50 protein-coding genes are annotated in these 51,492 nt (G+C 69.5%); 35 read left to right on the forward strand and 15 right to left on the reverse strand.

The window, feature by feature from the left end; translation table 11 throughout:
* The 4 genes from rho to RWQ91_RS16275 all read left to right on the forward strand — a co-directional run.
* On the forward strand, positions 1-1,773 hold a 1,773-nt coding region (gene rho / locus RWQ91_RS16260), incomplete at its 5' end, for a transcription termination factor Rho (RefSeq protein ID WP_314508136.1).
* Between the two features lie 20 nt (positions 1,774-1,793).
* Positions 1,794-2,873 carry a peptide chain release factor 1 gene (gene prfA, locus RWQ91_RS16265; protein ID WP_314508138.1) on the forward strand — a complete coding sequence of 360 codons (1,080 nt, stop codon included), beginning with the start codon at positions 1,794-1,796 and terminating at the stop codon, positions 2,871-2,873.
* 162 nt (positions 2,874-3,035) lie between these two features.
* A complete protein-coding gene (locus tag RWQ91_RS16270) occupies positions 3,036-3,986 on the forward strand; it encodes a hypothetical protein (protein ID WP_314508139.1) in 951 nt (316 codons plus the stop codon).
* 151 nt (positions 3,987-4,137) lie between these two features.
* A complete protein-coding gene (locus tag RWQ91_RS16275) occupies positions 4,138-4,539 on the forward strand; it encodes a hypothetical protein (RefSeq protein WP_314508141.1) in 402 nt (133 codons plus the stop codon).
* Positions 4,540-4,546: 7 nt separating this feature from the next.
* On the opposite strand, the gene epsC is transcribed toward RWQ91_RS16275, so the two are convergent.
* From epsC to cysK (RWQ91_RS16290), 3 genes are read right to left on the reverse strand one after another with little or no spacing between them, the layout of a single operon-like run.
* A complete protein-coding gene (epsC, locus tag RWQ91_RS16280) occupies positions 4,547-5,143 on the reverse strand; it encodes a serine O-acetyltransferase EpsC (RefSeq protein ID WP_314508142.1) in 597 nt (198 codons plus the stop codon).
* Positions 5,140-6,090: a cysteine synthase A gene (gene cysK / locus RWQ91_RS16285; protein ID WP_314508144.1), complete on the reverse strand. Its 951-nt coding sequence runs from the start codon at positions 6,088-6,090 to the stop codon at positions 5,140-5,142. The genes epsC and cysK (RWQ91_RS16285) overlap by 4 nt, the downstream gene beginning before the upstream one ends.
* A gap of 27 nt (positions 6,091-6,117) precedes the next feature.
* Positions 6,118-7,056 (reverse strand): cysteine synthase A, encoded by a 939-nt coding sequence (gene cysK / locus RWQ91_RS16290; protein WP_314508145.1) that lies wholly within the window; start codon positions 7,054-7,056, stop codon positions 6,118-6,120.
* A gap of 126 nt (positions 7,057-7,182) precedes the next feature.
* Between cysK (RWQ91_RS16290) and prmC the strand changes: the two genes are divergently transcribed.
* The 13 genes from prmC to RWQ91_RS16355 all read left to right on the forward strand — a co-directional run bounded on the left by prmC (position 7,183) and on the right by RWQ91_RS16355 (position 18,274).
* Positions 7,183-8,064: a peptide chain release factor N(5)-glutamine methyltransferase gene (gene prmC / locus RWQ91_RS16295; RefSeq protein WP_314508146.1), complete on the forward strand. Its 882-nt coding sequence runs from the start codon at positions 7,183-7,185 to the stop codon at positions 8,062-8,064.
* Positions 8,065-8,109: 45 nt separating this feature from the next.
* On the forward strand, positions 8,110-8,895 hold the full coding sequence (locus RWQ91_RS16300; protein ID WP_314508148.1) for an L-threonylcarbamoyladenylate synthase: 786 nt from the start codon (positions 8,110-8,112) through the stop codon (positions 8,893-8,895).
* A complete protein-coding gene (locus RWQ91_RS16305) occupies positions 8,892-10,073 on the forward strand; it encodes an MraY family glycosyltransferase (protein WP_314508149.1) in 1,182 nt (393 codons plus the stop codon). The genes RWQ91_RS16300 and RWQ91_RS16305 overlap by 4 nt, the downstream gene beginning before the upstream one ends.
* Positions 10,070-10,525, forward strand: coding sequence for a hypothetical protein (locus RWQ91_RS16310; protein WP_314508150.1), 456 nt, complete (start codon positions 10,070-10,072; stop codon positions 10,523-10,525). Before RWQ91_RS16305 ends, RWQ91_RS16310 begins: the two co-directional genes overlap by 4 nt.
* 184 nt (positions 10,526-10,709) lie before the next feature.
* A complete protein-coding gene (gene atpB / locus RWQ91_RS16315; RefSeq protein ID WP_399546691.1) occupies positions 10,710-11,510 on the forward strand; it encodes a F0F1 ATP synthase subunit A in 801 nt (266 codons plus the stop codon).
* Positions 11,511-11,558: 48 nt separating this feature from the next.
* Positions 11,559-11,780 (forward strand): F0F1 ATP synthase subunit C, encoded by a 222-nt coding sequence (gene atpE, locus RWQ91_RS16320; RefSeq protein WP_175525226.1) that lies wholly within the window; start codon positions 11,559-11,561, stop codon positions 11,778-11,780.
* A gap of 28 nt (positions 11,781-11,808) precedes the next feature.
* On the forward strand, positions 11,809-12,357 hold the full coding sequence (locus RWQ91_RS16325; protein ID WP_314508152.1) for a F0F1 ATP synthase subunit B: 549 nt from the start codon (positions 11,809-11,811) through the stop codon (positions 12,355-12,357).
* On the forward strand, positions 12,357-13,148 hold the full coding sequence (locus RWQ91_RS16330) for a F0F1 ATP synthase subunit delta (protein ID WP_314508153.1): 792 nt from the start codon (positions 12,357-12,359) through the stop codon (positions 13,146-13,148). The genes RWQ91_RS16325 and RWQ91_RS16330 overlap by 1 nt, the downstream gene beginning before the upstream one ends.
* 63 nt (positions 13,149-13,211) lie before the next feature.
* Positions 13,212-14,852, forward strand: coding sequence for a F0F1 ATP synthase subunit alpha (atpA, locus tag RWQ91_RS16335; protein ID WP_314508154.1), 1,641 nt, complete (start codon positions 13,212-13,214; stop codon positions 14,850-14,852).
* A gap of 21 nt (positions 14,853-14,873) precedes the next feature.
* Positions 14,874-15,767 carry a F0F1 ATP synthase subunit gamma gene (locus RWQ91_RS16340; RefSeq protein ID WP_314508155.1) on the forward strand — a complete coding sequence of 298 codons (894 nt, stop codon included), beginning with the start codon at positions 14,874-14,876 and terminating at the stop codon, positions 15,765-15,767.
* Positions 15,768-15,812: 45 nt separating this feature from the next.
* Positions 15,813-17,261: a F0F1 ATP synthase subunit beta gene (gene atpD, locus RWQ91_RS16345; protein WP_314508156.1), complete on the forward strand. Its 1,449-nt coding sequence runs from the start codon at positions 15,813-15,815 to the stop codon at positions 17,259-17,261.
* Positions 17,262-17,263: 2 nt separating this feature from the next.
* Entirely contained in the window at positions 17,264-17,524 is a 261-nt protein-coding gene (locus RWQ91_RS16350; RefSeq protein WP_314508157.1) for a F0F1 ATP synthase subunit epsilon, read from the forward strand.
* Entirely contained in the window at positions 17,525-18,274 is a 750-nt protein-coding gene (locus tag RWQ91_RS16355; RefSeq protein ID WP_314508158.1) for a peroxide stress protein YaaA, read from the forward strand. It begins immediately after the preceding gene.
* 6 nt (positions 18,275-18,280) lie between these two features.
* On the opposite strand, the gene RWQ91_RS16360 is transcribed toward RWQ91_RS16355, so the two are convergent.
* A complete protein-coding gene (locus RWQ91_RS16360) occupies positions 18,281-18,790 on the reverse strand; it encodes a DUF4282 domain-containing protein (RefSeq protein ID WP_314508160.1) in 510 nt (169 codons plus the stop codon).
* A 173-nt stretch (positions 18,791-18,963) separates the two neighbouring features.
* Between RWQ91_RS16360 and RWQ91_RS16365 the strand changes: the two genes are divergently transcribed.
* From RWQ91_RS16365 to RWQ91_RS16385, 5 genes are all read left to right on the forward strand, one after another.
* Positions 18,964-19,689 carry a large exoprotein gene (locus RWQ91_RS16365; protein ID WP_314508161.1) on the forward strand — a complete coding sequence of 242 codons (726 nt, stop codon included), beginning with the start codon at positions 18,964-18,966 and terminating at the stop codon, positions 19,687-19,689.
* 90 nt (positions 19,690-19,779) lie between these two features.
* On the forward strand, positions 19,780-20,778 hold the full coding sequence (locus RWQ91_RS16370; protein ID WP_314508162.1) for an aldo/keto reductase: 999 nt from the start codon (positions 19,780-19,782) through the stop codon (positions 20,776-20,778).
* Between the two features lie 159 nt (positions 20,779-20,937).
* The gene (locus RWQ91_RS16375; protein ID WP_314508163.1) at positions 20,938-21,756 is read left to right on the forward strand and encodes a protein phosphatase 2C domain-containing protein; all 819 of its coding nucleotides are present in this window, start codon (positions 20,938-20,940) and stop codon (positions 21,754-21,756) included.
* Between the two features lie 210 nt (positions 21,757-21,966).
* Entirely contained in the window at positions 21,967-24,654 is a 2,688-nt protein-coding gene (locus RWQ91_RS16380; protein WP_314508164.1) for an FtsK/SpoIIIE domain-containing protein, read from the forward strand.
* 31 nt (positions 24,655-24,685) lie between these two features.
* Positions 24,686-26,248, forward strand: a complete 1,563-nt coding sequence (locus RWQ91_RS16385) for an APC family permease (protein ID WP_314508165.1) — start codon at positions 24,686-24,688, stop codon at positions 26,246-26,248.
* A gap of 40 nt (positions 26,249-26,288) precedes the next feature.
* Here RWQ91_RS16385 and ald read toward each other — a convergent pair whose 3' ends face one another.
* Positions 26,289-27,404: an alanine dehydrogenase gene (gene ald, locus RWQ91_RS16390; RefSeq protein ID WP_314508167.1), complete on the reverse strand. Its 1,116-nt coding sequence runs from the start codon at positions 27,402-27,404 to the stop codon at positions 26,289-26,291.
* Between the two features lie 34 nt (positions 27,405-27,438).
* Positions 27,439-28,428, reverse strand: coding sequence for an asparaginase (locus RWQ91_RS16395; RefSeq protein WP_314508170.1), 990 nt, complete (start codon positions 28,426-28,428; stop codon positions 27,439-27,441).
* A 52-nt stretch (positions 28,429-28,480) separates the two neighbouring features.
* On the opposite strand from RWQ91_RS16395, the gene RWQ91_RS16400 reads away from it, so the two are divergent.
* On the forward strand, positions 28,481-28,957 hold the full coding sequence (locus tag RWQ91_RS16400; protein WP_314508171.1) for an OsmC family protein: 477 nt from the start codon (positions 28,481-28,483) through the stop codon (positions 28,955-28,957).
* A gap of 3 nt (positions 28,958-28,960) precedes the next feature.
* Here the strand turns inward: RWQ91_RS16400 and RWQ91_RS16405 are convergent, their stop codons facing one another.
* Complete coding sequence (locus RWQ91_RS16405) at positions 28,961-29,677, reverse strand: lysophospholipid acyltransferase family protein (protein ID WP_314508207.1); 717 nt, start codon at positions 29,675-29,677, stop codon at positions 28,961-28,963.
* Between the two features lie 170 nt (positions 29,678-29,847).
* On the opposite strand from RWQ91_RS16405, the gene RWQ91_RS16410 reads away from it, so the two are divergent.
* Positions 29,848-30,810: an FKBP-type peptidyl-prolyl cis-trans isomerase gene (locus tag RWQ91_RS16410; RefSeq protein WP_314508173.1), complete on the forward strand. Its 963-nt coding sequence runs from the start codon at positions 29,848-29,850 to the stop codon at positions 30,808-30,810.
* 50 nt (positions 30,811-30,860) lie between these two features.
* On the forward strand, positions 30,861-31,958 hold the full coding sequence (gene dxr / locus RWQ91_RS16415; RefSeq protein ID WP_314508175.1) for a 1-deoxy-D-xylulose-5-phosphate reductoisomerase: 1,098 nt from the start codon (positions 30,861-30,863) through the stop codon (positions 31,956-31,958).
* Between the two features lie 16 nt (positions 31,959-31,974).
* Here dxr and RWQ91_RS16420 read toward each other — a convergent pair whose 3' ends face one another.
* Entirely contained in the window at positions 31,975-33,594 is a 1,620-nt protein-coding gene (locus RWQ91_RS16420; RefSeq protein WP_314508176.1) for a UDP-N-acetylmuramoyl-L-alanyl-D-glutamate--2,6-diaminopimelate ligase, read from the reverse strand.
* A gap of 67 nt (positions 33,595-33,661) precedes the next feature.
* Here RWQ91_RS16420 and RWQ91_RS16425 point away from each other — a divergent pair, with 67 nt between their 5' ends.
* The 3 genes from RWQ91_RS16425 to RWQ91_RS16435 all read left to right on the forward strand — a co-directional run bounded on the left by RWQ91_RS16425 (position 33,662) and on the right by RWQ91_RS16435 (position 36,706).
* Entirely contained in the window at positions 33,662-35,002 is a 1,341-nt protein-coding gene (locus RWQ91_RS16425) for a site-2 protease family protein (protein ID WP_314508178.1), read from the forward strand.
* Between the two features lie 85 nt (positions 35,003-35,087).
* Positions 35,088-35,456 carry a YciI family protein gene (locus RWQ91_RS16430; RefSeq protein WP_314508180.1) on the forward strand — a complete coding sequence of 123 codons (369 nt, stop codon included), beginning with the start codon at positions 35,088-35,090 and terminating at the stop codon, positions 35,454-35,456.
* On the forward strand, positions 35,453-36,706 hold the full coding sequence (locus RWQ91_RS16435; protein ID WP_314508182.1) for a DUF6596 domain-containing protein: 1,254 nt from the start codon (positions 35,453-35,455) through the stop codon (positions 36,704-36,706). The genes RWQ91_RS16430 and RWQ91_RS16435 overlap by 4 nt, the downstream gene beginning before the upstream one ends.
* A gap of 15 nt (positions 36,707-36,721) precedes the next feature.
* Here the strand turns inward: RWQ91_RS16435 and RWQ91_RS16440 are convergent, their stop codons facing one another.
* Entirely contained in the window at positions 36,722-38,659 is a 1,938-nt protein-coding gene (locus RWQ91_RS16440; RefSeq protein WP_314508184.1) for a chorismate-binding protein, read from the reverse strand.
* 228 nt (positions 38,660-38,887) lie between these two features.
* On the opposite strand from RWQ91_RS16440, the gene ispG reads away from it, so the two are divergent.
* Positions 38,888-40,039, forward strand: coding sequence for a flavodoxin-dependent (E)-4-hydroxy-3-methylbut-2-enyl-diphosphate synthase (gene ispG / locus RWQ91_RS16445; RefSeq protein ID WP_314508186.1), 1,152 nt, complete (start codon positions 38,888-38,890; stop codon positions 40,037-40,039).
* A 79-nt stretch (positions 40,040-40,118) separates the two neighbouring features.
* On the opposite strand, the gene RWQ91_RS16450 is transcribed toward ispG, so the two are convergent.
* On the reverse strand, positions 40,119-41,138 hold the full coding sequence (locus RWQ91_RS16450) for a 1-aminocyclopropane-1-carboxylate deaminase (protein ID WP_314508188.1): 1,020 nt from the start codon (positions 41,136-41,138) through the stop codon (positions 40,119-40,121).
* The gene (locus RWQ91_RS16455) at positions 41,135-41,815 is read right to left on the reverse strand and encodes a GntR family transcriptional regulator (RefSeq protein WP_314508190.1); all 681 of its coding nucleotides are present in this window, start codon (positions 41,813-41,815) and stop codon (positions 41,135-41,137) included. The genes RWQ91_RS16450 and RWQ91_RS16455 overlap by 4 nt, the downstream gene beginning before the upstream one ends.
* A 52-nt stretch (positions 41,816-41,867) precedes the next feature.
* On the opposite strand from RWQ91_RS16455, the gene RWQ91_RS16460 reads away from it, so the two are divergent.
* Positions 41,868-42,431 (forward strand): pyridoxamine 5'-phosphate oxidase family protein, encoded by a 564-nt coding sequence (locus tag RWQ91_RS16460; RefSeq protein ID WP_314508192.1) that lies wholly within the window; start codon positions 41,868-41,870, stop codon positions 42,429-42,431.
* 11 nt (positions 42,432-42,442) lie between these two features.
* Entirely contained in the window at positions 42,443-44,209 is a 1,767-nt protein-coding gene (locus RWQ91_RS16465) for a proline--tRNA ligase (protein WP_314508193.1), read from the forward strand.
* On the opposite strand, the gene RWQ91_RS16470 is transcribed toward RWQ91_RS16465, so the two are convergent.
* The 4 genes from RWQ91_RS16470 to RWQ91_RS16485 all read right to left on the reverse strand — a co-directional run bounded on the left by RWQ91_RS16470 (position 44,194) and on the right by RWQ91_RS16485 (position 47,824).
* Entirely contained in the window at positions 44,194-45,336 is a 1,143-nt protein-coding gene (locus RWQ91_RS16470; protein WP_314508194.1) for a hypothetical protein, read from the reverse strand. The two genes, RWQ91_RS16465 and RWQ91_RS16470, sit on opposite strands and share 16 nt — an antisense overlap.
* Positions 45,336-46,292 carry a hypothetical protein gene (locus RWQ91_RS16475; RefSeq protein ID WP_314508196.1) on the reverse strand — a complete coding sequence of 319 codons (957 nt, stop codon included), beginning with the start codon at positions 46,290-46,292 and terminating at the stop codon, positions 45,336-45,338. Before RWQ91_RS16475 ends, RWQ91_RS16470 begins: the two co-directional genes overlap by 1 nt.
* Positions 46,293-46,423: 131 nt before the next feature.
* The gene (locus RWQ91_RS16480; protein ID WP_314508198.1) at positions 46,424-46,930 is read right to left on the reverse strand and encodes a pyridoxamine 5'-phosphate oxidase family protein; all 507 of its coding nucleotides are present in this window, start codon (positions 46,928-46,930) and stop codon (positions 46,424-46,426) included.
* A gap of 63 nt (positions 46,931-46,993) precedes the next feature.
* The gene (locus RWQ91_RS16485) at positions 46,994-47,824 is read right to left on the reverse strand and encodes a DUF1206 domain-containing protein (RefSeq protein ID WP_314508199.1); all 831 of its coding nucleotides are present in this window, start codon (positions 47,822-47,824) and stop codon (positions 46,994-46,996) included.
* 56 nt (positions 47,825-47,880) lie between these two features.
* Here RWQ91_RS16485 and RWQ91_RS16490 point away from each other — a divergent pair, with 56 nt between their 5' ends.
* The 4 genes from RWQ91_RS16490 to RWQ91_RS16505 all read left to right on the forward strand — a co-directional run.
* Entirely contained in the window at positions 47,881-49,767 is a 1,887-nt protein-coding gene (locus RWQ91_RS16490; RefSeq protein WP_314508200.1) for a lipase family protein, read from the forward strand.
* Positions 49,768-49,881: 114 nt separating this feature from the next.
* Positions 49,882-50,868: a transcription termination factor NusA gene (nusA, locus tag RWQ91_RS16495; RefSeq protein WP_314508201.1), complete on the forward strand. Its 987-nt coding sequence runs from the start codon at positions 49,882-49,884 to the stop codon at positions 50,866-50,868.
* Between the two features lie 43 nt (positions 50,869-50,911).
* Positions 50,912-51,184, forward strand: a complete 273-nt coding sequence (locus tag RWQ91_RS16500; protein ID WP_314508202.1) for a YlxR family protein — start codon at positions 50,912-50,914, stop codon at positions 51,182-51,184.
* Positions 51,185-51,242: 58 nt separating this feature from the next.
* Positions 51,243-51,492 (forward strand): translation initiation factor IF-2 N-terminal domain-containing protein (locus RWQ91_RS16505; RefSeq protein WP_314508203.1); only part of this gene is annotated, 250 nt, incomplete at its 3' end.

The following is a 51,492-nucleotide window of genomic DNA, read 5'->3' on the forward strand; positions in this document are numbered from 1 at the left end:
CCGCGAAAGCGCGCTCCCCGTCGCGCGAAGAGCGCCGATGTCGCGCCCGCCCCGGCCGTCGACGCGCCCGCCGAGGCCGTCACCGAGCCCGCTGCGATCGCCGAGAGCGCGGCATCCACCGACGCTCCCGCCGAGGTCGAGCAGGCGACGGATGCCGCTCCCGAGGCCGCGGCCGGCGATGCCGCCCCCGGCGAGGTCAGCGCCGTAGAGCCGGGAACCGCCGACATCGAGGCCGCCGAGGGCGCCGCGGATGAGGACGCCACCCCGAACGAGGACACCGACTCGGGCAACGCCGAGAACACCGACTCGGCCGAGGAGACCCCCTCGCGCGGCCGCAGCCGGAGCCGCAACCGCAACCGCAACCGCAACGCGCAGGGCGGCCAGAACGGCGGCCAGAACCAGGGCGGGCAGAACCAGGGCGCCCAGAACCAGGGCGCGCAGAACAATCAGGCCGCGCAGGCCACCGCCGCGCCGTCGCAGGCGCAGACCGCCGACGCGGACGACGAAGGCGGATCGGCCGCGAGCCGCAACCGCCAGCGCAACAAGCGTCGCGGTCAGGCCGGGGGCGATGAGTTCGACACCGAGATCGGCGAGGACGACGTCCTCATCCCGATCGCAGGCATCCTCGACGTCCTGGACAACTACGCGTTCGTGCGCACCACCGGATACCTTCCCGGAACCAGCGATGTGTACGTCTCGCTCGGTCAGGTCAAGAAGTACAACCTCCGCAAGGGCGACGCGGTCGTCGGCGCGATCAAGCAGCCCCGCGAGGGCGAGCAGTCGAGCCGCCAGAAGTACAACGCGCTGGTGAAGGTCGACTCGGTCAACGGCCTGTCGGTCGAAGACGCCGCCGAGCGTGTCGAGTTCGGCAAGCTGACGCCGCTGTACCCGCAGGAGCGACTGCGCCTCGAGACGGCGCCCGAGAAGCTCACGCAGCGGATCATCGACCTCGTCGCCCCGATCGGCAAGGGCCAGCGCGGCCTGATCGTCGCGCCCCCGAAGGCCGGCAAGACGATCGTGCTGCAGCAGATCGCGAACGCGATCGCGACGAACAACCCCGAGGTCCACCTCATGGTCGTGCTCGTCGACGAGCGTCCGGAAGAGGTCACCGACATGCAGCGGACGGTCAAGGGCGAGGTCATCGCCTCCACGTTCGACCGCCCGGCCGAGGATCACACCACGGTGGCCGAGCTCGCGATCGAGCGCGCCAAGCGCCTCGTCGAGCTGGGTCGCGACGTCGTCGTCCTGCTGGATTCCATCACGCGCCTCGGCCGTGCGTACAACATCTCGGCGCCCACCTCGGGCCGCGTGCTCAGCGGCGGCGTGGACGCCTCGGCGCTGTACCCGCCCAAGCGCTTCTTCGGGGCCGCGCGCAACATCGAGAACGGCGGCTCGCTCACGATCCTCGCCACGGCGCTCGTCGAGACCGGGTCCAAGATGGACGAGGTCATCTTCGAGGAGTTCAAGGGCACCGGCAACAGCGAACTGCGGCTGTCGCGTCAGCTCGCCGACAAGCGGATCTTCCCCGCCGTCGACGTCAACGCGTCCAGCACGCGGCGAGAGGAGATGCTGCTCTCGGCCGACGAGGTCAAGATCACCTGGAAGCTGCGGCGTGCCCTCGCGGGCCTGGACCCCCAGCAGGCGCTGGAGGTCGTCCTCGGCAAGCTCAAGGAGACGCAGTCCAACGTCGAGTTCCTCGTGCAGATGCAGAAGTCGATCCCCGCTCCCACCGGCGGCGGCCACAGCCACGGCCACGAGAACAGCATCCGCTGACCGAGCCGTTCGGAGCATCCATGTTCGAATCGGTGAAGACCCTCATCGAGGAGCACAAAGCCGTTCAGGAGGAGCTCTCCGACCCGGCTGTGCACGCCGACGCCGGTCGCGCCAAGCGCGTGAACCGGCGCTACGCGGAGCTGTCGCGCATCGTCGCGGCGTACGACACGTGGATGCTGGCCACGGGCGATCTGGAGGCCGCGCAGGAGTTCGCCAAGGAGGACGCCGCGTTCGCCGCCGAGGTCCCGGTGCTCGAGGAGCGCGTCGAGGAGACGCAGGAAAGGCTGCGGCGTCTGCTGATCCCCCGCGATCCCGACGACGGACGCGACGTGATCATGGAGATCAAGGGCGGCGAGGGCGGCGCGGAGAGCGCCTTGTTCGCGGCCGATCTGCTTCGCATGTACCTGCAGTACGCGGCATCCCGAGGCTGGAAGACCGAGCTTCTGGAACGCAACGAGTCCGACCTCGGCGGGTACAAAGACGTGCAGGTCGCGATCAAGAGCACCTCGACCGACCCCGCGCAGGGCGTGTGGGCGTCCCTCAAGTACGAGGGCGGTGTGCACCGCGTCCAGCGCGTCCCCGCGACCGAGTCGCAGGGGCGCATCCACACCTCGACCACCGGCGTGCTGGTCTTCCCGGAGGTCGATGAGCCCGACGAGGTCGAGATCAACCCGAACGACCTGAAGATCGACGTCTTCCGCTCGTCGGGCCCCGGCGGCCAGTCGGTCAACACGACCGACTCCGCGGTGCGCATCACGCACCTGCCGACCGGCATCGTGGTGTCGATGCAGAACGAGAAGTCACAGCTGCAGAACCGGGAGGCCGGCATGCGCGTTCTGCGTGCGAGAATCCTGGCCAAGCAGCAGGAGGAGATCGATGCGGCGGCCTCCGATGCCCGCAAGTCGCAGATCCGCGGCATGGATCGCTCCGAGCGCATCCGCACCTACAACTTCCCCGAGAACCGCATCGCCGATCACCGCACCGGATACAAGGCCTACAACCTCGATCAGGTGATGGACGGCGCCCTCGGCCCGATCATCGAGTCGTGCATCGCCGCCGACGAGGAGGAGCGCCTGGCGTCCCTGGGCGCCGAGGCCTGAGCCCGCACTCCCGCCCGCGACGCAGCGCTCCCGACATCCGCCCCTTCGTCGACTTGTCGTATATGTGCGCGACACGCCGGGAAGCGGCGGCATATACGACAAGTCGACCAGAGGTTGTGGAGAACGACGACGGCGGATCGGCGGGTGTGACAGGGTCTGCGGATGCAACCTCACCTCCTCGGCGGCGGGCCGTTCACCGTCGCGGAAGGTGTGCGTGCGGGCCTTCCGCGCGCGGTGATCGATTCTCCGCACTTGGCCCGACCCTTCCATGGGCTGCGGGTCCCTCGCGAGACGGAGGCCGATCCCGACGGGCATCCGATCGCACAGGTGCACGCGGAGATCCTCCGCAGTGCCCGCCTGTTCTCGGCGCACATGCACGAGCAGGAGTTCTTCTCGCATTCCACGGCCGCGCTGATGTGGGGCATCCCGTTGCCCGGACTTCCCAGCACCGACATCCATGTGTCGGTGCTGGCGCGGCACCGGGCTCCGCGCGGCAGGGGAGTGCGCGGACATCAGCTGGGCGAGCGGGCGGTGAACCGCTCACGGCACGAGGCCCTGGCCGTCACCGACGCAGCGACGAGCTGGTCGCTGCTGGCGGCCGAGCTGCGGCATCCGTATGATCTCGTCGCTGCAGCCGACGCGGTGATCCGGGACGAGCGGATGCCGGGACCCCGGTCCCGGATCCTCCGGCCGCGCCTGGCGGGTCGCGCTGAACTCGCGGCCGCGATCGCCCCGGGCCGTCGCGGTGCGGTCGCACTGCGGCAAGCCCTCGACCGGGCGCGCCCTGGGGCAGCCTCTCGCATGGAGACCTGGATGCGGCTCACCGTCGTGGATGCGGGGCTGCCGGAGCCCGCGCTCGACCATGACGTGTGCGACGCGTCCGGCGAGTTCCTGGGCTGTCTCGACGGCGCATATCCCGAGCTTCGCGTCGGGTTGGAGTACGAGGGCGACCACCATCGCACGGATGAGCGGCAGTGGCAGCGGGACATCCTCAAGCACGACTCGATGGCCCGGGTGGGGTGGCGGATCATCCGCGTCACGAAGGATCAGCTCCTCCGCGACCCGGGGGCATTCACGGCACGCGTCCGCGGCGCCCTGCGCGCGGCATCCTGACCCCCCATCACCCCATCGACTTGTCGTACATGTCGTCGGCACGCCGTCGCGCAGGCGCATATACGACAAGTCGACGAGAGGGAGGGCGAGGGGAAGGGGGGGAGGGGCAGGAGAGAGGGGGCGGGGGATGCCGCGCCGGTAGGCTCCGAGAGTGATCACGTTCCTCATCCGCGCCGCGATCTTCGTGTTCTCGGCCGCGCTCGGCCTGATCGTGGCCGATCTGATCATCCCGGGCTTCCACATCGACTGGAGCGACTGGTGGGGCTTCGTGCTCGCGGTCGTGATCTTCGCAGTGATCCAGAGCGTGCTGGCGCCGTGGGTGTTCAAGATCACCCGGCGGCACGCCCCCGCGCTGCTGGGCGGTATCGGGATCATCTCGACCTTCGTGGCGATTCTGATCGTGGTGCTCATCCCGAGCGCGGGCATCGGCATCTCCGAGCCGCTCGCCTGGGTGCTCGCACCCGTGATCGTGTGGATCATCACGGCGCTGGCCACGTGGCTGCTGCCGCTGGTGTTCCTCAAGAAAGAGGTGGCCCAGCGCCGAGCGGCGTGACGCCCCGTCAGATGCTGTAGTCCAGGGCGCTGTAGTCGGGCGCGGTCAGCAGCGCACGCGTGTCGATGCCCTCGCGCTTGACGCGCGGCTTCGCCGGAACGCCGACCAGGATGCTGTCCGGCGGCGCATCGCGGGTGACCACGGCGTTCGCGCCGATCACCGAGCCGGCGCCGATCGTGATGGGGCCGAGCACCTTGGCGCCCGCACCCACGGCCACGCCGTCGCCGATCGTCGGGTGCCGCTTGCCGCCCTCGCGCTGGCGCCCGCCCAGCGTGACGCCGTGATAGAGCATGACGTCGTCGCCGACCTCGGCCGTCTCGCCGATCACGACACCCATGCCGTGGTCGATGAAGAAGCGCCGGCCGATCGTGGCGCCGGGATGGATCTCGATGCCGGTCAGCCACCGGGTCAGCTGAGATCCGAGCCGCGCCGGGAAGCGCAGCCGCCGCACCCAGAGAGCGTGCCAGAGCCGGTAGGCCCAGACGGCGTGCAGACCGGGGTAGAGCAGGGCGATCTCGGCGCTGCCGCGCGCGGCGGGATCGCGCAGCTTGGCCGCGGCGAGGTCTTCGCGAACGCGGGCCACAGCACCGATGTGCTCGCTCATGCGACAGCCTCGGGCTCTCTGAGGTGCTCGTACAGGGCGGTCGAGAGGTAGCGCTCACCGGCATCGGGGACGATCACGACGATGCGCGTGCCCGCGGCTTCCGGGCGCGCGGCGATCTCCAGCGCCGCCCACACCGCGGCGCCCGCCGACATCCCGGCGAGGATCCCCTCGCGTGTCGCGAGCTCACGGGCGACGCGGATCGCGTCGTCGAACTCGACGTCGAAGATCTCGTCGACCACCGAGCGGTCCAGCACGGCCGGCACGAAGTTCGGGCCGATCCCCTGGATGCGGTGACCGCCCGCGCGTCCCTCCGTGAGGACGGGGGAGTCCTTCGGTTCGACCAGGGCGATCTTGACGTCGGGATTGCGAGCCTTGAGCACACTGCCGACGCCGGTGATCGTGCCGCCGGTACCCGACCCCGCCACGAACCAGTCGACGCGTCCCTCGGTGTCGCGCCAGATCTCCTCCGCGGTCGTCCGGCGGTGGATCTCGGCGTTGGCCGGGCTGTCGAACTGATGCGCGAGCACCGCTCCCGGAAGCTCCGCAGCGATGCGCTCAGCCGTCTCGACGGCTTCGGTCATGCCCTTGTGGGGGTTGGTGAGGACCAGTTCGGCGCCGTAGGCCTTCAGCAGGGTGCGGCGCTCCTTGGACATGGACGCCGGCATCGTGAGGATGACCTTGTAGCCGCGCGCGGCGCCGACCAGGGCCAGGGCGATTCCGGTGTTGCCGCTCGTGGACTCCACGATCGTGCCGCCCGGGCGAAGCTCGCCGGATGCCTCAGCGGCATCGATCAGCGCGATCCCGAGGCGGCACTTGACACTCGCACCGGGGTTGTAGAACTCGAGCTTGGCGACGACCTCCGCGCCGAGCCCCGCGGTGAGCGCATTGAGGCGCACGAGCGGCGTCTGCCCGAAGGCTGACGTGATGTCGGAATGGATCCCGGGCACGGGTCGCCTTTCGTTGCCGGGCGGGGGTCAGTCCTCGCGCAGGTCGTCGTAGAGAGCGGTCGAGAGGTAGCGCTCGCCGAACGACGGGATGATGACGACGATGTTCTTGCCCGCAGCCTCCGGGCGCGCGGCGACCTGAAGGGCGGCCCACACCGCCGCGCCGGAGGAGATGCCGACGAGGATCCCGTCCTGGGTCCCGACGGCGCGCGCGGTCGAGATCGCATCGGGGAACTCCACGTCGATGACCTCGTCGATGACGCTCTGATCGAGGATCTCCGGGATGAAGTTCGGGCCGATGCCCTGGATCTTGTGCGGACCGGGCGTGCCCTTGGTCAGCAGCGGCGAGTCGGCCGGCTCGACGGCGATGACCTTCACGCCGGGCACGCGCTCCTTGAGCACCTGCCCGACGCCCGTGATCGTGCCGCCCGTGCCGATGCCCGCGACGAAGTAGTCGATCTCGCCGGCGGTGTCGCGCAGGATCTCCTCGGCGGTCGTCCTGCGGTGGATCTCCGGGTTGGCCTCGTTCTCGAACTGGCGCGCGAGCACGGCACCGGGGATGCCGGCGACGATCTCCTCGGCCTTCGCCACGGCACCCTTCATGCCGCCGGAAGGATCGGTCAGCACCAGCTCCGCGCCGTAGGCCTTCAGGAGGATCCGGCGCTCGACGGACATCGACGAGGGCATCGCGAGCACGACGCGGTATCCGCGCGCGGCCCCGACCATCGCGAGGGCGATGCCGGTGTTGCCGCTCGTGGCCTCGACGATCGTGCCCCCGGGCTGCAGCTGCCCGGATGCCTCGGCGGCATCCACGATCGCGATGCCGAGTCGGTCCTTGACGCTCGAGGCCGGGTTGTAGAACTCCAGCTTGGCGAGGATGGTGCCGCCGAGGCCCTCCGCGACGCGGTTCAGCCGCACGAGCGGGGTGTCGCCGAACGCGGAGGTGATATCGGGGTGGATGCCGGGCATGTCGAGCCTTTCAAGCGTCGTCGGGTGCGCAGACAAGCCTAGGGGAGCCCTCGGCGATGCGTCCTTCTGTGACGATCGGGCTCGCGGTGGGATCGCGCCGCACGGCATCTAGGCTGGGTGCCGCTCATGTCTGACATTCCTCCCCCCGCCGTATCGCTCTCCGATGCCCTCCGCCGCGCCGCCGATCGCCTCTCCGCCGCCGGCATCGAGGAGGCGCACGTGGATGCCGAGCTTCTCGCCGCGCACGTGCTCGGCGTCGGCCGCGGAGGCGTGCAGGCTGCCGCGGTCCGCGGCGATCTGCTGGCGGCAGAGGACGCCGGACGGCTGGCTTCGCTGATCGATCGGCGGGTCACCCGCGAGCCGCTGCAGCATCTCACCGGCACCGCTCCGTTCCGCCACCTCGAGCTGCGCGTCGGCCCCGGCGTGTTCGTCCCGCGTCCCGAGACGGAGATGGTCGCGCAGCTCGCTATCGACGCGCTCGCCTCCTCGGCCTCCGCCGCCCCGATCGGGGTGGACCTCGGCACCGGAAGCGGCGCGATCGCCCTCGCGATGGCGACCGAGGTGCCGCATGCCCGCGTGTTCGCGGCCGAGAACTCGGTGGAGGCCTTCGTGTGGGCGAAGGAGAACTTCGCCCACATCGGAGCGGACAACGCGCAACTGGCGTTCATCGACCTCGAGCACGCGTTCACGCAGCTCGACGGCCAGGTTTCGGTCGTCGCGTCGAATCCGCCCTACGTGCCGGACGAGGCGATCCCGCGCGATCCGGAGGTGCGCTTCTTCGATCCGCCCGCGGCCCTGTACGGCGGCGCGGACGGCCTCGACGTGGTGCGTGTCGTCAGCCGGGTGGGCCTGCGCCTCGCGCACCCCGGGGGGACGATCATCGTCGAGCACGGCGAATGGCAGGGGGCCGCCGTGCGGGAGATCCTCGTCGCGGACGGCTGGCGTGCGGCATCCACTCATCCCGACCTGACGATGCGCGACCGCGCCACGACCGCCATCCGGCCCTGACGTCTTGCCGGGCGCGAAGGCGCCGCCGGATAGACTGAGCCGGACATGTCACCTGTATTCGATTGCCGCGACGAGGCCCAGCTGCTCGCCGGAATGCGCCAGGCGCGTCAGGCGATCGGGCGCGGCGAACTGGTCGTCCTGCCGACCGACACCGTCTACGGCGTCGCAGCCGACGCGTTCAGCGCCCGCGCCGTTCAGGGCCTGCTGGAGGCCAAGGGTCGCGGCCGCCAGTCGCCGCCGCCCGTGCTCGTCGCCGGCATCGCGACGCTCCGCGCTCTGGTGGCCGAGGTCCCCGAGCCCGTCGAGCGTCTGGTCGAGGCATTCTGGCCGGGCGGCCTCACGATCGTGCTGCCCTCACAGCCGTCACTGTCCTGGGACCTGGGCGACACGTTCGGGACGGTGGCCGTGCGCATGCCGGCGAACAACCTCGCGCTGGAGCTGCTGGAGGAAACCGGACCACTCGCCGTCTCGAGCGCGAACCTCACCGGGCAGTCGGCCGCGATCACCGCCTCGCACGCGAAGGACATGCTGGGCGACTCCGTCGCGGTCTACCTCGACGGAGGTCCGTCCGAGACCGGGATCGCCTCGACGATCGTGGATGCGACGAGCCTGGTCGGCGACTCGGCGGCGGTGGTGCGTGTTCTGCGCGAGGGAGCCGTCAGCCGCGAGGCGCTGCGCGAGGTGCTCGGCGACCTGCTCGAAGCCGACCCCGTCCGCGAGGACAACCCGCCGGCGGCCTCGCCGCCACCGCCCATCGAGAGCTCGGATGGGGAAGCCGCTCAGCCTGCCGGGGGTTCGGAACCCAGCCCCGAGGAAACCAGCAGCGCGTGAAGCAGTACGTCTTCACGATCCTCTTCACCGCGGCGGTCACCCTGTCGCTGTCGTGGGCGGTCTGGCGGCTGAGCCTGAAGTACAAGCTGTACCCCGGCATCCGCGAGCGCGACGTGCACAAGACTCCCACCCCCCGCCTCGGGGGAGTGGCGATGTTCCTGGGCGTCGTCGCCGCCTTCGCCGTGTCGTCGCAGCATCCGTACTTCGCGATCTTCTGGGCCGATCCCGCGCCCGTGTACGCGATCCTCGCCGCGACGCTGCTCATCGTCGTCGTCGGTGTCGCGGATGACCTGTGGGACCTGGACTGGATGATCAAGCTCGGCGCCCAGTTCCTCGCGGCCGGGATCATCGCGTGGTTCGGGCAGCTGCAGATCTTCTCCCTGCCGATCGGAGGCCTGATCATCGGCTCCAGCTGGGTGAGCTTCACGCTGACGGTGTTCGCGATCGTCGTCGTCATGAACGCCGTCAACTTCATCGACGGGCTGGACGGCCTGGTCGCCGGTGTCTGCCTCATCGCCAACGGCGTCTTCTTCGCCTACTCGTACATCCTGGTCCGCGACACCGGATCCAGCACCTACTTCAATCTCGCCTCCTTCATCGCGGCCGTCCTGATCGGCGCCTGCATCGGCTTCCTGCCGCTGAACTGGAGTCCCGCGAAGCTGTTCATGGGCGATTCCGGCGCGCTGATGCTGGGCCTTCTGATGGCGACGTCGGCCATCGCGATCACCGGCCAGCTCAATCCCGCCACCCTGGACCCCGAGGGCTTCGGCCGCTCGCAGCTGCTGGGCGCGTTCATCCCGATCCTCCTGCCCGTCGTGGTCGTGCTGCTGCCGCTCCTGGATTTCGGCCTCGCGGTGATCCGGCGCATGAGCAGGGGGAAGTCGCCGTTCTCACCCGATCGCAAGCACCTGCATCACCGGATGCTGGACATGGGACACACCGACCGCGACGCCGTCCTGATCTTCTACGCGTGGACGGCGGTGTTCAGCCTCGCCGTCCTGCTGATGTACATCGGCACCCGGGAGAACTGGCCGGGTCAGTACTGGCTCGGCGTGGTCTTCGGCGTCGTCGGCGCCGCCGCATGCCTGGTCGTCACCCTGCTGCCCTCGTGGCGGCGCAAACCCGCCGTGCTCGCGCCGTCGCTCGAGGACACCCCCACCCTGGAGGCCGCACGATGAGTGCCCCGTCCGCTCCGCGGAGTTTCACCGTCCTGTCCAGCCTGAAGTGGCCCGCGATCGCGATCGCCATCCTCGCCGTCGTCGGCGGCGTCGTCGGCTACCTCGTCTCGGGAGTCTCCGGCATGGTCAGCGGACTGCTCGGTGCGGCGATGTGGCTGGTCTTCCTCGCGCTCACGTCGCTCAGCATCCACTTCGCCATCCGTGCCACCAAGGACGATCCCGGATCGCCGCTGTTCTTCGCGATCGTGCTCGGATCGTGGGTGCTCAAGCTGGTCCTCTTCGTCGTGCTGGCGATCTGGATGCGCGCTCAGCCGTGGCTCGATCCGACCGTGTTCTTCGTCACGGTGATCGTCGCGGTGGTGGGCTCGCTCGTCTTCGACGTCATCGCCTTCCAGCGCGCGCGAGTGCCCTACGTCGGCGATGTGGAACTGCCGCAGCACGTCGAGGATTGACGCTCGGATGCGGCCCTCTCAGGCCCGCGCGGGCGGCCTCGGGGCGCTACGCTGAGGCTCGAGCGTGTCCTTCGGGCCCCCAGAGTTTTGCTAGGCTGAAGGCATACGCTCCCCCTGATCGCCACGTCTCGGACGCCCGACGCCGGAGAATCTCCTGATTACCGCCACGCTCCTCCCCGCCCTCCTGCTCGTCACGGCCGACGAATCGGATGGTGGCTTCGTCGGTCCCTCGATCGCGGAGTTCGTCCCCGAAGGCCTGCTCTTCGTCGGGACCCCCTTCGAGCTCAACCGGGTCATGCTGATCCGCCTGCTCGTCGTCTTCGCGCTGGTCCTCTGGCTCTGGCTCGGCACGCGCAACATGAAGCTCGTCCCCAGCCGCGGACAGGCTGCGCTCGAGTTCATGCTGGGCTTCGTCCGCAACTCGATCGTCTTCGACACGCTGGGCGAGAAGGACGGCAAGCGGTTCCTCCCCGTCCTGATGACGTTCTTCTTCCTGATCATCGGGATGAACCTCACCGGCATCATTCCGGGTCTGCAGATCGCCTCGACCGCCGTCATCGGCCTCCCGCTGATCCTCGCGGTGGTCGCCTACGTGATGTTCGTCTACGCGGGCTTCCGCCGGCACGGGTTCGGCTACCTGAAGAACGCCCTCGTCATCCCGGGCGTGCCGTGGCCGCTGCACGCCCTGCTGATTCCGCTCGAGTTCCTCTCGACCTTCATCCTGCGGCCGATCACGCTGGCCCTCCGACTCCTGATGAACATGGTCGCCGGGCACATGCTGCTCGTGCTCTGCTTCACCGCGACGAACTTCTTCTTCTTCACGGTGCTCGCGAACGGCCAGCTCATCGGCCTGCTCGGTATCGGCACGTTCGCCTTCGGCGTCGCCTTCACGGTGCTCGAGCTGTTCGTCGCCGTCCTGCAGGCCTACGTCTTCACGATCCTCACCGCCATCTACATCCAGATGTCGCTCGCCGACGGACACTGACCCGTCCCCGGCTGCTAGACCCATCAACCCCTTCGAAAGGAAATCCCTGTGAACGTCGTCGGACAGCTCGCACCCCTCGCCTTCGGACTCGCCGCCATCGGCTCCGGTATCGGCGTCGGCATCATCGTCGGCAAGACCATCGAATCGGTCGCCCGCCAGCCCGAGCTTCAGGGTCGCCTCAGCGGCCTGATGTTCCTCGGTATCGCACTGACCGAGGCCCTCGCGTTCATCGCGATCGCGGTCGCCTTCATCCCGTTCCCCGCGCCGTAACCACTCGTTGCCGACCGAAGGAGTCCGAATGCTCGTCGCATTCGCCGAAGAAGGCCACGCGGGGGAGATCAATCCACTGCTCCCCACGCTTCCGGACCTCGTCTGGGGCACGCTGGCGTTCCTCATCATCCTCGCGCTGTTCATCTGGAAGATCCTTCCGAATCTGAACAAGATGCTCGACGCGCGCGCCGAGGCGATCGAGGGCAGCATCAACTCCGCTGAAGCCGCACAGGCGGAGGCGCAGGCCGCACTCGAGAAGTACACCGCCCAGCTCGCCGACGCGCGTGCCGAGGCCGGGCGCATCCGTGAGCAGGCCCGTGCGGACGGCTCGGCGATCGTCGCCGAGATGCGCGAGCAGGCCTCCTCCGAGGCGGCCCGCATCACCTCCAACGCGCAGGCGCAGATCGAGATGGAGCGCCTCGCCGCGCTGGCGTCGCTCAAGTCGGATGTCGGAAACCTCGCGCTCGACCTGGCCGGCGGTGTGATCGGAGAGACCCTCTCCGAGGACGCCAAGGCGCAGGCGGTCGTGGATCGCTTCCTGGCCGAGCTCGAAGCGTCCGAGAAGGCGTCCCGCTGATGGGCAGCGCAACCACTCAGGCACTCGCGGCGGCGACGGCGGCACTGAACGCCGCCCCGTCGGTCGATCTCGACACCGCCCGCGAGCTGTTCGCCGCGGCGCGGATCGTGGGCGGCTCGCCTCAGCTGAGCGGTGCGCTGGCAGATCCGTCCGCTTCGGGCGACTCCCGGGCGCGCGTCATCACCGACGTGTTCGGGGGCGCGTTCGGTGCCACCACCACCTCACTTCTGACCACGGTCGTGCGGGAGCGCTGGTCCACCGCCGCGCAGCTCGTCGACGGGATCGAAGAGCTCGCCGTCCGCGCGGCGGCGATCTCGGCTCCCGGCGTGGACGTCGACGGCGAGCTGTTCAGCGCGTCGCGGCTGGTCGCCGACAACCCCGAGGTGGAACTCGCGCTCGGCAGCCGGCTCGGCGACGACTCGGCCAAGGGGTCCCTCGTGCAGACCCTGCTCGCAGGCCGGGCGAGCGACGCGACGATCCTCATCGTCTCCTCGCTCGTACAGCAGCCGCGCGAACGGCGCGTGCGCCAGATGCTCTCGCAGGCGATGGACCTCGTCGCCGATCAGCGCGGCAGCATCGTCGCGACGGTCTTCACCGCCACCCCCCTCCAGCCCGCCCAGTCCGAGCGACTGAGCGCCGTGCTCACCCAGCGCTACGGCAAGAAGGTCGGACTCAACGCGGTCATCGACCCCTCCATTCTCGGAGGACTGCGCGTGCAGATCGCCGACGATGTCATCGACGCCAGCGTCGCCGCACGTCTCACCGATCTGCGCCAGCGTCTGGCCGGCTAGAGACGAGATTTCCCGCTCCGGCGGAAGCTTCGGGGCTCCGGCCCCTCGAAACGAAGGAACACAATGGCAGAACTAACGATCAGCCCCGATGTCATCCGTGACGCGCTGAAGGACTTCGCCGCCGCGTACGAGCCCACGGGCGCCGCAGCCACCGAGGTCGGCACCGTCGTCGACGCGGCCGACGGCATCGCGCACCTCGAGGGCCTTCCGGGCGTCATGGCGAACGAGCTCGTGACCTTCGCAGACGGCACTTCGGGCCTGGCGCTGAACCTCGACGAGCACGAGGTCGGCGTGGTCGTCCTCGGCGAGTTCTCCGGGATCGAAGCCGGCCAGGAAGTCCGCCGCACGGGAGAGGTGCTCTCCGTCGCCGTGGGCGACGGCTACCTCGGCCGCGTGGTCGACCCGCTCGGCAACCCGATCGACGGGCTCGGCCCGGTCGCGACCGACGGGCGCCGCGCGCTGGAGCTGCAGGCGCCGGGCGTCATGCAGCGCAAGAGCGTGCACGAGCCGATGCAGACGGGCATCAAGGCGATCGACGCCATGATCCCGGTCGGCCGCGGCCAGCGTCAGCTCATCATCGGCGACCGCCAGACCGGCAAGACCGCGATCGCGATCGACACGATCATCAACCAGAAGAGCAACTGGGAGTCGGGTGATGTCAGCAAGCAGGTGCGCTGCATCTACGTCGCCATCGGCCAGAAGGGCTCCACGATCGCATCCGTGAAGGGTGCCCTCGAAGACGCCGGCGCGATGGAGTACACGACGATCGTCGCCGCTCCGGCATCCGACCCCGCCGGCTTCAAGTACCTCGCTCCCTACACCGGCTCGGCCATCGGCCAGCACTGGATGTACGACGGCAAGCACGTCCTGATCATCTTCGATGACCTGACCAAGCAGGCCGAGGCCTACCGCGCCGTCTCGCTGCTCCTGCGCCGCCCGCCGGGCCGCGAGGCGTACCCCGGCGACGTCTTCTACCTGCACTCCCGCCTGCTCGAGCGCTGCGCAAAGCTCTCGGACGAGCTGGGTGCCGGCTCGATGACCGGACTGCCGATCATCGAGACCAAGGCCAACGACGTCTCGGCGTACATCCCGACCAACGTGATCTCGATCACCGACGGCCAGATCTTCCTGCAGTCCGACCTGTTCAACGCGAACCAGCGTCCCGCTGTGGACGTGGGCATCTCGGTGTCGCGCGTCGGCGGCGACGCACAGGTGAAGTCGATCAAGAAGGTCTCCGGAACCCTCAAGCTCGAACTGGCGCAGTACCGTTCGCTCGAGGCGTTCGCGATGTTCGCGAGCGACCTGGATGCGGCATCCCGTCGCCAGCTCGCCCGCGGCGCGCGTCTGACCGAGCTGCTCAAGCAGCCGCAGTACTCCCCGTACCCGGTGGAGGAGCAGGTCATCTCGATCTGGGCCGGCACGAACGGCAAGCTCGACAAGATCGAGGTCGAGGACGTCCTCCGGTTCGAGCGCGACCTGCTCGATCACGTCCGCCGCAACACGACGATCCTCGATCGCCTGCGCGAGACGAACGTGCTGGATGACGACACCGTCGCCGAGCTCGGCAAGGTGGTGGACGCGTTCACGCTGGAGTTCCAGGGCGGCGGCGGACAGCACATCGACGAGCCCGGTCGCGAGGAGTTCCAGGCCGCTGACGCGGACGATGTCAACCAGGAGCAGATCGTCAAGGGCCGCCGCAAGTAAAGCGGACGGCAGACACCGACTATGGGCGCACAACTGAGGGTCTACAAGCAGAAGATCAGCACTGCTCAGACGACCAAGAAGATCACCAAGGCGATGGAGCTCATCGCGGCCTCGCGCATTCAGAAGGCGATGGCGCGCGTGCGCGCCTCGGCTCCGTTCGCACGTGCCGTGACGCGCGCCGTCTCAGCGGTGGCGACGCACTCGAACATCGACCACCCGCTGACCTCGGCGCGCGATGTGAAGACCTCCGCGATCGTGATCTTCGCCTCGGACCGGGGCCTGGCCGGTGCCTTCAACTCGCAGATCATGCGCGAGGGCCTCGAGCTGGCGGCGCTGCTGGAGTCGCAGGGCAAGGCGGTCACGTACTACCTCGTCGGGCGCAAGGCCGTCGCGTTCTTCCAGTTCCGTCGCATCAAGAGCGAGGCGGAGTGGACGGGCGACACCGACACGCCCGAATTCCGCTTCGCCGAGCAGATCTCCGAGACGCTGCTCGAGGCTTTCGAGCGCGGCTCGGAGCGCGGCGGCGTGGACGAGATCCACCTCGTGTACAACCGTTTCGTCAGCATGATGACCCAGACTCCCGAGACCGTGCGCCTGCTGCCGCTCGAGGTCGTCGAAGCCGACGAGTCGCAGGCGGACACGCTCGCCTTCCCGCTCTACGAATTCGAACCCGATCCGGCGACCGTGCTGGATGCGCTCCTGCCGGTGTACATCCAGAGCCGCATCTTCAACGCCCTGCTGCAGTCGTCCGCGGCGAAGCACGCGGCGACCCAGAAGGCGATGAAGTCGGCCAGCGACAACGCCGACAAGCTCATCACCGACTACACGCGCCTGCGCAACAACGCCCGTCAGGCCGAGATCACCCAGCAGATCGCCGAGATCGTCGGCGGCGCCGACGCGCTGTCGTCCTCGTAGCATCCGATACCCGTTTCTGAACCGCCTCCGAAAGAGAAGAAGACAATGACCCTCACCGCTTCCGCCGTACAGACCTCGGTCGTCGGGCGCGTCGCGCGCGTCACCGGTCCTGTCGTGGACATCGAGTTCCCGCACGACTCGCTTCCCGACATCTACAACGCGCTCAAGACGACGATCACGATCGGCGACGAGTCCAATGAGATCACGCTCGAGGTCGCTCAGCACCTCGGCGACGACCTCGTTCGCGCCATCGCCCTCAAGCCCACCGACGGCGTCGTCCGCGGCCAGGAGGTGCGCGACACCGGCGGTCCCATCACGGTTCCGGTCGGCGACGTCACCAAGGGCAAGGTGTTCAACGTCATCGGCGAGGTGCTCAACGCCGAGCCGGGCGAGAAGATCGAGATCACCGAGCGCTGGGGCATCCACCGCAAGGCGCCCAGCTTCGACCAGCTCGAGTCCAAGACGCAGATGTTCGAGACCGGCATCAAGGTCATCGACCTGCTGACCCCGTACGTGCTCGGCGGAAAGATCGGCCTGTTCGGCGGTGCCGGCGTGGGCAAGACCGTCCTCATCCAGGAGATGATCCAGCGCGTCGCGCAGGACCACGGCGGTGTGTCGGTGTTCGCCGGTGTCGGTGAGCGCACGCGTGAGGGCAACGACCTCATCCACGAGATGGAAGAGGCGGGGGTCTTCGACAAGACCGCCCTCGTCTTCGGCCAGATGGACGAACCGCCGGGAACCCGTCTGCGCGTCGCTCTGTCGGCGCTGACGATGGCGGAGTACTTCCGCGATGTCCAGGGCCAGGACGTGCTGCTGTTCATCGACAACATCTTCCGCTTCACGCAGGCCGGTTCCGAGGTCTCGACGCTCCTGGGTCGCATGCCCTCGGCCGTGGGATACCAGCCGAACCTCGCCGACGAGATGGGCGTGCTCCAGGAGCGCATCACCTCGACCCGCGGTCACTCGATCACCTCGCTGCAGGCGATCTACGTGCCCGCCGACGACTACACCGACCCGGCTCCCGCCACGACCTTCGCGCACCTCGACGCGACCACCGAGCTCTCGCGCGAGATCGCGTCGAAGGGTCTGTACCCGGCCGTCGACCCGCTCACCTCGACCAGCCGGATCCTCGACCCGCGCTACATCGGCGCGGACCACTACCGCGTCGCGACCGCCGTGAAGCAGATCCTGCAGAAGAACAAGGAACTGCAGGAGATCATCGCGATCCTCGGTGTCGACGAGCTGTCCGAAGAGGACAAGGTCGTCGTGTCGCGTGCGCGCCGCATCCAGCAGTTCCTCTCGCAGAACACCTACATGGCCAAGAAGTTCACCGGCGTCGAGGGCTCGACGGTCCCGATCGCCGAGACGATCGAGTCCTTCGACGCGATCGTCAAGGGCGATTTCGACCACGTCGCCGAGCAGGCGTTCTTCAACGTCGGCGGCATCTCCGACGTCGAGGAGAACTGGGCCCGCATCCAGAAGGAGAACGGCTGATCATGGCCCTCACGGTGAACCTCGTCGCGGCCGACCACGAGGTCTGGTCGGGTGAGGCGAGCCTCGTCGTCGCCAAGACGGTCATCGGCGAGATCGGCATCATGGCCGGCCACGAGCCGATCCTCGGCGTCCTCGCGGCGGGCGAGGTGCGCATCACGCTCGAGGACGGCAGCAAGATCATCGCGAACGCCCAGGACGGCTTCCTGTCGGTCGAGGGCGATGTCGTCACGATCGTGGCCGGCAACGCCGCCCTGATCAGCTAGTTGCTCGTCCTGCTTCCCCCCTCCGAGACCAAACGGTCCGGAGGGGGAGCGGCGGCGCTCGATCTGCACTCGCTGTCTCTGCCCGAGCTGACCGCGCAGCGCCACGGCGTGCTGGATGCCGTGGAGCGCCTCTCAGCCGATCCTCTGAGCGCGGCGCGCGTCCTCGGACTGGGTCGGACCCAGCTGCACGAGGTCGAGGTGAATGCGCGCGTGCGCACGGCGCGCACGATGGCTGCGATCGATCGCTACACCGGAGTGCTCTACGACGCGCTGGATGCGGCATCCCTCGATCCGGCGGCACGGCGGTGGCTCGGTGCGAACGTCCTGATCCAGACCGCGCTGCTGGGGCCCGTGGGTGCGCTCGATCGCATTCCCGCCTACCGCCTCGGGGCGAGCGCATCGCTGCCCGGTTCGGCGCCCCTGCGGCGCGTCTGGGCGGGCCCGGTCACCGCCGCACTCGCGACGGCCGCGCCGCGGTTCGTGCTCGACCTGCGCTCCGAGGCCTATGCCGCGCTCGGACCGGTGCCCGTCACGACCTCCTCCGTCTACGTGCGGGTGGTCACGGAAGGCGCCGATGGAGCCGTCCGCGCGCTCAACCACTTCAACAAACACGCGAAGGGCGGCCTCGTCCGCGCCCTGGCGCAGGAGCGGCCCCGGATCGGCTCACTGCGCGCGCTGCGCGAGTGGGCCGATCGACGGGGCCTGCGGCTGCGGGCGGAAGCGCCCGGCGAGGTGGAGCTGTTCGCCTGAGCCGGGTCAGTGCGGGCCGGAGCCCGTGCGCGTGTGCTCGGCGGTGCGTTCGGTGTTCTCCGCGATCGCGATGAGGGCGACGACCGCCTCGATCAGGAACCTGAGCAGCACGATCACCAGGAACGTCGCGATCGGAACCAGGATCAGGGTCGCGATGATGAGCGAGACGCCCGCGCCGACGTTGAAGAACAGGGCGTTGATGCCGCTGACCAGTCCCGACACGAAGTACACGATGAACCCGATGGCGATCGCGATGAGTCCCACGAGGTAGAAGATGCTCGCCAGGCGTCGCGTGATGAACGTGCGGAACGACAGGTCGAAGAGGGCTCGGAAGAACCCTCGGCCGATGTCGTCGGCCTCGCCCTTCAGAGAGGTCGGCACGCCGGTGTTGTCGGGGTCGGTCGCGGGGTCGTACGCCGGAGTGGATGCCGCTCCCACCGGGTCGGTCGTTCGCGCCGCCACGTCCGCGGGCTGTGCCGGGAGAGGCGGGGGAGTGGGGGGATTCGTGTCGCTCATGGTGTCCTTCCACGTTCAGACGGGTTTCCGCAAGGTTAGCGACCGGCGACACGTGTGGCGAGTATCGCCGAATTGCCTGTCACAGGGCACCCCGCGTCGCTAGCATGTGAAACGCGCGGCGGATGCCGTGCCGTCGCGAGTGCGCGACGCTGTTCGTTCTCCGGGGGGACCTTTTGTCCGACTACTCAGACGGCGCCGCAGGCGCCGCGTTCCTGGCGATCTGGTTCGGGTTCATCTTCATCTTCGCCATCGCCGGCTACGTCATCACGTCGTTCTTCCTCATGAAGATCTTCGAGAAGGCGGGCGTGCAGGGCAAGTGGCGCGCGTGGGTGCCGATCTACAACTACATGATCTTCAGCAAGCTGGGCGACCTCAGTCCCTGGCTTGTTCTGATCGCCTTCGGCGCGAGCATCTTGCTCGGCTGGATTCCGGTGATCGGCTGGATCGTGAGCATTCTGCCGCTCGTCGTCCTGCTTCTTGCCGCGTGGCGCGTCGGGTTGAAGCTGCAGAAGGAGCCGGTCTGGCTGATCCTGTTCTTCTTCCTCAGCGTCGTCTGGCTCGGCATCCTGGCCTTCGACAAGTCGCGCTGGAACACCGCCGTCCCGCCGGCTCCCTGGGCCGGCAACGGGTTCCTTGCCGACCGCACCGTCTGGAACGGCGTTCCCGTTCAGCCGGCCGCGGGCGGCTATGCCGCCGATCCGGTCACGCAGACTGCGCCGGGCGCTTACCCGCCGCCCGCGGGCTACCAGCCGCCGCCGGCCGCGGGCTACACGCCTCCGCCGGCCGGCGCTGGGCAGCCGCCGGCGACTCCGCCGGCTACCCCGGGCGCGCCGCCCACCACGCCGCCGACGGCTCCGCCGGCGCCGCCCACAGCGCCTCCGGCACCGCCGGCCGCCTAGGTCAGACAGCCGACGAGCCCCCACCGAACAGGTGGGGGCTCGTCGTCGTTGCGATTCCCCGCTCGCACCCGACCGCGTTAGCGTGGAAGGATGACCTCCTCCCCGAGCTCCGTTCCCCATCGTCGCGTCGGCAGATCCGGCCTGCTCGTCTCCGCCGTGGGCCTCGGCTGCAACAACTTCGGCCGGCCGGGAACCAACACCCAGACCCTGCCGGGAACCATCGAGGTGCTCGACGCCGCGATCGATGCGGGGATCACCTTCCTCGACACCGCCGACATGTACGGCGGCGAACCGGGTCAGAGCGAGACGCTCATGGGCGAGGCGCTGCAGGGCCGCCGGGATCGCGTGGTGCTGGCCACCAAGTTCGGACACCCCGGCCGCGACATGGGCTACGCCCGCACGGAGGCGAAAGCCTCACGCTCGTACGTGCGCGTGGCCGTGGAACACTCTCTGCGACGGCTGCGGACCGACTGGATCGATCTGTATCAGCTGCATGTTCCGGATGCCGCCACCCCGATCGGTGAGACCATCTCGGTGCTCGACGACCTGGTGCGCGAGGGGAAGATCCGCTACTACGGTCATTCCAACCTCGCGGGCTGGCAGATCGCGGAGGCCGACTACTCGGCATCCGGCCCGGGGCTGCGCTTCGTCTCCGCGCAGAACCACTACAGCCTCCTTGCACGAGCGGCCGAGCGGGAGGTGCTGCCTGCGGTCGAGCGGTTCGGGCTAGGCTTCTTCCCCTTCTTCCCGCTGCACAACGGGCTGCTGACCGGCAAGTTCAGCCGCGAGGGCGGCCCGGAGGGCAGCCGCATCATGATGCAGCGCCGGCACGTGTGGCAGAACGCGCCGTGGGACGAGCTGGAACGGTTCCAGGTGTTCTGCGACGAACGCGACATCACGATGCTCGAGGCGACCTTCGGATGGCTGCTGTCGAGACCGGCGCTTTCCAGCGTGATCGCCGGGGCGACGAGCGCGGCCCAGCTGCAGGCCAACGCCGCAGCCGCGACGGCGTGGACCCCGACGCAGGCCGACCTCGATGTCATCGACTCGCTGTTCCCCCTGCCCGAAGATCCCGCCGCGCGCGTCTGACCGCGCCTGTTCGCTGTGAGCGAACATCCGGGGAGCCGGCACCGATCGCATCGGTCCGTCATCCGAGGCGACATCCCTTGCTTCGCGTAGGATGTGAGCACGTCGGCAGGACCATCACGGTCGGCCGTCGCTGCTATCGGCTTACGGGGAGGACAGGGCGTGCCCGAACAATCCACCCGCACTCGATCGGTGGCGGTGGCAGGCGGGACGATCGATCTCTCCTGGGCCGGAGTGACGCACACCGGTCGCCGCCGCGAGATCAATCAGGACGCGCTGCTCGCGAGCTACCCTCTCTTCATCGTGGCCGACGGCATGGGCGGCCACATCGGCGGCGAGATCGCGAGCGCGAGCACCGTCGACCGCTTGGCGCGCATGGTCGAGGCGGGGGCGGTGTCGCCGAAGATCATCGAGAAGGCGCTGTCCCACGCCGTGCGCGACATCGCCTCGCACCCCGACACGACCGACGACGGCACCGGCACGACGCTCACCGGCCTGTACCTGGACCTGAGCGACGGGCCCCCGCAGTGGGTGACGCTCAACATCGGGGACTCTCGTGTGTATCTCATGCGAGAGGGCATCATCGAGCAGATCACCACCGATCACTCCGTCGTGCAGGAGCTGATGGCCGCCGGGCGCCTGAGCCCCGAGGAGGCGGAGAACCACCCGTACGGGAATGTGATCACCCGCGCGGTCGGGCCCAGCGAGAGCGTCGCGCCCGACTACGTCCGTCTGGACGTCGTGGACGGCGATCGTTTCGTCATCTGCTCCGACGGACTGACGAAGGAACTGACCGACTACGGCATCCAGCATTTCCTGGTCGAGAACGCCGACCCGGCCGATGCGGTGGCGGCGATGATGGATGCCGCGCTCGAGAACGGCGGCCGAGACAACATCACGATCATCGTGCTCGATGTCGCTGTTCAGTCCATCGATGCCGCGCGCAACGCCGTCGTGGTGGGCGACTCCTCCCCAGCCTGAGTCGGAGGCCGTCCCCTCCACAGATCGTCGTCGCGCCGGTCGAGGTCTGACTCGCGCGGCTTCACTGGGCGGGTGCTCTCGACCTTCGCGCCTCTCCCTCGCTCCTCCACAGAGCCGCCCCGATCGCCGTTCGATCCGCAGTCCCAGGTACTCGAGCTGCCGCCGCCCTGGTCTCCGGCGTCTCGTCCAGCGGTTCCCCTTCTGGCCTCGGTGGTGCCGATCCTCGGCGCGGTCGCGCTCTGGCTCGTCACCGGCTCGGTGCTCTCCCTCTGGCTCGCTGCGCTCGGCCCGTTGATCGCGGGAGCGACGCTGCTCGACGGGGCTCGGGGTGCTCGGCGTGATCGGCGCCGCGCCGAGCAGGCCGCCCGTACCGCGCGCGAGCGCGTGGGGGAGCAGATCGTCCAGCGGCACATCGAAGAGCGCACGCGCCGCTGGGCGCGTCACCCGGACGTCGCAGCCTTCGCCGCGCGGGAGGGCGACATCTGGCGTCCGGTTCCCGGGCGGGCCGAGAGTCTGGTCATCGGCGCCGGTGTCGGCGCCAGTGACGTGCGCGTCGTCGGAGGCGGCGACGACGACCCGTCCGTGCGGATGCGGGCAGGCGCTGCACGGCTCGAGGATGCGCCCATCGAGGTTCCCCTCACCGCAGGCGTCGCCGTCGCGGGCAGCGCGGTGCTCGCTCGCGCCGTCGTGCGCGCCCTCATCGCCCAGGTCAGCATGATCCTTCCGCCCGGCGAGCTGAGGATCGTCGGCCCGCTGAACGGTGAGAACGCCTGGGCCGAGCAGCTGCCGCAGCGCCGAGCCGGCTCGGGGCTGCGTCTGGCGCTCGGATCACCGGGGGAGCCGATCGCCGACGACGCCGACATCCGGATCATGCGCGTCGATACCGACGCACCGCGCCCGCCGGGCTGTGCGGTCATGCTCCGCGTGCTGTCGCCGGGGAACGGCATCCTCGACACCGACGGCGAGGTGCACCAGATCTCGGTGGAGGGGATCGCGCTGGTCCAGGCCCGAGCCGTCGCCCACGAGCTGAGCGCGCGGGCGGCGGGGGTCTACGGACACGACTCGGCGCCGGAGCCGATCGCGCTCGCCCCGCTGCTGGCTGAGGCGCCGCCCGCCCGCGGCATACTGTCCGCCGTGATCGGCACGGAGGCCGGAGCGCCCTGCAGCATCGACCTGGTGACCGACGGGCCCCACGCGGTCGTCGCGGGCGTCACCGGCTCGGGCAAGTCGGAGCTGCTCATCACCTGGATCCTCTCGCTGTGCGCCGGGCATTCGACGCGGCAGGTCAGCTTTCTTCTCGCGGACTTCAAAGGCGGCACGGCCTTCGACGCGCTCGCGGCAGTTCCCCACGTCACCGGGGTGCTGACCGACCTCGACGGCGGCGGCGCTCGCCGGGCGATCGAGAGCCTCCGCGCGGAGGTCCGGTGGCGCGAGGCGGAGCTGGCACGTCTCGGCGCTCGCGACGTGCTGGATCCGCGGGTCGAGGTGCCGCGCCTGGTGATCGTCATCGACGAATTCGCCGCTCTGCTCGGCGAGCACCCCGAGCTGCACGCCGTCTTCACCGACGTGGCCGCCCGCGGTCGGGCGCTCGGGATGCATCTGATCCTCGGGACCCAGCGGCCGTCCGGGGTGATCCGCGAGAGCCTGCTGGCCAACTGCCCGCTGCGCGTCAGTCTGCGCGTGACCGATCCGGCCGACAGCAGGGCCGTGATCGGCACGGACGAAGCCGCACTGCTGCCCGGCGGCGCGGACGCGCGGGGCTTCGCCCTCGTGCGAGCCGCCGGCGACCGGGCGCCGCGGCGGGTGCGGATCGCACTGTCCTCGGACGCCGATCCCCGGGCGATCGCCGACGCGGCGGAGGGCGCACGACCACGCCGGCCGTGGCTGCCGGACCTTCCCGCCCGCATCGATCTGGAGGATCTCGCGGCGCTCCCCGGCGCCTCCGAGGCCGCCCTCCTGATCGGCCTCGCCGACGAACCCGAGCGACAGCGTCAGCAGCCGGTGGGTGTCCGCGTGGCGGAGCGCGGACTCCTGGTGGTCGGAGCGGGCGGAAGCGGAAAATCCACCGCGCTGAACCTGCTCGCCGCGCAGGCGCCCCGGGCGGTGGTCCGCGTCGGAAGTGGCGGCGAGCAGGCATGGGATGCCGTCGCCCACCTGGTCGAACAGGTGCCGCCTCCGGGCACCCTGGTGCTGATCGACGACCTGGACGCGGTGGCATCGGGACTGCCGCCGGACTATGCCCGCGAGCTGCTGGACCGTCTCGAACTGACCATCCGAGGCGCCGGGGATGCCGGGATCTTCATCGCCGCCGCAGCGCAGCGGCTGAGCGGCGGGGTGTCGCGCATCGCCGAGCTCCTTCCCCGGCGACTGGTGCTGGCGACCGGTTCGCGAGCCGAGCACATCGCCGCCGGCGCCGATCCGACGCACTACGTCCCCTCCAGCCCGCCCGGACGCGGGCGGCTGGACGGCAGATCGGTGCAGGTGGCGACGGTGCCGCCCCTGCCCGCGGCCGAGGCGACCGTCGACGCACCGTGGCACCCGGGAGGGCCCCTCTGCGGATTCGTGCTGCGGCGCTCGCCCCGCTCCCGGGCCGCTCTGGCGGGATGGGAGGCGCGGGGCGCGCGGATCATCTCGCTCGAGGACTACGCCGAAGGCACCCAAGAGCCGGCCCGCCTCGTGATCGCCGGAGAGGCGGATGAGTGGCAGCGGCACTGGCGCACCCTGAGCGCGGTGCGATCCGATCACGACCTGGTCGTCGACGCGTCGTGCGGACCCGAATTGCGCCTGCTGACCGGCGAGCGGGGGCTCCCACCCTATTGCGAGCCGGGCCGCGCCCGAGCCTGGCTGTTCACCGCGGGAGGTGCGGCGCGCCGCATCGGCCTCCCCGCGAATGCTTGACCGGGGGATGCTGCCGCCCTACGTTCGCTGTGTGGCCACAACTCCGATATCCCTCGACCGACCCGAAGGCAAGGGACTCGCCGCCGGAACACTGGGACTGTGGGGATCGACCGTCATCGGGCTCGCTTCCACGGCGCCGGTCTACTCGCTGGTGGCGACGTTGGGCTTCGTCGTGCTGGCGGTCGGAGCCCAAGCGCCTGTCGTGTTCATCATCGCGTTCATTCCCATGCTGTTCATCGCTTTCGCCTACCGCGAGCTGAACAATGAGATCCCCGACTGCGGCACGACCTTCACGTGGGGGACGAAGGCCTTCGGCCCGCGGGTGGGCTGGCTGGGCGGCTGGGGTGTCGCCATCGCCGGGATGGTGGTCCTGGCCAACCTGGCTCAGATCGCGGGGATCTACTTCTGGGCGCTCGTGGACGGCATCCTGCACAACTCGGAGGACGGGCTGCTGGCCGACAACGTCCCGCTCGTGACGGCCACCGGCGTCGTATTCATCGCCCTGATGACCTGGGTCAGCTGGCGCGGCGTCGAGATCGGCGAGCGCATCCAGAACATCCTGCTCGGCATCCAGTATCTGGCGCTGGCGATCTTCGTCGTCGCCGCCCTGTGGCAGTTCTTCGCCGGAACGGCCCCCGACCCGACGCCTTTCGACTGGTCGTGGCTCAACCCGTTCGCCTTCACGGAATGGAGCAGCTTCGTCGAGGCGATCCTGCTGGCGCTGTTCATCTACTGGGGATGGGACACGTGCCTCGCGCTGAACGAGGAGACGAAGGACCCCAAACGGATCCCCGGTCGCGCCGCACTGCTGACGACGGTCATCCTGCTGGTCACGTACGTCGGCGTCACGATCGCGGCCATGATGTACGCCGGGCTGGGCGAGACCGGCACGGGCCTGGGAAACGAGGCGAACGCCGACGACTTCTTCCTCGCCATCAAGGACGGGCTGCTCGGGCCCGTCGGCTGGGTGCTCGTGGTCGCCGTGATGATCTCGGCGATCTCCTCCACGCAGACGACGATCCTCCCCACCGCGCGCGGCACCCTGGCGATGGCGGCGTACAAGGCGCTGCCCAAGCGCTTCGCGACCGTGCATCCCACGTATAAGACTCCGTCGTTCTCGACGCTCGTGATGGGCATCGTCGCCTCGCTCTACTACGTGGGCATGACGCTGATCAGCGACAACATCCTGCAGGACTCGATCCTGTCGCTCGGGCTGGCGATCGCGTTCTACTACGGCATCACCGGCTATGCCTGCGTCTGGTACTTCCGCCGCGAGCTGTTCACGTCCGTCCGCAACTGCTTCTACAAGGGGCTGCTTCCGCTGTTGGGCGCGCTCATGCTCACCTACGCGTTCGTGCAGTCCGCGATCGACATGTACGACGTCGACTACGGCTACACGGTCCTCTTCGGCATCGGCGGCACATTCGTCCTCGGCATCGGATCGCTGGCGTTCGGGGTGCTGCTCATGTTCATCTGGTTCTTCTTCCCGCGCGCGAAGCCCTTCTTCCGCGGTGAGAGCCTGAACCGCGAGACGCCGGTGCTGGTGCCCGACGATCCGATGACCTACGTCCGTTCGGTCGACGGCGGTGTCTGAGGCGGGCCCGATCCGCTGAATCGGACGACCGCCGACGGTCTCAGGCGAGCGCGGCCTCCAGAGAGGATCCCGCGATCCCGTGCGCGGTCGCCACGCCGTCGTTGACGACCCCGCCTCCGAACGTGTTCAGACCGGCCGCGAGGGCGGCATCGGCGCGGAGCGCGTCCTTCCACCCGCGGCGGGCGATCTGGCGGATATAGGGCAGCGTCGCGTTCGTCAGTGCCGATGTCGACGTGTTCGGCACGGCGCCGGGCATGTTCGCCACGCAGTAGAAGACGCTCCCGTGCACCGGGAAGGTCGGATCGGCGTGCGTGGTCGGGTGCGTGTCCTCGAAGCATCCGCCCTGGTCGACGGCGATGTCCACGAGCACCGAACCGGGTCGCATGCGGGCCACCATGTCGTTCGTGACGAGCTTCGGCGCCTTGGCCCCGGGAATCAGCACCGAACCGATGACGAGGTCCGAATCGACCACGGCGCGATCGAGGTCCAGCGGATTGGAGGCGGCGGTCTTCACCCGGCCCTGGAAGTGGTCGTCGAGATAGCGCAGGCGCTGCACGTTCGTGTCGAAGACAGTCACATCCGCGCCCAGGCCCACCGCGATCACCGCGGCGTTCGCCCCGGCGACCCCACCGCCGATGACGGTGACGCGGGCCGGACGCGTGCCGGGCACGCCCGACATCAGCAGACCCAGACCGCCCGCGGAGCGCATCAGCGTCGCCGCGCCCACCGTGGGTGCCAGGCGCCCGGCGACCTCGCTCATCGGAGCCAGCAGGGGAAGACCGCCGCCGGAGAGCTGCACGGTCTCGTACGCGATCGCTGTCACGCCGTCGGCGACGAGCCGATCGGTCAGCGGTCGGTCCGCCGCCAGATGCAGGTACGTGAACAGGACCAGGTCATCGCGGAAGTAGCCGTACTCGGCGGCGATCGGCTCCTTGACCTTCAGCAGCAGCTCGGCGCGCGCCCACACTTCGGCGGGATCGTCGAGCAGCCTCGCGCCGGCGGCTTCGTATTCGGCATCGGGCATGGACGATCCGATGCCGGCGCCGCGCTGGACGAACACCTCGTGGCCGGCCTTGACGAGGTCGTGGACGCCCGCGGGCGTCAGTGCCACGCGGTACTCGTTGTTCTTCACTTCGGTGGGGACGGAAATCCTCATCGCGTGGTCCTCTCCGCTCCGGGTGGGAGCGCTTCTAGAACGCGGGGCGGATCGCCCCGACAACCTGACCGCCGCCGGTGACCGACAGCGGGAGTCTGCTGAGCGCATCCGCGACGTCGGCCGCGGCCAGAGCGCCCTCGCGCTCGAGCAGGCGCAGGGCGACGACGGTGGCCGCCCTTCCGCTGCCGTCGAGCATCTTGAGCGCCACGGTGGTGCCGTCGGGGGCGACCATCACCATGACGCCTTCGGCACCGCCCTTCGCGAAGACCCCGAGCCGCTCGATCACGATGGTGTCCGGCCGGCCCGGTCCGTCGATCGTCCAGGGGTTCTCCCGCACGGCGCGCACCAGGGTGCCGGCGCTGCGGTGCAGGGCGAACGGCGAACGCTCTGACGACGTGCCGATCCGGTGGATCGCCTTCGCGAGGCCTGCGAGGCTCATCGAGTACACCGGAGCGCCGCATCCGTCGATCGCGGTCGTCGCAGAGCGCTCGCCGACCAGTCTCTCGGCGACCTCGCGGATGTGCGTCTGAAGCGGGTGCGCGGGGGAGAGGTAGTCCGTCGTCGGCCAGCCGTTGACCACGCAGGTCAGCAGCATCGCCGCGTGCTTTCCCGAGCAGTTCATCCGGACGCGTGCCGGTGCGCCGCCCTCGCGGACCACCTCATCGCGCGTCGACTGGTCGCCTGGCCACGCCGGGGGGCAGCCGAGCGCGTCTTCCCCGAGGGCGGCCGCATCCAGGATGTCCCGCACGACCGACACATGACGATCGGTCCCGGAGTGACTCGCAGTGGCGAGTGCGAGGCGCTCGCCCTCGAGCGGTGCGCCCGCCGTCAGGCATGCGAGCGCCTGCACGGGCTTGAGGCTGGAGCGGGGGAGGATCGGCGCCGCCGTGTCGCCGAGCGAGCGCAGCGGCATCCCGTCCGGATCGAGCACGATCGCCGATCCACTGTGGCGCGACTCGACGAATCCGCTTCGTTCGACGACGGCCAGCTCGACGGCGTCGGCTGCGGCGAAGGTCTGCGGCACGACGCCAGCCTACCGCCGGGACCCCTGCGGCCCCGCGTGTCACACTGGGGGAATGTTCGGCGAGCACCGGTACACCCTCCACACGACCTGGACCGGTGATCGCGGCACCGGCACGACGGGGTACCGCGACTACGACCGGGCGGTGACGCTGGAGATCGACGGCAAGCCGGCGCTGCTCGCCTCGGCCGACAAGCCGTTCCGCGGGGATCCGAGCAGGTGGAATCCCGAGGATCTGCTGCTCGCCGCGCTGAGCGAATGCCACTTGCTGTCGTACCTGCACGCGTGCGTCACGTCGGGTGTGGTCGTGGTGGGGTACGAGGATGATGCCGTAGGGGTCATGGTCGAAGACGGCAACGGCGGCGGTGCGTTCCGGGAGGTCGTGCTGCGGCCGCGCGTGGTCGTCGCCGACGAAGCGATGGTGGATGCCGCCACCGCGGCGCACGCCCGGGCCCACGACTGGTGCTTCATCGCCAACTCGGTGAACTTCCCCGTCCGGCACGAGCCGACGATCACGGTCGCCGCGGCCTGAGTCCTAGCGCCGCTCGTGCGGCAGGACCTGGCGGATCCGCTCGATGGGGTTGTGCGCGGGCGCCTCGTTGTAGGCGCCGGCGAGCTCCTGGCCGGACAACGCATGGATCGCGGCCATGATGTCGTCGGTGGCCAGCCGGCGGGCGCGGCCCGATTCGGCCGGGCCGTGGTGGGCGAGATCGAGCGGCTCGCCGAACTTCACGGTCACGCGCTCCCGCAGCGAGGGGAACCGCGCGCCTACGGGCATGACCCTGTCGGTGCCGATGAGGCCCACCGGGACGACCGGTGCGCCGCTCTGCAGCGCGAGGAACGCCACGCCCGTGCGGCCCTTGTAGAGCCGACCGTCCAGTGAGCGCGTGCCCTCGGGGTACAGCGCGACCGCGTTGCCGGCGGCCAGGAGCTGTCGCTGCTGATCCAGCGCGTCCAGGGCGGCCTGCCCCGCACCCCGCTGCACCGGGACGGCCCCGATGGCAGTGAAGAACTCGCGGGCGAACCAGCCAGAGGCCCCGGTGCCTTCGAAGTAGCTGGATTTTGCGAGGAAGTGCACGGGCCGGGGAGCGGCGACGGGGATGGCGATGGAGTCGATGAACGAGAGGTGGTTGCTCGCGAAGATGATCGGGCCCGATCTGGGCACGTTCGCCTTGCCCTCCACCCGGGGTCGGTACACCATGCGCGCGAGCGGGGCGACGACGAAGCGACCCAAGCCGTACGTCGCACCCATCTGCCGGACGGCAGGCTGACTGGCGGAGTCGGCTTCTCGGGATTCGGGAGGCTCCGCGGAAGTCACCCGTCGAGGGTACTCCCGATTCCATTCCCCGCCGGGCATGGCGCCTTCTCAGCGGGGACAGAGGAATCATGGGGGAAGATGGGGGCTTCCCCTTCCCTTTCGACTTGAGGTTCATCGTGCGCATCCGCCCGCTCGCCCTTTCCGCTGTCGCCTTGTCCGCCGTCCTGCTCGCAGGCTGCTCCTCGAGCGCGCCGGAGGCCGACGCGAGTCCGTCCGGTCCTCCGGTCGTGGATCTCTGCAGCGCCGCCGCGCCCGCGGGCGACGCGTCCGATGCGGTGACCATCGACGGAGCGGTGGGCGAGGAGTCCACCGCGACCTTCACCTCTCCCCTGGAGATCACCACGCTGCAGACCACCGTGATCGAGGAGGGCTCCGGCGATCCGGTCGAATCCGGCGAGCTCGTCACCTACGCCCTCTCGGCGTTCAACGCGGAGACGGGCGAGAAGCTCGGATCGATCGGCTACGACGACAACCCGGTCCTGCCCGTCCAGATCTCGCCCGACAACCCGGTCGGCCAGATCCTCGGTTGCGCCACGCCCGGAACGCGGGTCGTCGTCGCGTACCCGCCGGCCGACCCCAACCCGGGTCAGGTCTACGTCTTCGACTTCGTCGCCACCGTGCCGAACGCGGCGTGGGGCGAGCCGCAGGAGCCGGTCGCCGGTCTCCCCGAGGTGACTCTGGCCGATGACGGCGCCCCCACGATCGAAATCCCCGACACCGACGCCCCTGCAGAGCTGCAGCTGGACACCCTGAAGAAGGGCGACGGCGCGACCGTGGCTCCGGGGGACACCGTGCTCGTCCAGTACACCGGCGTGAAGTGGTCCGACGGATCCGTGTTCGACTCCAGCTGGGAGAACGGCGCCCCCGCGTCGTTCCAGACCACCGGTGTCGTCGACGGATTCCGCCAGGCGCTCGAGGGCCAGACCGTCGGATCGCAGGTGCTCGTGGTGATCCCGCCCGCACTCGGCTACGGCGAGGGCGAGATCAACGACAAGGACCTCGTGGGCGAGACGCTGGTGTTCGTCGTGGACATCCTCGGCACTCAGCACGCGGCGCCGACCCAGTAGAGCGGATGCGGCCGAGCTGACGCGGCGCGGGAAGTCATTAGTCTGACTTCATGCGCCGCGTCATCATCCTCGGTTCCACCGGCTCGATCGGCACGCAGGCGCTCGAGGTGATCCGGGCCAACCCGGAGCGGTTCGAAGTGGTCGGGCTGTCGGCCGGAAGCGACCGAGCGGGCATGCTGGCGCAGGCCGAGCGCTTCGGCGTGGAGTTCACCGCACTCGGTGCCGACGAATCGGAGCAGCTGGTCCGCGACGTCGAGGCCGATGTCGTGCTCAACGGCATCACCGGCTCGGTCGGACTCGGCCCCACCCTCGCCGCTCTCCAGGCTGGGCGGACGCTGGCGCTCGCGAACAAGGAATCCCTCATCGTCGGCGGCGACCTGGTGACGGCGATCGCGCGACCGGGCCAGATCGTCCCGGTCGACTCCGAGCACTCGGCCATCGCGCAGGCACTCCGCTCCGGTGAGCGCTCCGAGGTGCGCCGGCTCGTGCTGACGGCATCCGGCGGACCTTTCCGCGGCCGCTCGCGTTCCTCGCTCGCCGAGGTGACGCCCGCCCAGGCGCTCGCGCACCCCACGTGGGACATGGGACGGGTGGTCACCACGAACTCGGCGACCCTCGTCAACAAGGGCCTGGAGGTCATCGAGGCGCACCTGCTGTTCGACGTCGCCTACCATCACATCGACGTCGTCGTGCACCCGCAGTCGATCGTGCACTCGATGGTGGAGTTCGTCGACGGCTCCACGATCGCCCAGGCATCGCCGCCCGACATGCGGCTGCCGATCTCGCTCGGCCTGGACTGGCCGCACCGCGTCGGCGGGGTGGGCGTGCCGATCGATTGGACGGTGGCGGCATCCTGGACCTTCGAACCGCTCGACGAGGAGGCGTTCCCGGCGGTGCGGCTCGCCAAGAAAGTCGGCCGTGCCGGGGGAACCTACCCCGCCGTCTTCAACGCGGCGAACGAACAGGCCGTCGACGCCTTCCACGAGGGCAGACTGGCATTCCCCGGCATCGTGGAGCTCATCGAGCGCGTCGTCGACGCGCACGACCCCGAAGCCGTCTCGGGCGGCAGCGAGCTCACGCGGGCGTCGCTCGCGGAGGCGGAGCGCTGGGCGCGGGATGCCGCCGACCGTGCGATCGCGGCGGCGTAGCGCCCGTCGTCGAGGATCAGTCGGGGTACGGCACGGCCCAGTGCGGATCGGGCACGGGCCAGCCCGCGTCCCGCAGTGCCCGCCGCGCGAGTTCGCGCGCCGAGTACGGCGTGCGCACGCCTCGGATGTCGCGGTAGTCCTGGTGTCCCGGTCCCGCCCACAGGATCGCGTCGCCGTCCCCGACCAGCGAGACGGCCTCGACGATCGCGACTTCGGGGGGTGAGAACTCGTGGATCTCGGCGTCCGGTCGCGCGCGCCGCGCTCCCTCGATCAACGTCGCTCGGATCGAATCGATGTTCTCGAAGCGAGGATGGTGGTCGGTCACCACGAGGATGTCGCTGCCCTCGACGGCCGTGCGCCCCATGTCGTGACGCTTGGTCGCGTCGCGGTCGCCGTCGGCGCCGAAGAGCATGAGGACCTTCCCCGGGGTCACGCGGCGGACGGCGGCGAGCGTCTTCTCGAAGGCATCGGGGGAGTGGCCGAAGTCGACGTACACGGCGGGACCGCGATCGCCCGAGACCCGCTCGGTGCGACCGGGAAGGTAGGCGCGAACACCGCCGTCGCGCTCCAGCGCCTCGACGATCCGCTCCCACCCGTAGCCGGCCTCGAGGATCATGACGGTGGCCAGCCCCGCATTGGCGGCCATGTGGCGGCCGATCACGGGCACGACGGTGGTCAGCGAACGACCGTCCGCTGACGAGAGGCGGAACTGCGTGCCGGACTGACGTTCCTCGAGGATCTCGACGACCCAGTCCGCTTCCGCGGCGGCGGCCGGGTCCGTCGCGATCGCCGGAGTCCCCACCGTCACGAACGGAACCTCGCAGCGCCCGACGACCTCGGCCCCCGCTGCCGAGTCGACCGAGATGACCGCGCGCCGAGCGCGGTCGGGGAGGAAGAGCGGAAGCTTGGCCTCGAAGTACTCGCGCATGTCGGCGTAATCGTCGAGATGGTCGTGCGTCAGGTTGGTGAACGCGGCCACGTCGAAGACGATGCCGTCGACGCGCCGCCTGCTGAGCGCCTGGGCGCTCACTTCGACCGCCACGGCCTCCACGCCCTGCTCGCGCATGAGCGCGAGCAGCGCATGCATCTCGTACGCCTCGGGCGTGGTCAGCCGTGACACGATGACGTGTCCGGCGATGTGGCGTTCGGCCGTCGAGGACAGCCCGGTCACGAGGCCGAGCTGCCCGAGGATGCCCTCCAGCAGGTGTGAGACGCTCGTCTTGCCGTTGGTTCCCGTAGTGCCGAACAGGATCGGGAGGCTGTCGTCGCGGCCGGTGCCGTATACCCAGGCCGACAGCTCGCCCAGCATGCCGCGAGGGTCTGCGACGACGATGACGGGGAGTCCGGAGGATGCCGCCGTCTCCGCACCCTCGGCGTCGGTCACCACCGCGACGGCGCCCTTCTCGGCGGCGGCGGCGGCGAACTCGGCACCGTGGCGATTGACGCCGCGCACCGCCACGAAGACGTCGCCGGGCCGCAGGTCCGCGGTGGCCAGAGTCACCCCGGTGAGCGAGACGCCGCTGAGGTCGCCGCGGGTCCGAAGGGCGAAGCGCGCCGCCAGGTCGTCGAGCGCGTGCACCGGCGGATGGTCCGGGCGCAGCACGGGGGGCAGGTGAGAGGGAGCATCGTTCGCCATGACGCATCCATCCTCTCATCCGGTCCTTACTCGGCCGGCTCAAAGCCGGCGGCGGTAGCGTGGGCGTGTGGAAGCGATCGCGTTCGTCATCGGAGTCGTCCTCATGGTCGTGGGGCTGGCCGTGTCGATCGCCCTCCACGAACTCGGCCACCTCGTGCCCGCCAAGAAGTTCGGCGTCCGCGTCGGTCAGTACATGATCGGATTCGGGCCCACCCTGTGGTCGCGGCGGATCGGCGAGACCCAGTACGGCTTCAAGGCGATTCCGCTGGGCGGCTACATCTCCATGGCCGGCATGTATCCGCCGTCTCCACGGGAGCGCGCAGCGGTCGCGAGCGGACACCGAACCGGCCGCGCAGGCGGCGGCTTCTTCGCGACGATGGTGCAGGACGCCCGGGCCGCGAACGACGAGACGATGATCGGCGAGGACGAGCGCGTCTTCTACAAGCTCCCGGTCTGGAAGCGTGTCGTGATCATGCTCGGCGGACCCGTCATGAACCTGCTCTTCGCGATCGTCCTGTTCTCGATCCTGCTGTCAGGCATCGGGGTTCAAACCGCCACGACCACGGTCGACAGCGTCAGCGAGTGCGTCATCCCGCCCGACGCCGACCGTACGCAGTGCCAGGCGTCCGATCCGGTCGCTCCGGCGGCCGCGGCGGGGATCCAGGCGGGCGATGTCATCGTCGCCGTCGACGGCCGCTCGATCAGCTCGTTCGCCGAGGCCACCGCGGCGATCCGCAACTCGCCGGGTGCGCCGATCGTCATCGTCATCGAGCGCGACGGCGCGCAGCGATCGGTCACCCTCACCCCGGTGGCGATCGAGCAGCCCGTCACCGACGAGGCAGGCCGACCGGTCCTCGACGGTGACGGTGAGGTCCAGACGCAGGAGGTCGGCTTCGCGGGGATCCGCCAGGAGGTGGAGTACGTGCGCGAGCCCATCTGGTCGGGTGCCTCCACGGCTGTCGAGAACGTGGGCGCAGTCGCGGGGATCATCTGGCAGCTGCCCGTCAAGGTGTACGAAACCGCCGCCGACCTGGTGACCGGCCAGGAGCGCGATCCGAACGGCCCGCTGAGCATCGTCGGCGCCGGCATCCTCTCCGGCGAGGTGGCCGCGGCCGAGGCGCCGATCCTCAACCGCGTCGCCGGCTACCTGGGGCTGCTCGCATCCCTGAACATCGCGCTGTTCGTCTTCAACCTCATCCCGCTGCTCCCCCTGGACGGCGGGCACATCGTGGTGGCGCTGTGGGAGGGCATCAGACGTCTGTGGGCGAAGGTCTTCCACCGGCCGCCGCCTGCGCCGGTCGATGCGACCAAGCTCGTCCCCGTGACGTTCGTGGTCGTCATCGCGCTGATCGCGATGGGTGCGGTGCTGATCCTGGCCGACATCTTCAACCCGGTGTCGATCCTCTGACACGAATTTCGCGGTGCATGTCGATTCGGGTCTTGTCCGTTCGCTGTAGGGATGAAACGGTTCCCCTGACGAAAGGACACGCACCATGAAGTACGTCATCATGTTCACATCGACGCCCGAGCTGGATGCGGCGGTCTCACCCGAGCACGCCGAGCAGGTCTACCGCCGCGTCTACGAGTGGTTCGGAACGCACGCGGACCACATCTCCGACTCGGGCGCCGAGCTGCAGCCGGTCACCACGGCGACCACCGTCACGCACGCCGGAGGCACGCCCGTGGTGACCGACGGCCCGTTCTCCGAGGCCAAAGAGGTCATCGGCGGCTTCAGCGTGCTGGACGTTGCGGATCTCGACGCGGCGATCGAGATCGCCAAGTCCTGGCCGATGCTCGAACTGCCGGGAACGTCGGTCGAGATCCGGCCGATGGTCGTGGACTACAGCCACATGGAGCAGTGAACGAGAGGGATGCCGCGGCGGCGGACCCCGGCGGGGTGCGGGCCGCGGCATCCGATCGCCTGCTCGCTCGCGTGCTCCGCGAGGAATCCGCGCGCATCGTCGCAGCGCTGACCGCGTGGCTGGGGAATCTGGACCTGGCCGAGGAATGCGTGGCGGAGGCGGTCGAAGAGGCGCTGCGCGAGTGGCGCTCGCGAGGCGTGCCGCCGAATCCGGGCGGCTGGCTGACCCAGGCGGCGCGCCACAACGCGCTGGACCGCATCCGCAGACAGAAGCGCTACCGGGAGAAGCTCGTCCTCCTCGCCGAACCGGCTGTCCCTCCGTCGGATCCCGCGACGGACCTGCCGGACGAGCGGCTGCCGCTGCTGTTCGGATGCTGCCATCCGGCTCTTTCCCCGGATGCTCAGCTGGCGCTCACGCTGCGGGCGATCTGCGGTCTGACGACCGCGCAGATCGCCCGGGCCACCCTCGCACCCGAGTCCACGATCGCCCAGCGGATCGTGCGGGCCAAGCGAAAGATCGGAGCCTCCGGCATCCCGCTGCGGATCCCGGAAGGAGCCCAGCGTGCCGAGCGTCTGGACATCGTCCTGAGCGTGGTGTCGGTCATGTACAGCGAAGCGCATCTGGTGGCGGGCGGCGACGCCTCCGCTGACCGAGATCTCGCCGAGGACGCGGTGTGGCTCGCCCGGGTGATCGCCCACGCGCTGCCCCGCGAGCCCGAGGCCCAGGGCCTGCTCGCGCTGCTGCTGTTTCACCGCGCCCGCGAGGGCGCCCGCTCGGTGGACGGAGAGCTCGTCCTCCTGGCCGACCAGGACCGTCGCCGCTGGGACGCCCGGCTCATCGCGGAGGCTCAGACGGCTCTGGAACGTGCGGCGCTCCTGCGCCGGCCGGGGCGCTGGCAGCTGCACGCGGCGATCGCCGCCTGCCACTCGGACGCCGAGGCGGGCGACGCGACCGACTGGCTGCAGGTCCTCACTCTGTACGACATGCTGGCGGCCTACGACCGCTCACCCGTCGTGCGGCTCAACCGCGCGGTCGCCGTGGCGGAGATCGACGGCCCGCAGGCGGCGCTCGACGAGGTGGACTCGCTCCAGTCGCAGCTGCACGGGTACCACCTCTGGCACGCCGTCCGGGCCCGGATGCTGCGGGGTCTGGGTCGGGACGACGAGGCGATGACCGAGGACCTGTGCGCCCTCGAGCTGACGGCGAACGAGGCGGAACGGAGCCTGCTGCGCGGCCGCCTCGGCCTGTGACCCCGGGTGCAGCGCTCAGGCGTCGACGGGGGAGAGCGCGGCGGTGACGAGGCGCTCGAGCGTCGCCATGCCGTCGCGCGAGAGGATCGACTCGAGGTGGCCCTGGATCGAGGCGAATCCCGGCCCGCGCAGCGCATAGACGTCGCCCGTGGCCGGATCCGCGGCCACCTCGGCCTCGCCGACGGCGGTGGTGCCGGCCGGGACGCGGGCGGTGAAGGTGTTGTAGAAGCCGATGGATGCCGGCATCCCGAACACGTCCACGGTCTTCTGCAGCCCCTGATGCGGGGATTCCAACGGCGCCAGGTCGATCCCGAACGTGCGGGCGAGGATCTGGTGGCTCAGGCACACGGCGAGCAGGGGCCGGCCCGAGTCCCGACGTCGGGCGACGACCTCGCGCATCCGTCGCATCCGCGGGGTCGTCGGGTCGCGGGGATCACCGGGGCCGGGCCCGGAGACGACCAGCTCGGCGTCGTCGATCTGATCGTCGGAGACCTCGCTCCACGGCACGATCTGCACGGTGAGGCCGAGGTGACGCAGTTGATGGGCAAGCATCGTCGTGAAGCGGTCTTCGGCATCCACCACGATCGCCGAGCGCCCTCGGAAGGGCCCTCCGGCCGCGAGTGCGTCCTGCGGGTTCAGCCAGAACGGCGCGAGTCGCGCGTTGCGCGAGGCCAGCAGCGTGGCGATCGCCGGATCATCCGCCAGGCGGCTTGCGTCCGACGGTGCATCCTCATCGATCGCCTCGGGAAGGAGCGTCGGCGCGGCCGGCCGTTCGCGGGGGATCGCTCCGATCGCCCCCAGCACTCCGGCGGCCTTCCCGTGCGTTTCGCTCACCTCGCCGTAGGGATCGGAGTGGCGCACGAGCGTCGCGCCGACGGGCACGCGGAGTCTGCCGCCTTCGAGGTAGGCGGTGCGGATGAGGATCGGCGCATCGAGGTCGTGGGTGGACTCCCCGGCCAGCACCGCGTCGCTGCGGGGCGTGAACAGCGCGGCCACGCCGGAGTAGTACCCGCGGGGGCTCGTCTCGTGCCGGGTGATGACCGTGCAGGCGTTCTGCATAGGAGAACCGGTCACCGTGGGGGCGAACATCGTCTCGCGCAGGATCTCGCGCGGGTCGAGCCGGCTGCGTCCGCGCAGGACGTACTCGGTGTGGGTGAGGCGGGACATCTCCTTCAGGTGCGGTCCGGTGATGCGGCCGCCGTCCGAGCACACGGCGCTCATCATCTTGAGCTCTTCGTCCACGACCATGAAGAGCTCCTCGGTCTCCTTCGTCGACTGAAGGAACGCGGTCAGCGTCTCGGGCGTCGCGCCGCCCTCCGGGTGACGGAAGGTGCCCGAGATCGGGTTCATGGTGACGATCCCGTCGCGCGCGCTCACATGGGCTTCGGGGCTGGCGCCCACGGCGACGTGATCCGGCGTGACGACCGCGAAGGTCCAGTACGCGCCGCGCTCGTGTTCCAGCAGAGCCCGGAACCACGTCAATGCCGCGGTGGCGGCATCCGTTCCCACGCCCGCGGTGAAATCCCGGCGGATGACGAAGTTCGCGCCCTCGCCCAGCCCGATCTCCTCTGCGATGACTCGGCGCACGATGGCGGCGTACGCGTCGTCGGCGATGTCGAAACCGGGATCGTCGAGGGCGATGGGCTCGTTCGGCAGGTGTGCGAGCGCGGCGTCGCGGTCCAGCACGGCGCGTTCGCGCACGATCAGGCATCGCAGCGGCGCCGCGTCGTCGTGGCACTCGAATCCGCGTTCGCGCACCTGCCGGAACGGCACGAGCGCCAGCACCTCCTGGGGGGCGCCCGCGGCATCGGTCAAGGGGATGTCCGCGAGCAGGTCGACGTCCACGACCTCGCCGGTCAGAAGCTCGATGGTCGTGGCGTCACGGGCGATGAGCGCGAAGGGGATGCCGCGCGCGGCGAGGTCGAGCAGAGCGGCGAAACCGGCGTCGGTCATCGGGGCCTCCGGTGTGGGGCGGGCGGTCGCCAGCAAACAAAAAAACCGCCCGGGGGCGGTTGTGGTCTGAGAACGCGAGCACACCGCCTAGGAGGCGGGCCACCAGGTGAGGTTCGCGTGCATGCGGTCACGATATCAGACGCGGGATGCCGGGCGATCCGCCTGCGCGTGTGCTCGGAGTCCGGCGGGCACAGCCGCCGCGCGGCCGCGGGTCGTAGGCTGGTGTACGTGCCAGCTGTCAATCTGGGGATGCCCAAGGTCCCCGAAACCCTCGCCCCTCGTCGCAAGTCCCGGCAGATCAGAGTCGGCAAGGTGCTCGTCGGCGGCAACGCTCCGGTCAGCGTCCAATCGATGTGCACGACCCCGACGACCAACATCAACGGCACGCTGCAGCAGATCGCCGAGCTGACCGCGTCCGGCTGCGAGATCGTGCGGGTGGCGGTGCCGTCGCAGGATGACGCCGATGTGCTGCACATCATCGCCAAGAAGAGCCAGATCCCCGTGATCGCCGACATCCACTTCCAGCCGAAGTACGTCTTCCAGGCGATCGACGCCGGATGCGCCGCGGTGCGGGTCAATCCCGGGAACATCCGCAAGTTCGATGACCAGGTCGGCGAGATCGCGAAGGCAGCGAAGGACGCCGGCGTCTCGCTGCGCATCGGCGTCAACGCCGGTTCGCTCGACCCGCGCCTGCTGCAGAAGTACGGCAAGGCGACCCCCGAGGCGCTCGCCGAGAGCGCGCGCTGGGAGGCGTCGCTGTTCGAGGAGCACGACTTCCATGACTTCAAGATCTCTGTCAAGCACAACGACCCGGTGATCATGGTGCAGGCGTACCGCCTGCTCGCCCAGATGGGCGACTGGCCGCTGCACCTGGGTGTGACCGAAGCGGGGCCGGCCTTCCAGGGCACGATCAAGAGCGCCACGGCGTTCGGCATCCTCCTCGGCGAAGGAATCGGCGACACGATCCGCGTCTCGCTGTCCGCCCCTCCCGCCGAAGAGGTCAAGGTCGGCCACCAGATCCTGCAGTCGCTGAACCTGCGCGAGCGCAAGCTCGAGATCGTGTCATGCCCCTCGTGCGGTCGCGCCCAGGTGGATGTCTACACGCTCGCGGACGACGTGACCGAGGGCCTGAAGGACATGACCGTGCCGCTTCGCGTCGCGGTCATGGGCTGCGTCGTCAACGGTCCCGGCGAAGCGCGCGAGGCCGACCTCGGGGTCGCCTCCGGCAACGGCAAGGGTCAGATCTTCGTGAAGGGTCAGGTCATCAAGACCGTTCCGGAGGCGGACATCGTGGCCACGCTGATCGAAGAGGCCAATCGACTGGCCGCGGAGATGGGTCCGGAAGCGGGCATCGGAACGGCGCAGGTCGTCACGAGCTGAGCCGGCCGGGCTCGCCGGGTCGCGGCATCCGGAATTCGGCGCATCCCGACGATCGCGCACCGCGCATCGCGGCGGACGGCTACGGCCAGAGCGAGTGGTAGGCGTTGATCGCCGGCTGACCCCCGAGATGCGCATAGAGCACGTGCGAGTCCTTCGGGATGTCGCCGCTTCGGACGAGGTCGATCAGCCCGGCGAGGGACTTGCCCTCGTACACCGGGTCGGTGATCATCGCCTCCAGCTGCGCGCCGAGCGCGATGGCGTCCATCGTCGACTCGACCGGGATGCCGTAGAGCTCGCCCGCCCATCCGTCCAGCACCTGGATCTCATCGTCGCGCAGGTCCCTGCCCAGCTCGATGAGCGCCGCGGTGTTGCGAGCGATGCGGGTGACCTGATCCGTCGTCTTCGCGAGCGTGGCGGATGCATCGATGCCGAGGACGCGCCGCCTGACCCCGGTGAGGTCTTCGAGCGCGGCGAATCCGGCGATCATCCCGGCGTGGGTCGAGCCGGTGACGGTGCAGACGATGATGGTGCCGAACGTGATGCCGAGCGAGCGCTCCTGTTCGGCGAGCTCGAACGCCCAGTTCGCGAAGCCCAGACCGCCGAGCGGGTGCTCCGACGCACCGGCGGGGATCGGGTAGGGCTTGCCCCCGGATGCCTCCACCTCGGCGAGCGCGTTCTTCCAGGAGTCGCGCACGCCGATGTCGAAGCCGGCGTCGTCCAGGCGCGAGTCCGCGCCCATCATGCGCGAGAGCAGGATGTTGCCGACCCGGTCGTTGGTGGGGTCATCCCACGGCACCCATTTCTCCTGCACGAGCCGGGCCTTCAGGCCCAGGTGGGCTGCCACTGCCGCGACCTGGCGGGTGTGGTTGGACTGATAGCCGCCGATGGAGACGAGCGTGTCCGCGCCCGAGGCCAGGACGTCCGGGACGATGTACTCGAGCTTGCGCACCTTGTTGCCGCCGTAGGCCAGGCCGCTGGAGACGTCCTCGCGCTTGGCCCACACCTGAGCACCGCCCAGATGCTGGGTCAGCCGCCTGAGGTGCTGCAGCGGGCTCGGTCCGAAGGTGAGCGGATAGCGCGGGAATTCGGCGAGCTTCATGTGCGGTCCTCGGGTCGGCGGGTCGGTGCGGATGCGGGGGAGACGGCGAGGCTGCGCCAGGTCTGCTCGGCCAGCTCCGCCGCCCCGTCGGCATCGCGTGCGCGAAGGAGTTCGATGAGCCGAGCATGGCGGTGCACCGAGTCGCGTCCCTCCGGTGAGCCGAACCGCAGACGCTCGGCCCGGTGCAGCACGGGCTCGTACTGAGCGATCACCGCTCGCACGGCCTCGTTGCCGCAGCGGTCGACGGCGACCGCATGGAAGTCCTGGTCGGCAGAGAGAGCGGCATCCGCATCTCCGCTCTGCTGAGCGGCGTCGAAGCGGGCGTTCGCGTCCTGCATGCGCTCGAGATCCGCTTCGGTCATCGCTCGGATCGCGCCCTCGACGGCGAGGCGATGCATCGCGGCCACGACGCTCTGCGCGTCGCGGACGCTCGCGTCGTCGACCGGCGCCACGACGGTGGACCGGCCGGGCAGGGCCCGGACGAGACCGGTGCGGGCCAGTTCCAGCAGGGCCTCCCGCACCGGAGTGCGGCTGACGCCCAGCCACGTTGCCAGTTCCGTGTCGCGCAGCTGCTCCTCGGGCGCCAGGGTGCCGTCGACGATCGCATCACGGAGCCGTTCGTACACCTCGTCGCGCAGCAGAGCGCGGGGAGGAGTGACGGTCGAGGGGACTGGCATGCAATATATTGCATCCGGTACTCGGCGACCTGTCAAATCGTAGACTCTGCTCATGGGCAGGGTTTTCGACGGAATCGATTCAGACGTGGCGGCATGGATCGCCGAGCAGCACATGTTCTTCGTCGCGACGGCACCGTTGTCCGCGGACGGGATGGTCAACGTCTCGCCCCGCGGGCAGGACTCGCTCAGCATCCTCGACGAGCACACGGTCGCGTGGCTCGACCTCACCGGCAGCGGTGCCGAGACGATCGCACACCTCGCGGAGAACGGCCGGATCTGTCTCATGTTCTCCTCCTTCGGTCCGCGGCCCCGGATCGTCCGACTGCACGGACGCGGTCGCGTGGTCCTGCCGGGTGAGGACACCTTCGAACGGGTCCAGCGGGAGCACCCGGGTCATGTCGGTGCGCGCGCCGTGATCGTCGTCGACGTCAGCCGCGTCGCCGATGCGTGCGGATGGGGGGTCCCGGTCATGGAGTTCGTCGAGGACCGCGACATCATGGGTCCCTGGGCGCAGAAGAAGGGGCCTGAGGGCCTCCAGGCCTACCGTGCGGAGAAGAACGCCGTCTCGCTGGACGGGCTGCCCGCGCTCGCGGATGCTCGGCATCCGCCCGCCTAGACTTGACCCTCGTGGTCACACGTCTCTCGCATTTCTTCCTCCGCACCCTGCGTGAAGACCCGGCTGATGCCGAGGTCGCCTCGCACCGCTGGCTCGTCCGCGCCGGCTACATCCGCCGCCAGGCACCAGGGATCTTCGCGTGGCTGCCGCTCGGCCTGCGGGTCAAGGCGAAGATCGAAGGCATCATCCGCGACGAGATGGCGAACGCGGGCGCCTACGAGGTGCACTTCCCGGCTCTCGTGCCGCGCGACCCCTATGAGCAGTCCGGCCGATGGGAGACCTACGGCAACGGCATTTTCCGACTGAAGGATCGGCGGGACGCCGACTACCTGCTCGCCCCGACCCACGAAGAGCTGTTCACCCTCCTGGTGAAGGACCTCTACTCGTCCTACAAGGATCTGCCGCTCGCGATCTACCAGATCCAGGACAAGTACCGCGACGAGGCTCGACCGCGTGCGGGCCTGCTGCGCGGGCGCGAGTTCACGATGAAGGACGCCTACTCGTTCGATTACACCGACGAAGGGCTGGATGCCTCCTACCAGCGTCAGCGCGATGCCTACGAGCGCATCTTCCAGCGGCTCGGGCTGGAGTACGCCATCGTGGCGGCGGACAACGGTCTGATGGGCGGTGCGCGCAGCGAGGAGTTCCTGCACCCCACCCCCATCGGTGAAGACACCTTCGTCCGGTCCGAGGGCGGGTACGCCGCGAACGTCGAGGCGTTCACGACGGTCGTTCCCGACGCCATCGCGTTCGATGGTCTGGGGGAGCCGGTGATCTTCGACTCGCCGAACACTCCCACGATCGCGACACTCGTCGATCACGCCAACGCGCATCTGGAAGCACCTGAGCAGGGCGAGTGGACGGCGGCGCACACGCTCAAGAACGTCGTGCTCGCCCTCACTCACCTCGACGGCACGCGCGAGCTCGTCGTCGTCGGACTGCCGGGCGATCGGGACATCGACGAGAAGCGCGCGGAGGTGGCGTTCGCCCCGGCCGGGGTGGAGGCGGCCACCGAGGCGGACTTCGAGCGGCACCCGCTGCTGGTGAAGGGCTACATCGGACCCTGGTCGCCGACCGGTTCGATCCTCGGCGAGGACTCGGCGACCGGCATCCGGTATCTGCTGGACCCCCGCGTCGTGGACGGCACCTCGTGGATCACCGGCGCCAACATGGATCAGAAGCACGTGCACTCACTCGTCGCGGGCCGGGATTTCGGCACGGACGCCTACGTGGAGGTCGCGAACGTCCGCGCCGGCGACCCCGCACCGGACGGCTCGGGACCGGTGGAGCTCGCCCGCGGGATGGAGATCGGGCACGTCTTCCAGCTGGGCCGGTTCTTCGCCGACGTGCTGGGCCTGAAGGTCCTGGATGAGAACGGCAAGCTCGTCACGGTGACGATGGGCTCGTACGGCATCGGGGTGACGCGGATCCTGGCGATCATCGCCGAGCTGAACAACGACGAGAAGGGGCTCATCTGGCCGGCGTCGGTCGCCCCGTTCGACGTGCACGTCGTCGCTGCCGGCCGGGATGCCGCGATCTTCGACGTCGCCGCGCAGTTCGCCGCCGACCTCGAGGCCGCGGGCAAGGACGTGCTGTACGACGACCGGCTCAAGGTGTCGCCCGGCGTGAAGTTCGGCGACGCCGAGATCGTCGGCGTGCCGAAGATCGTGATCGTCGGTCGCGGCGCGGCGGACGGCGAGGTCGAGCTGTGGGACCGCCGTTCCGGAGACCGCGAAACGCTCTCGATCCAGGAGGCCCTCGCTCAGCTCACTCGCTGATCCGGCTGAGCGTCGGCCTGCGGCACGGCGAGCGTGTCGTCCGCAGTGCTTTCGCTTTCCGCAGCGACCTGAGCAGGAGATCCCTCCTCGCCGGTGAACGGTGCGTCGTCGAAGAAGCGATGACCGGGTGGAAGATACGGCAGGATCGACGCGGCGAGCGCCAGCACTGCGATCAGCGCGCCGACCGAGGCGATTTCGGCTCCGAGCAGGCCATTGGCGATAGCCCGCTCAGCCGGCAGGACCTGCGCGATCAACACCGCGAGAGCGGGCCAGATCGCCAGGACAGCCGTCGGAATGGCGAGAAAGAGAAGCCATCGACGAGCAGCTCGACTGGCTCGTCGAAGGAAGAACACAAGCGTCACTTCGGCGGCGATCACACCGAGCAGCGGCAGCGCGACCCCGATCGCGAACATGACGGTGACCATGCTCCCCATGCCGAGCCCGAGGTAGTACGCCATCTGCTGTCCTACCAGGAACAGTGCCAGGGCCTCGATGAGGATGAGTGGCCACCACAGAATGAACGCGACCAGGACCTGCCACGGCATCCGCCGACGAGCTCGGGATATCGAGCTCGATGACGGGAGGTCGGCCTCGTCGTCCCCCGCCACTGCGCGGGGAGCCCGCTCGAAGTAGCTGTTCGCGGCCGGCAGGAACGGGAGCACCGATGCGACCAACGCGCCGGCCGCGAGCACCGTGAGTATGAGCGAGAGATCGAACGGAACCGACGCCGCGAGCACTTCCGCGGTCGTCTGCACAACAGGCATCCGCGTCCCGTTGTCGGGAATGGGCACGACGAGTGCGAACGCCACGGTCACGGCCGCGAGCACGACCAGGACCGCTCGCGCCACTCCGCTTCCACCGCGCATCGAGATGGCGAAGGATGCCTCCAGCGTGATCATCAAGAGAAGGGGAAGGGCGACGGGCGGGTCGACGAAGAGCACGTCCCAGGCGGGTCCGCCGATCCGCGCGGCCTGCACGAGCGTGAGCGCCAGGTAAGCGAGCATGATCGACTGACCGATGATGAGCGGCCACCACAGGTAGAAGGCGACGATGACGAGCGTCGGCGGTCGCCGGCGCCGCTCCGCGGCCACAGGGTGGACCGGGTCGGGGTGGATCTCGGTCGGCATCATCCGTCTGCTCCCCAGGAGACGAACTGCTGCGACGCCTCGGGCGTGAGGAGGACCGTGTAGTAGCTTCCGCCGGCCGCCGCTGCGGGACTCACGTCGAAGATGTCGTAATAGACGAGGGAATCGCCGGTCGGGTCAGCAATGCCGCCATCCTCCAGGGTCGGGAAGTCGGGAATCGACACGGTCGCGAGCTCGAATTCTTCGCCTGCGTCCGAAAGCCACCAGCTGGAGGGGAAGGCGGGGGAGAAACCACAGGAGAAGGCTTGTTCGCCCGGGTCCGCGTACGTGACCGCAACCGCCAGATAGACCCCCTGTTCCGGCGGGGGCACGGATGCATCTGCGGCCGCCTGGGTCGCATCGACAGGTCGTCCGACCGTCATCGACATGGCGGGCAGCTGTGTCGCCGCCTGCGACATCGACACCTTCGTCTCGAAGGGAAGCGGGGCGGAGCTCCCTCCCTGCGCCCCCAGGTCCGTCGCATAGAAGGCGCCCTCCCAGAAACCCGGGTCGGTTCCGTCGGGCGGGTCGGAAGGCGTCGGGCAGTCGGGCACCGGGCCCGGGTCATCGGCGTAGCCGTAGACGTGCGCGTACAGGTCCGGAGGAGGCAGCGCGGCTGCTGTCGTCACGACGCCGATCACCAACGCCACGACGACGGCACAGATCGCCACGATGCTCTTGCCGCCACGCTCCAGCGCCACGACGGCACACATCGCCCCGGCGAGTGCCAATGCGACCGTCACCGACACTCCGATGCGCGAATTCCACGGCGGAACGAGCAGGAGCAGACAGCTCACACCGGCGGCGACTCCCAGTGCGAGTGCGATGAGTCCGAGTCTCCGGCTCTGGGAGGGTGCCGGATCCAGCGACGACCCGCCTGCGACGTCGGCGTGCGGAGCTTCGATCGCCTGCGCCGGCGCTGCACTTCCGGCGGCCGCGCCGGCATTGTCGTCAGACACAGCGCCACCCCCGAAGCACCTGCCGAATCGCGATCCCCAAGAGCGCGGATGATCCCCAACACGTGAATGATGCACCCGCACCGGTCGCGGCGCAACGGGTCACGCCGATGGTGCGTTCGAGCGGGTCTGCCTCAGCAGCTGATCTTCTCGTGGCGCATGGTGTCGTCGGGGGTGTCCTTCGTGACGAGAGCCTTCAGCATGCCCGCCGCCATCACGATCTTGCCGTGCTTGGGCTCCCAGAACTCGCACTCGACGGGGGTCACCTTCAACAGCGCGATACCGGGGGTCTCCAGGCCGTCCTCGAACCAGATGTCCAGCGACGGCGTGTACAGCTCCTTCATCTTCGCGGTGTCGTGCACCACGCTCGCCCGCCCGGCGACCGAGACGAAGCGCATCCCCTTGGAGTCGAGGTAGGACAGGCCGATGTCGTGATCGGCCTCGACCTCGTCGACCTTCTTGCTGTCGTCCGCGGTGAAGAACCAGATGGCACCGGTCTCGTCCATCTGCCGGGTGCTCATCGGTCGGGAGACCAGGTTCCCGGAGGCGTCCAGGGTGGTGAGCATCGTGAAATCGATGTCCTCCACCAATTCCTTCAGTCGCGTGATCGCATCGGTCTGGGTCATCTGTTCATCAGCCATCTTCCGAGGCTCACACCCCGCGGTCGGCCGCCCAAGGGCTTGACAGGGCCGACGCAGCGGGATCTACCCGGGGCTGAGGTGCGCGAACCGCGCGCGGAACAGGCCGAAGATCCCGTAGGCGATGAAGCCCGCCCCGACCACGGCGACAAGGAGCGGACCGAGATCCAGCGCGAGGAGCGCCCGCAGGGCGCCGTCCAGGCCGCCGGCGGTATCGGCATCCGAGCTGAACGACGCGACGATGAGCAGGATGCCGACGATGACGAGCGCGAGGCCCTTGGCGATGAATCCGACCAGGCCGAGCCCCGCGATGCCGCGACCGATGCCGTGCTCGGGAATGTCGATCTTGCTGCGGAAGGATCGCCGCAGACCCATCACGATGAAGACCACACCGCCGATGCCGATGCCCAGTCCCACGAGGACGAGCACGACCGGGCCGCCGGGAACGGAGAGGAGGCCGCGGCTGGCGTTCTCGGCGGCCTGCTCCGTGTCGACCTGAGCGCCCAGTGCGACGGCCGCCGCGATCAGGCCCAGCGCCACGAAGATGACGGCCTGGCCCCAGGCGCCGAGCCGCCTGCCCCACTTGCCCGCCACCTCCGGCGCGTCGTCGGAGTCGGCGCGGGTGAGAATGCCCTCCAGCAGCTGCCACGCCCCCAGCGCCCACAGCGTGACCGCGACGATCCACAGAAGGACGAAGCCGAACGGCACGTCCGCGATCGCCATGAGCGCGCCCGACTGATCGGTCGCCCCCTTGTCGCCCCAGGCGACGGCCAGCGCGATCGCACCGATGAGGATGTGCACCAGGCCGTTCGCGGCGTACCCGGCCCGAGCGAGCACGCGGAACGGCGTGCTCTGCTCCGCCTCGCGGGCGACGCGCTTGGGGGCTGCGGAGTCCATCCCAGCCAGCCTACGTGCGGGGCCGGAGGCCGAGGAGGCGACCTATCATTGCCCGCGTGACCGTCGACCGCGCCCCCGCCTTGCGCCGTCCCCGGCTGCGACGGGCCTTGCGCCTTATCGAGGACGCGCCGGCGCCGGCGGCCCTCGCGATCGGGTTCGCGGTGCTGCTGCTCGGTGGCTTCATCGTGACCCGACCGCTGACCTCGCTGTGGCTGCTCGCCGTGCTCGTGGGAATCAGTGCGATCATCTCGGGACTCCTCGGTCTGGCCGACGCGGAGTCCGCGCAGCGCGCCGCGCTCGACGCGGGCACGGTGGCGCCATCGAGGCGGGCGAGTGCGATCCGCGGGTGGAACCGGGCCATCTGCATCCTGTGGATCGCCGGCGGAATCGCGGTGCTGGTCTGGCTGGGTCGCAGCATCCAGCTTCTGCCGGCCGTTCTCAGCGTGCTGCTCGTCCTCGGCGGGCTCGGCTCCCTGGCAGGCGCCACCCGCGGCCGCGTCAGCGAACGGGTGCTGGCGGTCGCCTCCAGCCTGGCGCAGGTCGTGTTCGGCATCCTCGCCCTGGCCTGGCCGGATCTGACCCTCCTGATCGCGGCCGTCCTGTTCGGCATCCGCACGGTCATCTACGGGGCGGCTCTGATCTGGCGGGCAGGACGCAGGCTCGCCCGCCGACCGGACCTCGAGGCGGACGCGCTCCCTTCTCGGCGGACCACAACGCTGCTGGATGCCGGCCGCTACGTCTTCGCCGTCGCCCTGGTCGTGCTCTCCGCGTCGGCGTGGTGGGTCAACACGTGGCTGGCCGAGGGCGCTCCGGTGGTGGACGCGTTCTACGACGCGCCCGCCGAGATGCCCGATGGACCCGGCGTGCTGATCCGCTCCGACGACTACTTCGGCACGGCGCCGGCCGGCGGCGAAGTGCAGCGCATCCTGTACAGCACGACCGACGCCGTCGGGGTGCGATCGGTGGCCAGCGCCCTGGTGATATCGCCGATCGATTCGCCGTCCGGAGCGCACCCGGTCATCTCGTGGAACTGGGGGACCACCGGGGTCGCACGCGGCTGCGCGCCGAGCCTGCTCGATTCGACGGCCACGCGCTGGGCGATTCCGGCGGTCGAGGAGGCACTGGCGCGCGGCTGGGTGATCGTGGCCTCGGACTACACGGGACGCGGCACGCAAGGACGCTTCCCCTATCTGATCGGCGAGGGCGAGGCCCGCTCGAGTCTGGACGCGATCCGCGCTGCTCGTGATCTGGAGGGTGTGCGCCTGTCATCCGACGTCGTGGTGTGGGGCCATTCGCAGGGAGGGCACGCCGCGCTGTTCACCGAGCCGGTCGCAGCGGAGTACGCGCCTGAGCTGCGCATCCTGGGAACGGCCGCCCTGTCGCCGCTGGCCGACCCGCTCGCGATGGCGCGGAAGCTGACCCGCAGCGATGCGTCGGCGGAACTGTCCATCATGGCCTCGTGGGTGCTCGTTCCGTACGCGGACATGTACCCCGACGTGAACGTCTCGGACTACGTCGCGACCTCGGGGCGCGTGATCGTCCGCGAGATGACCCAACGGTGCCTCAGCGAGCCCGGCCTCTTCGTCTCGGCGATCACGTCACTCGGAGTCTCCGCCGACGAGCCGCTCTATCCCGCCGATCTCACGGGGGGAGCGCTTGGGCGCCGCCTGGCGCAGAACGCCGCCACCGGCCCCTGGGAGTCGCCCCTGCTCATCGGCTGGTCGCTGCAGGACGAGGTCATCCCCCCGGATCTGACCCAGCGTTTCGTGGACGGACTCTGCGAGCAGGGTGTCGCCGTGCGGTGGGTGCCGTACCTGCGCGGTGATCACCGCTCGCTCATCGTGCCGTCCTCGCCGTTCCTTCCCGTCTTGATGCACTGGACGCAGGCGCGGTTCGATCGCGATCGCGATCTCGTGTCGGACTGCGCGCGTTCGCAGGGCTGAGCGCGGGGCGCGGTCGCCAGAGATCTCCCAGATCCACGGGTGCGGCATCCGGTACCTTTGAAGGATGCCGCGCGCCCGCCGCGCGACGGCGACAGCTGAATAGGGAGGTCACTTGTGGACATCGATCTGTCACTCTTGCGGACGATTGAGCGAGAGAAGGAGATCCCGTTCGATGAGCTCGTGCGCATCATCGAACAGGCGATCCTGACCGCCTACGCCAAGCACACCACCGCCACCGGAGAGCTGCCCGACGGAGCCCGTGCCGTTCTGGACCGCAGGACCGGGCACGTTGCGATCTTCCTGCCGCTGCTGGACGACGAGGGTGCGGTCATCGGCGAGGAGGAGACGACGCCGGACGACTTCGGCCGGATCGCCGCTTTCGCCGCCAAGCAGGTCATCAGCCAGTGCCTGCGCGACATCGCGGACGACGCCGTCCTGGGCGAGTTCCGCGGCAAGGAGGGCGACATCGTCGCCGGTGTCGTGCAGCAGGGTCCGAACCCGCGCATGGTGCACGTCGACCTCGGCTCGGTCGAGGCGATCCTGCCTCCGGAAGAGCAGGTCGCCGGCGAGGAGTACGCCCACGGCTCGCGGCTGCGCGTGTACGTCACCTCCGTGGCCAAGGGCACCAAGGGGCCGCAGATCACGGTCTCGCGGACCCATCCGGGACTGGTGCGAAAGCTGTTCGCCCTCGAGGTGCCCGAGATCCATGCCGGCCTGGTCGAGATCGTCTCGCTCGCACGCGAAGCGGGTCACCGCACGAAGATCGCCGTGCGAGCGACCGACCCCACCATCAACGCGAAGGGCGCGTGCATCGGCGAGCTCGGCCGCCGCGTGCGCGCCGTCACCGAGGAGCTCGGCGGCGAGAAGATCGACATCGTCGACTACGACCCCGAGCTCGCTCGCTTCGTGGCCAACGCGCTGTCGCCGGCGAAGGTGACCTCGAGCTTCATCCTGGACACCTCGACGAAGGCCGTGCGCGCCCTCGTCCCCGACTACCAGCTGTCGCTCGCGATCGGCAAGGAGGGGCAGAACGCCCGCCTCGCCGCCAAGCTCACCGGCGCGAAGATCGACATCCAGCCCGACAGCGTCCTGGAGGGCTGAGCGACCGCCGTCGGCCGGCGGGCGTCCAGCCCAGAGGTGTAACATGGTTCCTGTACGAACGTGCGTCGGATGCCGCACGCGTGCCCCCCGGTCCACACTCCTGCGAGTCGTGGCCGTCGATTCCCACCTCGTCGCCGACGAACGGGCCTCGATGCCGGGGCGGGGCGCGTGGGTGCATGAGACGCAGGAATGCGTGGAGGCCGCGATCCGGCGCCGCGCTTTCGTGCGGGCATTGCGTGTGTCAGGTCCTCTGGATACGCAGACCTTCGAGAAACGGCTGAACGGCTATGGAAACAAAGTGAACGGCTCGAAATGAGACCCGTCCGCGACTGAGGTCTGCCCTGCCTGGGTGGACCAACCCAGACAGGAGAATTGTGGCTGCCAAACCACGCGTACACGAGATCGCATCCGAACTCGGTGTCGACAGCAAGATCGCTCTTGCAAAGCTCAAGGAGCTCGGCGAATTCGTCAAGAGCCCCTCTTCAACGATCGAGCCCCCCGTGGCTCGCAAGCTCCGCGCTGCCCTCGAGGCAGACGGTGCCGGCAAGGCCGCAGCGGCACCCGCCGCCGCGACGGCGACCGCCGGTGCACCCGCCACCGGTGCGCGGCCCGGCGCCGCGCGTC

The organism is uncultured Microbacterium sp., from assembly GCF_963524805.1.
Taxonomy (GTDB): domain Bacteria; phylum Actinomycetota; class Actinomycetes; order Actinomycetales; family Microbacteriaceae; genus Microbacterium.

Bases quoted from the DNA above. Each gene is read 5' to 3' on its own strand.
- prfA (WP_314508138.1), top strand. From the start codon at position 1,794: ATGTTCGAATCGGTGAAGACCCTCATCGAGGAGCACAAAGCCGTTCAG.
- RWQ91_RS16270 (WP_314508139.1), top strand. From the start codon at position 3,036: ATGCAACCTCACCTCCTCGGCGGCGGGCCGTTCACCGTCGCGGAAGGT.
- epsC (WP_314508142.1), bottom strand. From the start codon at position 5,143: ATGAGCGAGCACATCGGTGCTGTGGCCCGCGTTCGCGAAGACCTCGCC.
- cysK (WP_314508145.1), bottom strand. From the start codon at position 7,056: ATGCCCGGCATCCACCCCGATATCACCTCCGCGTTCGGCGACACCCCG.
- prmC (WP_314508146.1), top strand. From the start codon at position 7,183: ATGTCTGACATTCCTCCCCCCGCCGTATCGCTCTCCGATGCCCTCCGC.
- RWQ91_RS16300 (WP_314508148.1), top strand. From the start codon at position 8,110: ATGTCACCTGTATTCGATTGCCGCGACGAGGCCCAGCTGCTCGCCGGA.
- RWQ91_RS16310 (WP_314508150.1), top strand. From the start codon at position 10,070: ATGAGTGCCCCGTCCGCTCCGCGGAGTTTCACCGTCCTGTCCAGCCTG.
- RWQ91_RS16325 (WP_314508152.1), top strand. From the start codon at position 11,809: ATGCTCGTCGCATTCGCCGAAGAAGGCCACGCGGGGGAGATCAATCCA.
- RWQ91_RS16330 (WP_314508153.1), top strand. From the start codon at position 12,357: ATGGGCAGCGCAACCACTCAGGCACTCGCGGCGGCGACGGCGGCACTG.
- atpA (WP_314508154.1), top strand. From the start codon at position 13,212: ATGGCAGAACTAACGATCAGCCCCGATGTCATCCGTGACGCGCTGAAG.
- RWQ91_RS16340 (WP_314508155.1), top strand. From the start codon at position 14,874: ATGGGCGCACAACTGAGGGTCTACAAGCAGAAGATCAGCACTGCTCAG.
- atpD (WP_314508156.1), top strand. From the start codon at position 15,813: ATGACCCTCACCGCTTCCGCCGTACAGACCTCGGTCGTCGGGCGCGTC.
- RWQ91_RS16350 (WP_314508157.1), top strand. From the start codon at position 17,264: ATGGCCCTCACGGTGAACCTCGTCGCGGCCGACCACGAGGTCTGGTCG.
- RWQ91_RS16360 (WP_314508160.1), bottom strand. From the start codon at position 18,790: ATGAGCGACACGAATCCCCCCACTCCCCCGCCTCTCCCGGCACAGCCC.
- RWQ91_RS16370 (WP_314508162.1), top strand. From the start codon at position 19,780: ATGACCTCCTCCCCGAGCTCCGTTCCCCATCGTCGCGTCGGCAGATCC.
- ald (WP_314508167.1), bottom strand. From the start codon at position 27,404: ATGAGGATTTCCGTCCCCACCGAAGTGAAGAACAACGAGTACCGCGTG.
- RWQ91_RS16400 (WP_314508171.1), top strand. From the start codon at position 28,481: ATGTTCGGCGAGCACCGGTACACCCTCCACACGACCTGGACCGGTGAT.
- RWQ91_RS16405 (WP_314508207.1), bottom strand. From the start codon at position 29,677: ATGGGTGCGACGTACGGCTTGGGTCGCTTCGTCGTCGCCCCGCTCGCG.
- dxr (WP_314508175.1), top strand. From the start codon at position 30,861: ATGCGCCGCGTCATCATCCTCGGTTCCACCGGCTCGATCGGCACGCAG.
- RWQ91_RS16420 (WP_314508176.1), bottom strand. From the start codon at position 33,594: ATGGCGAACGATGCTCCCTCTCACCTGCCCCCCGTGCTGCGCCCGGAC.
- RWQ91_RS16430 (WP_314508180.1), top strand. From the start codon at position 35,088: ATGAAGTACGTCATCATGTTCACATCGACGCCCGAGCTGGATGCGGCG.
- RWQ91_RS16440 (WP_314508184.1), bottom strand. From the start codon at position 38,659: ATGACCGACGCCGGTTTCGCCGCTCTGCTCGACCTCGCCGCGCGCGGC.
- RWQ91_RS16450 (WP_314508188.1), bottom strand. From the start codon at position 41,138: ATGAAGCTCGCCGAATTCCCGCGCTATCCGCTCACCTTCGGACCGAGC.
- RWQ91_RS16455 (WP_314508190.1), bottom strand. From the start codon at position 41,815: ATGCCAGTCCCCTCGACCGTCACTCCTCCCCGCGCTCTGCTGCGCGAC.
- RWQ91_RS16460 (WP_314508192.1), top strand. From the start codon at position 41,868: ATGGGCAGGGTTTTCGACGGAATCGATTCAGACGTGGCGGCATGGATC.
- RWQ91_RS16470 (WP_314508194.1), bottom strand. From the start codon at position 45,336: ATGCCGACCGAGATCCACCCCGACCCGGTCCACCCTGTGGCCGCGGAG.
- RWQ91_RS16480 (WP_314508198.1), bottom strand. From the start codon at position 46,930: ATGGCTGATGAACAGATGACCCAGACCGATGCGATCACGCGACTGAAG.
- RWQ91_RS16485 (WP_314508199.1), bottom strand. From the start codon at position 47,824: ATGGACTCCGCAGCCCCCAAGCGCGTCGCCCGCGAGGCGGAGCAGAGC.
- RWQ91_RS16500 (WP_314508202.1), top strand. From the start codon at position 50,912: ATGGTTCCTGTACGAACGTGCGTCGGATGCCGCACGCGTGCCCCCCGG.